This window comes from Methylobacillus draconifructus, assembly GCF_045984385.1.
GTDB lineage: Bacteria > Pseudomonadota > Gammaproteobacteria > Burkholderiales > Methylophilaceae > Methylobacillus > Methylobacillus flagellatus_A.
This window is the reverse complement of record NZ_JBJQIJ010000007.1, coordinates 163434-207283: the sequence shown is the minus strand read 5'-3', so window position 1 is coordinate 207283 and position 43850 is coordinate 163434. Positions and strand designations below refer to the sequence as shown.

The 43850-nt window shown below is 55.3% G+C and carries 45 protein-coding genes, 3 tRNA genes, 1 rRNA gene and 2 pseudogenes; 32 read left to right on the top strand and 19 right to left on the bottom strand.

Going from position 1 to position 43850, the window contains the following annotated elements; translation table 11 throughout:
- The first annotated feature begins 6 nt into the window (after positions 1 to 6).
- The 8 genes from rrf (at position 7) to pnp (ending at position 9011) form a co-directional block, all read left to right on the top strand.
- Positions 7 to 120 (top strand): 5S ribosomal RNA (rrf, locus tag ACKF11_RS15105).
- 157 nt (positions 121 to 277) lie between these two features.
- Positions 278 to 712 carry a ribosome maturation factor RimP gene (rimP, locus tag ACKF11_RS15100; protein WP_407997737.1) on the top strand — a complete coding sequence of 145 codons (435 nt, stop codon included), beginning with the start codon at positions 278 to 280 and terminating at the stop codon, positions 710 to 712.
- A gap of 26 nt (positions 713 to 738) precedes the next feature.
- Positions 739 to 2205: a transcription termination factor NusA gene (nusA, locus tag ACKF11_RS15095; RefSeq protein WP_309566946.1), complete on the top strand. Its 1467-nt coding sequence runs from the start codon at positions 739 to 741 to the stop codon at positions 2203 to 2205.
- Positions 2206 to 2280: 75 nt separating this feature from the next.
- Positions 2281 to 4998 (top strand): translation initiation factor IF-2, encoded by a 2718-nt coding sequence (gene infB / locus ACKF11_RS15090; protein ID WP_407997736.1) that lies wholly within the window; start codon positions 2281 to 2283, stop codon positions 4996 to 4998.
- Positions 4999 to 5000: 2 nt separating this feature from the next.
- The gene (rbfA, locus tag ACKF11_RS15085; protein ID WP_407994393.1) at positions 5001 to 5375 is read left to right on the top strand and encodes a 30S ribosome-binding factor RbfA; all 375 of its coding nucleotides are present in this window, start codon (positions 5001 to 5003) and stop codon (positions 5373 to 5375) included.
- Between the two features lie 11 nt (positions 5376 to 5386).
- Positions 5387 to 6295 (top strand): tRNA pseudouridine(55) synthase TruB, encoded by a 909-nt coding sequence (truB, locus tag ACKF11_RS15080; protein ID WP_407997735.1) that lies wholly within the window; start codon positions 5387 to 5389, stop codon positions 6293 to 6295.
- Positions 6296 to 6511: 216 nt separating this feature from the next.
- Positions 6512 to 6781: a 30S ribosomal protein S15 gene (gene rpsO / locus ACKF11_RS15075; protein ID WP_015829110.1), complete on the top strand. Its 270-nt coding sequence runs from the start codon at positions 6512 to 6514 to the stop codon at positions 6779 to 6781.
- Positions 6782 to 6872: 91 nt separating this feature from the next.
- Positions 6873 to 9011, top strand: coding sequence for a polyribonucleotide nucleotidyltransferase (pnp, locus tag ACKF11_RS15070; protein WP_407994395.1), 2139 nt, complete (start codon positions 6873 to 6875; stop codon positions 9009 to 9011).
- Between the two features lie 151 nt (positions 9012 to 9162).
- On the opposite strand, the gene dksA is transcribed toward pnp, so the two are convergent.
- Together dksA and folD are read right to left on the bottom strand one after the other, a co-directional pair.
- Positions 9163 to 9585 (bottom strand): RNA polymerase-binding protein DksA, encoded by a 423-nt coding sequence (gene dksA / locus ACKF11_RS15065; RefSeq protein ID WP_309567014.1) that lies wholly within the window; start codon positions 9583 to 9585, stop codon positions 9163 to 9165.
- 129 nt (positions 9586 to 9714) lie between these two features.
- Complete coding sequence (gene folD, locus ACKF11_RS15060; protein WP_407997734.1) at positions 9715 to 10584, bottom strand: bifunctional methylenetetrahydrofolate dehydrogenase/methenyltetrahydrofolate cyclohydrolase FolD; 870 nt, start codon at positions 10582 to 10584, stop codon at positions 9715 to 9717.
- Positions 10585 to 10666: 82 nt separating this feature from the next.
- On the opposite strand from folD, the gene ACKF11_RS15055 reads away from it, so the two are divergent.
- From ACKF11_RS15055 to ACKF11_RS14975, 17 genes are all read left to right on the top strand, one after another.
- Positions 10667 to 10743: transfer RNA gene (locus tag ACKF11_RS15055), tRNA-Pro, on the top strand.
- Between the two features lie 29 nt (positions 10744 to 10772).
- Positions 10773 to 10849, top strand: a tRNA-Arg gene (locus ACKF11_RS15050).
- Positions 10850 to 10877: 28 nt separating this feature from the next.
- Positions 10878 to 10953 (top strand) — tRNA-His (locus ACKF11_RS15045).
- A gap of 99 nt (positions 10954 to 11052) precedes the next feature.
- Positions 11053 to 12504: a sigma-54-dependent transcriptional regulator gene (locus ACKF11_RS15040; RefSeq protein ID WP_407997733.1), complete on the top strand. Its 1452-nt coding sequence runs from the start codon at positions 11053 to 11055 to the stop codon at positions 12502 to 12504.
- Positions 12504 to 13838 (top strand): ExeA family protein, encoded by a 1335-nt coding sequence (locus ACKF11_RS15035; RefSeq protein WP_407997732.1) that lies wholly within the window; start codon positions 12504 to 12506, stop codon positions 13836 to 13838. Before ACKF11_RS15040 ends, ACKF11_RS15035 begins: the two co-directional genes overlap by 1 nt.
- A 134-nt stretch (positions 13839 to 13972) precedes the next feature.
- Positions 13973 to 15775, top strand: a complete 1803-nt coding sequence (mshL, locus tag ACKF11_RS15030; RefSeq protein WP_510338920.1) for a pilus (MSHA type) biogenesis protein MshL — start codon at positions 13973 to 13975, stop codon at positions 15773 to 15775.
- Positions 15759 to 16940: a tetratricopeptide repeat protein gene (locus ACKF11_RS15025; protein ID WP_407997730.1), complete on the top strand. Its 1182-nt coding sequence runs from the start codon at positions 15759 to 15761 to the stop codon at positions 16938 to 16940. Before mshL ends, ACKF11_RS15025 begins: the two co-directional genes overlap by 17 nt.
- Before the next feature lie 72 nt (positions 16941 to 17012).
- Positions 17013 to 18716 carry a GspE/PulE family protein gene (locus ACKF11_RS15020; RefSeq protein WP_309566961.1) on the top strand — a complete coding sequence of 568 codons (1704 nt, stop codon included), beginning with the start codon at positions 17013 to 17015 and terminating at the stop codon, positions 18714 to 18716.
- A 6-nt stretch (positions 18717 to 18722) separates the two neighbouring features.
- On the top strand, positions 18723 to 19928 hold the full coding sequence (locus ACKF11_RS15015) for a type II secretion system F family protein (protein ID WP_407997729.1): 1206 nt from the start codon (positions 18723 to 18725) through the stop codon (positions 19926 to 19928).
- A 4-nt stretch (positions 19929 to 19932) separates the two neighbouring features.
- On the top strand, positions 19933 to 21525 hold the full coding sequence (locus ACKF11_RS15010; RefSeq protein WP_407997728.1) for a hypothetical protein: 1593 nt from the start codon (positions 19933 to 19935) through the stop codon (positions 21523 to 21525).
- On the top strand, positions 21522 to 22136 hold the full coding sequence (locus ACKF11_RS15005; protein WP_407997727.1) for a hypothetical protein: 615 nt from the start codon (positions 21522 to 21524) through the stop codon (positions 22134 to 22136). The genes ACKF11_RS15010 and ACKF11_RS15005 overlap by 4 nt, the downstream gene beginning before the upstream one ends.
- Positions 22133 to 22621, top strand: a complete 489-nt coding sequence (locus tag ACKF11_RS15000) for a hypothetical protein (protein ID WP_407997726.1) — start codon at positions 22133 to 22135, stop codon at positions 22619 to 22621. Before ACKF11_RS15005 ends, ACKF11_RS15000 begins: the two co-directional genes overlap by 4 nt.
- 8 nt (positions 22622 to 22629) lie before the next feature.
- Positions 22630 to 24207, top strand: coding sequence for a hypothetical protein (locus tag ACKF11_RS14995; RefSeq protein ID WP_407997725.1), 1578 nt, complete (start codon positions 22630 to 22632; stop codon positions 24205 to 24207).
- Positions 24195 to 24878, top strand: a complete 684-nt coding sequence (locus ACKF11_RS14990; RefSeq protein ID WP_407997724.1) for a type II secretion system protein — start codon at positions 24195 to 24197, stop codon at positions 24876 to 24878. The genes ACKF11_RS14995 and ACKF11_RS14990 overlap by 13 nt, the downstream gene beginning before the upstream one ends.
- Positions 24879 to 24948: 70 nt before the next feature.
- Entirely contained in the window at positions 24949 to 25197 is a 249-nt protein-coding gene (locus tag ACKF11_RS14985) for a FitA-like ribbon-helix-helix domain-containing protein (RefSeq protein ID WP_407997723.1), read from the top strand.
- Positions 25197 to 25637 carry a type II toxin-antitoxin system VapC family toxin gene (locus ACKF11_RS14980; protein ID WP_407997722.1) on the top strand — a complete coding sequence of 147 codons (441 nt, stop codon included), beginning with the start codon at positions 25197 to 25199 and terminating at the stop codon, positions 25635 to 25637. The genes ACKF11_RS14985 and ACKF11_RS14980 overlap by 1 nt, the downstream gene beginning before the upstream one ends.
- Entirely contained in the window at positions 25634 to 26383 is a 750-nt protein-coding gene (locus ACKF11_RS14975) for a HesA/MoeB/ThiF family protein (RefSeq protein ID WP_407997721.1), read from the top strand. The genes ACKF11_RS14980 and ACKF11_RS14975 overlap by 4 nt, the downstream gene beginning before the upstream one ends.
- Here ACKF11_RS14975 and ACKF11_RS14970 read toward each other — a convergent pair whose 3' ends face one another.
- Both ACKF11_RS14970 and ACKF11_RS14965 read right to left on the bottom strand, forming a co-directional pair.
- The gene (locus tag ACKF11_RS14970) at positions 26384 to 27229 is read right to left on the bottom strand and encodes an SPFH domain-containing protein (RefSeq protein ID WP_407997720.1); all 846 of its coding nucleotides are present in this window, start codon (positions 27227 to 27229) and stop codon (positions 26384 to 26386) included.
- Positions 27230 to 27247: 18 nt separating this feature from the next.
- On the bottom strand, positions 27248 to 27793 hold the full coding sequence (locus ACKF11_RS14965) for an NfeD family protein (RefSeq protein WP_407997719.1): 546 nt from the start codon (positions 27791 to 27793) through the stop codon (positions 27248 to 27250).
- A 37-nt stretch (positions 27794 to 27830) separates the two neighbouring features.
- Here ACKF11_RS14965 and ACKF11_RS14960 point away from each other — a divergent pair, with 37 nt between their 5' ends.
- The 5 genes from ACKF11_RS14960 (at position 27831) to ACKF11_RS14940 (ending at position 33126) form a co-directional block, all read left to right on the top strand.
- The gene (locus ACKF11_RS14960; protein WP_309566975.1) at positions 27831 to 28466 is read left to right on the top strand and encodes a PEP-CTERM sorting domain-containing protein; all 636 of its coding nucleotides are present in this window, start codon (positions 27831 to 27833) and stop codon (positions 28464 to 28466) included.
- A 106-nt stretch (positions 28467 to 28572) separates the two neighbouring features.
- Positions 28573 to 29139, top strand: a complete 567-nt coding sequence (locus ACKF11_RS14955) for a LemA family protein (RefSeq protein WP_309566976.1) — start codon at positions 28573 to 28575, stop codon at positions 29137 to 29139.
- 16 nt (positions 29140 to 29155) lie between these two features.
- Positions 29156 to 30067, top strand: coding sequence for a hypothetical protein (locus tag ACKF11_RS14950; RefSeq protein WP_407997718.1), 912 nt, complete (start codon positions 29156 to 29158; stop codon positions 30065 to 30067).
- A 42-nt stretch (positions 30068 to 30109) separates the two neighbouring features.
- Positions 30110 to 32941, top strand: a complete 2832-nt coding sequence (locus tag ACKF11_RS14945) for a valine--tRNA ligase (RefSeq protein WP_407997717.1) — start codon at positions 30110 to 30112, stop codon at positions 32939 to 32941.
- Positions 32942 to 32973: 32 nt separating this feature from the next.
- Positions 32974 to 33126, top strand: a complete 153-nt coding sequence (locus ACKF11_RS14940) for a bestrophin family ion channel (protein ID WP_407997716.1) — start codon at positions 32974 to 32976, stop codon at positions 33124 to 33126.
- 4 nt (positions 33127 to 33130) lie between these two features.
- Here the strand turns inward: ACKF11_RS14940 and ACKF11_RS14935 are convergent, their stop codons facing one another.
- The 3 genes and pseudogenes from ACKF11_RS14935 to ACKF11_RS14925 form a co-directional block, all read right to left on the bottom strand.
- Positions 33131 to 33376 carry a sulfurtransferase TusA family protein gene (locus tag ACKF11_RS14935; protein ID WP_407997715.1) on the bottom strand — a complete coding sequence of 82 codons (246 nt, stop codon included), beginning with the start codon at positions 33374 to 33376 and terminating at the stop codon, positions 33131 to 33133.
- A 2-nt stretch (positions 33377 to 33378) separates the two neighbouring features.
- Positions 33379 to 33714 (bottom strand): rhodanese-like domain-containing protein, encoded by a 336-nt coding sequence (locus ACKF11_RS14930; RefSeq protein WP_309566981.1) that lies wholly within the window; start codon positions 33712 to 33714, stop codon positions 33379 to 33381.
- Between the two features lie 97 nt (positions 33715 to 33811).
- Positions 33812 to 34067, bottom strand: a pseudogene (locus ACKF11_RS14925) (YgjP-like metallopeptidase domain-containing protein); the annotation flags it as partial.
- A gap of 98 nt (positions 34068 to 34165) precedes the next feature.
- Between ACKF11_RS14925 and ACKF11_RS15330 the strand changes: the two are divergent.
- A pseudogene (locus ACKF11_RS15330) lies at positions 34166 to 34372 on the top strand (hypothetical protein); the annotation flags it as partial.
- A 563-nt stretch (positions 34373 to 34935) separates the two neighbouring features.
- On the opposite strand, the gene ACKF11_RS14920 reads toward ACKF11_RS15330, so the two are convergent.
- The 11 genes from ACKF11_RS14920 to ACKF11_RS14870 form a co-directional block, all read right to left on the bottom strand.
- Positions 34936 to 36576, bottom strand: a complete 1641-nt coding sequence (locus ACKF11_RS14920) for a putative glycosyltransferase family protein (protein ID WP_407997714.1) — start codon at positions 36574 to 36576, stop codon at positions 34936 to 34938.
- Positions 36566 to 37378, bottom strand: coding sequence for a glycosyltransferase family 2 protein (locus tag ACKF11_RS14915; RefSeq protein ID WP_407997713.1), 813 nt, complete (start codon positions 37376 to 37378; stop codon positions 36566 to 36568). The genes ACKF11_RS14920 and ACKF11_RS14915 overlap by 11 nt, the downstream gene beginning before the upstream one ends.
- Before the next feature lie 4 nt (positions 37379 to 37382).
- Entirely contained in the window at positions 37383 to 37739 is a 357-nt protein-coding gene (locus tag ACKF11_RS14910; protein WP_407997712.1) for an EamA family transporter, read from the bottom strand.
- Entirely contained in the window at positions 37736 to 38569 is an 834-nt protein-coding gene (locus tag ACKF11_RS14905; protein WP_407997711.1) for a sugar phosphate isomerase/epimerase family protein, read from the bottom strand. Before ACKF11_RS14905 ends, ACKF11_RS14910 begins: the two co-directional genes overlap by 4 nt.
- Positions 38566 to 39360, bottom strand: a complete 795-nt coding sequence (locus ACKF11_RS14900) for an NAD-dependent epimerase/dehydratase family protein (protein ID WP_407997710.1) — start codon at positions 39358 to 39360, stop codon at positions 38566 to 38568. Before ACKF11_RS14900 ends, ACKF11_RS14905 begins: the two co-directional genes overlap by 4 nt.
- Positions 39360 to 40505: an FAD-dependent oxidoreductase gene (locus ACKF11_RS14895; protein ID WP_407997709.1), complete on the bottom strand. Its 1146-nt coding sequence runs from the start codon at positions 40503 to 40505 to the stop codon at positions 39360 to 39362. The genes ACKF11_RS14900 and ACKF11_RS14895 overlap by 1 nt, the downstream gene beginning before the upstream one ends.
- Entirely contained in the window at positions 40502 to 41527 is a 1026-nt protein-coding gene (locus tag ACKF11_RS14890; protein WP_407997708.1) for a glycosyltransferase, read from the bottom strand. The genes ACKF11_RS14895 and ACKF11_RS14890 overlap by 4 nt, the downstream gene beginning before the upstream one ends.
- Before the next feature lie 65 nt (positions 41528 to 41592).
- On the bottom strand, positions 41593 to 42111 hold the full coding sequence (locus ACKF11_RS14885) for a lysozyme (protein ID WP_407997707.1): 519 nt from the start codon (positions 42109 to 42111) through the stop codon (positions 41593 to 41595).
- On the bottom strand, positions 42111 to 42572 hold the full coding sequence (locus ACKF11_RS14880) for a hypothetical protein (protein WP_407997706.1): 462 nt from the start codon (positions 42570 to 42572) through the stop codon (positions 42111 to 42113). The genes ACKF11_RS14885 and ACKF11_RS14880 overlap by 1 nt, the downstream gene beginning before the upstream one ends.
- Before the next feature lie 2 nt (positions 42573 to 42574).
- The gene (locus tag ACKF11_RS14875; RefSeq protein ID WP_407997705.1) at positions 42575 to 42862 is read right to left on the bottom strand and encodes a DUF6127 family protein; all 288 of its coding nucleotides are present in this window, start codon (positions 42860 to 42862) and stop codon (positions 42575 to 42577) included.
- Positions 42863 to 42928: 66 nt separating this feature from the next.
- A complete protein-coding gene (locus ACKF11_RS14870; RefSeq protein WP_407997704.1) occupies positions 42929 to 43132 on the bottom strand; it encodes a hypothetical protein in 204 nt (67 codons plus the stop codon).
- Between ACKF11_RS14870 and ACKF11_RS14865 the strand changes: the two genes are divergently transcribed.
- Positions 43119 to 43268, top strand: a complete 150-nt coding sequence (locus ACKF11_RS14865) for a hypothetical protein (protein WP_407997703.1) — start codon at positions 43119 to 43121, stop codon at positions 43266 to 43268. The genes ACKF11_RS14870 and ACKF11_RS14865 overlap by 14 nt on opposite strands.
- Before the next feature lie 57 nt (positions 43269 to 43325).
- Here ACKF11_RS14865 and ACKF11_RS14860 read toward each other — a convergent pair whose 3' ends face one another.
- Entirely contained in the window at positions 43326 to 43559 is a 234-nt protein-coding gene (locus ACKF11_RS14860; protein ID WP_407997702.1) for a hypothetical protein, read from the bottom strand.
- Between the last annotated feature and the right edge of the window lie 291 nt (positions 43560 to 43850).

Genomic DNA, 43850 nt, shown 5'->3' with positions numbered 1-43850 from the left:
GTTATGTCTGGCGGCCATAGCGAATTGGAACCACCCCTTCCCATCTCGAACAGGGCCGTGAAACGATTCCGCGCCAATGATAGTATGCACCTCGCATGCGAAAGTAGGTCACCGCCAGACTTTTATTTAGCATCCAGAGCTCTCTGGATGATGACAAAAGCCCTCTAAAAGAGGGCTTTTGTTTTTGTGTTATTAGCGGCTGGTTGCTATAATAGCGACCATTGGGGATGGGCGTTGAGCCCATTTTTTATTTGTAGAATCAGGCAATAAGGTTTTTATGCAGGATTTAAACGCATTGTTGGAAAAGTCCCTCGACCAGCTTGGATACGAACTGGTCGACATGGAGTTGGCCAATCGCGGAAAATTGATCCGCTTGTTCATCGACAAGCCGGAAGGCATCGATATTGACGACTGCGTGTTGGTGAGCAATCACTTAAGCAACTTATTGGCTGTCGAATACGATATAGATTACGACAGGCTGGAAGTCTCTTCCCCTGGCTTGGATCGGGTATTGAAGAAAGAATCGGATTTCGTACGGTTCGTGGGCGAGCGAGCCCAAGTGAAATTACGGGTGCCGGTTGAAGGCAGGAAGAATTTTTTAGGCATATTGCGTGGCGTAGGTCAGGAGCATCTTGTATTGGAGTGTGAAGGCGTGGAACAACGCGTGCCATTTTCCAATATTGACAAGGCAAGATTGTCCCCTGAGTTCTAAACACCAATTTTTTGGCGGAGATTGAAATGAGTCGCGAAATATTGTTATTGGTCGATGCATTGGCCCATGAGAAGAATGTGGCTAAAACCGTTATTTTTACGGCACTGGAGCTGGCTCTGGCCTCTGCTACCAAGAAGCGTTTTACTGAAGATGCCGATGTCCGCGTAGAAATCGACCGCGATAGCGGAGAATATAATTCTTTCCGCCGCTGGCAGGTGGTTGAGGCTGAGGAGCTGGAAAACCCGGATGCGCAGGTTGCCACGGATGATGCACGTGCTGAAGGCCTTGCTGTCGGCGACTACATCGAAGAGCCTTTGGAGTCGGTGGAATTTGGCCGCATCGGGGCGCAGGCCGCCAAGCAGGTTATCTTGCAAAAGGTGCGCGAAGCCGAGCGTGAGCAGATTCTGGATGACTTCCTCGCGCGCAAGGAGCATTTGGTGACCGGCGTCATCAAGCGCATGGAGAAGGGCAACGCCATCATCGAAGTGGGGCGTCTCGAGTCGGTGTTGCCTCGAGAGCAAATGATTCCCAAGGAAAACCTACGCGTTGGCGACCGGGTTCGCGCCTATCTTTCGCGTATCGAGCGCGGTGGCCGTGGCCCGCAACTGATCCTGTCACGAATAGCCTCCGAGTTTTTGATCAAGTTGTTCGAACTCGAGGTGCCGGAGATTGAAGAGGGATTGCTGGAAATCAAGTCGGCAGCCCGCGATCCCGGCTTGCGCTCCAAGATCGCGGTGAAATCGAATGACCAGCGTTTGGATCCTGTCGGCACTTGCGTTGGCATGCGTGGTTCGCGTGTGCAGGCCGTTACCGGTGAGCTGGCAGGCGAGCGCGTGGATATCGTGTTGTGGTCCATGGATCCCGCCCAGTTCGTTATCAACGCCATGGCGCCTGCCGAAGTTTCGGGCATTGTGGTGGACGAGGATGCCCATAGCATGGATGTCATCGTCGATGAAGAGCAATTGGCCCAGGCGATCGGGCGCAATGGCCAGAACGTGCGCCTTGCTTCGGAACTGACCGGATGGACATTGAATATTCTCACCGAGGAAGAAGCCGCCAAGAAGAACGAAGAAGAGCACAGCAGCATCCTGCAACTGTTTGTCGAAAAGCTGGATGTGGATGAAGAGGTTGCTGATATCCTGGTGCAAGAAGGATTTAGCACCCTGGAAGAAATCGCCTATGTGCCTTTGGCTGAGATGAGTGAAATCGAAGCGTTCGACGAAGACACCATCAATGAGTTGCGCAAGCGTGCCCGCGCTGCCTTGCTGACCGAGGCGATTGCCAAGGAGGAGAAGGTGGGTGAGGCATCTGAAGACTTGCTGCGCATGGAAGGAATGGACGAGGCGACCGCACGTACCTTGGCCGGCAAGGGCGTGGCCACGATGGATGACCTTGCAGACCTCGCGGTTGATGACCTGGTTGAACTGACCGGAATGGATGTCGAGCGTGCCAAGCAATTGATCATGACTGCGCGTGCCCCTTGGTTTGCTTGAGGCGTGTATAGATTAGCGTAGCTAAGAAGAAATGCACTGGCTGACAGTGCAAGTGAAAGAGATTGGAGTAACAGAATGGGACAATCGAGCGTAGCACAGTTTGCCAGTGAATTAGGGCTGCCGGCTGAACTGCTCCTGGAGCAGTTAAAAGGAGCGGGCGTCAACAAGACTGCATATGAAGACACACTCACAGAGCAGGATAAAACCTCTTTGCTGGAATATCTGCGCAAGGAACATGGCGCACAAGAGCCTAAGAACAAGATTACGCTGACCCGCAAGCAAGTTACTGAAATCAAGAAATCGGACAGCAGCGGCAAGGCGCGTACTATCCAGGTGGAAGTACGAAAGAAGCGCGTGCTTGTGCGCCGCGATCCCGCATTGGAGCCGGTGGTTGAAGAAGAGCCTGTTCAGGAAGCGGTTGCAGATGAATCAATAGTGGAAACTGCGCCGGTTGTCGAACACGTACCTGAGCCAGTAGTTGAGGTGGTGCCAGAGCCGGAGCCTGTCGTCGTGCAGGCTGAAGTGGAGCCAGAGCCGGAACCTGTTGCCGAGGCTGAGCCTGCAGCGGCGGAGACCGCTGCACCTGCAGAGGAAAAGCCCGCAACAGATGCACGTCCGAAACTGACAGCCAAGGAGCTGCTCGGAGCTGATGAATTGGCTTTGCGCGAGCGCGAAGCGAAGCGCCAGGCTGCGTTGATGGCAATCCAGGCTGAAGAGTTACGCAAGAAACAGGAACTGGCCCAACGCCGTCAGGAAGAGGCTAAACGTGCAGCTGAAGCTGCCGCGAGCAAGCTGTCTGAAGGCACATTGCATAAACCTGCGGTCAAGGAAGCTCCCAAGCCTGAAGACAAGAATGCCAAGAAGACTGGCAAGAGCGGTGCCAAGGACTGGAATGATAGCGACGGCAAGAAGCGTGGCGGCGTAAAAGCCCGTGGCGATGCAGGCGCTGCCGGCCAGGGCTGGCGCGCCAAGGGCGGCAAGTCCAAATCCAAGGGCAATGAAAACCAGCAGCATGCATTCACGGCGCCGACAGAGCCGATCGTGCATGACGTATTGGTCCCGGAAACCATTACCGTGGGCGATCTTGCCCACAAGATGGCGGTCAAGGCCAGTGAAGTCATCAAGACCCTGATGAAGATGGGCATGATGGTGACGATCAACCAGGTGCTCGACCAGGAAACCGCGATCATTATCGTGGAAGAGATGGGCCATAATGCCAAGGCTGCCGCTTCCAACGATCCGGAAGCCTTCCTCGATGAAGCAGAACATGCAGAAGCGACGCAAGAGCCGCGTCCACCAGTGGTGACGGTCATGGGGCACGTCGACCACGGCAAGACCTCGCTGCTGGACTATATCCGTCGCAGCCGCGTGGCTTCTGGCGAAGCCGGCGGCATTACACAGCACATTGGCGCTTACCATGTGGAAACGCCGCGCGGCATGGTGACTTTCCTCGATACTCCGGGCCACGAAGCGTTTACTGCGATGCGTGCGCGTGGCGCCAAGGCAACCGATGTGGTGATCCTGGTGGTGGCGGCGGATGACGGCGTGATGCCGCAGACCATTGAAGCGGTGCACCATGCCAAGGCAGCGAATGTGCCGCTAGTCGTGGCGGTGAACAAAATTGATAAATCCGAAGCCAATCCTGAGCGTGTGAAGCAGGAGCTGGTCACGCATGAAGTGGTGCCGGAAGACTGGGGCGGCGACACCATGTTCGTCGAAGTGTCTGCAAAGACCGGCATCGGTATCGACAACCTGCTGGAAGCCGTACTGCTGCAGGCCGAAGTGCTTGAGCTCAAGGCGCCTAAGAACGTCCCGGCCAAGGGCCTGGTGATCGAAGGCCGGCTGGACAAGGGCCGCGGCCCGGTATCGACGATCCTGGTGCAGTCCGGCACATTGCAGCGCGGTGACATGATCCTGGCCGGTACCGCCTACGGCCGCGTCCGCGCCATGCTGGATGAATCCGGCCGGGATGTGAAAGAAGCTGGCCCTTCCATTCCAGTGGAAATTCTCGGCCTCTCCGACGTGCCGAGCGCCGGTGAAGAAGTCATTGTGCTCAACGATGAGCGCAAGGCGCGTGAAATCGCCCTGTTCCGTCAAGGCAAGTTCCGCGACGTGAAGCTGGCCAAGCAACAAGCCGCCAAGCTGGAAAGCATGTTCGAGCAAATGGGCGAGGGCGAGGTCAAGGTGTTGCCATTGATTATCAAGTCCGACGTGCAGGGTTCTTACGAGGCGCTGGCTACGTCGCTGCAGAAGTTGTCCACCGATGAGGTCAAGGTCAACATCATCCACACAGGCGTGGGCGCCATCAGCGAGTCCGACGTCAACCTGGCGGCTGCATCCAAAGCAGTATTGATCGGCTTCAACGTGCGCGCCGACGCAGGCGCGCGCAAGCTGATCGAAAGCTCCGGCGTGGACGTGCGCTACTACAACATCATCTACGAGGCTGTGGATGAAGTGAAGGCGGCACTGGGCGGTATGTTGTCGCCAGAGCAGAAGGAAAACGTCATCGGCACCGTGGAAATCCGCGAAGTATTCCGCATTTCCAAGGTGGGCGCGGTTGCAGGTTGCTACGTGCAGGATGGCGTGGTGCGCCGTAACTCCAAGATCCGCCTGATCCGCGACAATGTGGTGATCCATACCGGCGAACTGGATTCGCTCAAGCGCTTCAAGGATGACGTCAAGGAAGTGAAGTCGAACTTCGAGTGCGGTCTTTCCCTGAAGAACTACAACGAAATTGAAGTGGGCGATATCCTGGAAGTATTCGAAGTCGTGGAAGTCGCGCGGACCCTGTAAGCATGGCTAAGGAATTTTCCAGAAGCGACCGTGTTGCCGAGCAGATTCAGCGTGAACTCGCTGATCTGCTGCAATTCGAGGTGAAGGACCCCAGGGTTTCTTCCATGGTGACTGTGACCGAAGTCGAGGTCAGCGGCGACATGGCGCATGCCAAGATCTATTACACCGCGCCGCAAGGCACGCCTGAGCTGCAGAAAGGCCTGGAAAAGACGGCTGGCTTCCTGCGTAGCCAGCTTGCCAAGCGTTTGCTGTTGAGGACCGTGCCGCAACTGCATTTCAGTTACGATGCCTCGATCGACCGCGGCATGCACATCGCCAAGCTGATCGACGAGGTATTGCCTCCCTCCGCGCCTGACCAAGACGACGAGTCTGCCTGAGTAAAGCGGTTGTGCAACAATTCAGGCGAATCAAGCGCAATATCGATGGCGTGCTATTGCTGGACAAGCCATTAGGTATTTCATCCAACCAGGCCTTGCAGATCGTCAAGCGGCTTTACCAGGCTGCCAAGGCTGGCCATACCGGCAGCCTTGACCCCTTGGCAAGCGGCTTGTTGCCGATCTGCCTGGGCGAGGCCACCAAGTTTTCCCATTTCTTATTGGACGCTGATAAAAGCTACCGCGCATTGGTGACGCTGGGCAGTACAACCACGACAGGCGATGCCGAGGGCGAAGTGCTGGCGCGCTTGCCTGTTACCACGACGCAGTCCGGGTTGGAAGCCGCGCTAAAAAAGATGCTCGGCGATATCCTGCAGGTGCCTCCCATGTATTCCGCCTTGAAGCATGGTGGCAAGGCACTATATGAGTATGCTCGGGATGGTGTGGAAATTGTCCGCGAGCCCCGGCCAGTGACCATACATGCGATTCAACTAGAGCGGTTTGAAGGCGAGCAGTTCGAGATGGTCGTGTCATGCAGCAAGGGCACGTATATACGGACGCTGGCGGAAGACATTGGCAAGCTGTTGGGGTGCGGCGCCCATCTCGGTGGCTTGAGACGACTGACGACGGCACATTTCAATCTACAGGATGCGGTCACGATCGAGCAGCTCGAGCAGATGTCGCTGGAACAGCGCGACGCCACCCTGCTGGGAGCGGATGCTGCGATTGAGGATTTACCCCAAGTCACTATTGATGCCGATAGTGCTTTTTATCTATTGCGCGGCCAGGAAGTGTGGAAGTCAGGTGTAAGAATCGAAGGATTGTTCAGGCTTTACTCCGAGCAGGGCGTTTTCCTAGGCATTGGCGAACAGACTTCCCGGGGCTCCATTGCCCCCAAGCGCTTGCTGCGCCAGGCAGGTTGATCGATAACGATTGATTGATTCGCCTTGTAGTAGCGGATGAAAGCTTGGCATTTTTAAGAGGCGGTAAGCGAAAAATCGCCCTAGTACTGCTTCATTGAACTCATATTGAAATAGCGTTATAATATGGAGTTGATTGTAAATGAATGCTCTAGCGGGATTGATGTAGCCTGCATTTGCATTGACGCAAAACACATCTCACAACATTAGGATTAAGTTATGGCAATTACAGTTCAAGAAACAGCAAAGATTGTTGCTGATTTCCAACAAGCTCCAAACGATACAGGCAGCCCAGAAGTTCAAGTCGCGCTTCTTAGCGCCCGTATTACTTATTTAACCGAGCATTTCAAAAGCAATGCCAAGGATCACCACTCCCGTCGTGGTCTGCTGAAGCTGGTAAGTCAGCGCCGCAAGCTGCTGGACTATCTCAAGCGCAAGAATGCCGACCGCTATCGTACATTGATCGAACGCTTGGGTCTGCGTAAGTAATCATCGCGCACTTGTGAATTCATAGGATAAGCCGAAAGCAAAGCGGAGACGCAATGCTTGTCGGCTTATTTTTTTATAAAGGACAAATATTGTGACGGCAATCAAGAAAACGATTACCTATGGTCAGCATGAGCTGACACTTGAAACCGGAGAAATCGCACGTCAGGCGGATGGTGCCGTGATGGTCAGCTATGGCGACACCGTAGTTCTGGTGAGCGTGGTTGGCAAGCGTGAAGTGAAGGCTGGCCAGGATTTCTTCCCACTGACCGTGGATTATCAGGAAAAAACCTATGCTGCCGGCAAAATCCCTGGCGGCTTCTTCAAGCGTGAAGGCCGTCCTTCCGAAAAGGAAACCCTGACTTCCCGCCTGATCGACCGCCCGTTGCGCCCGCTGTTCCCTGAAGCCTTCTATAACGAAGTGCAAGTGGTGGCGACAGTCATGTCTTCCGACCCCGAAATCGATGCCGATATTCCAGCGATTATTGGCGCATCCGCAGCACTGGCCATTTCCGGGATTCCATTCTATGGCCCGATTGGCGCAGCACGCGTTGGTTACATCAATGGCGAGTATGTCCTCAACCCGACCGCTTCCCAGCTCAAGGAAACTGCGCTTGACCTGGTAGTGGCAGCGACTGACAGCGCCGTATTGATGGTGGAGTCCGAGGCCAAGGAACTTCCTGAAGATGTCATGCTGGGTTCCGTGGTCTACGGCCATGAACAAATGCAGGCTGTGATCAATGTGATCAATGAACTGGCTGCCGAAGTCGGCAAGGAGCCTTGGGACTGGGCGCCTCCAGAACCCAATACCGAGCTGATCTCCAAGGTAGAAGCGCTGGCTGGCGCTGATATCAACGAAGCGTACAAAATCAAGTCCAAGGGCGCCCGCTCCAGCAAACTGGATGAAATCAAGAATCGTGTATTGGGCGAATTGATCACGGAAGAAACTTCCACTGCCGAAGCCAACGAAATCAAGGGCGCGCTGTTCAACCTGGAAGCCAAGGTAGTGCGTACCCAGATCCTGAATGGCGAGCCGCGTATCGATGGCCGCGATACACGCACTGTGCGTCCCATCAGTATCCGTACCGGCGTATTGCCGCGCACCCATGGTTCCGCACTGTTCACGCGTGGTGAAACCCAGGCATTAGTAGTGGCAACGCTGGGTACTGGCCGTGACGAGCAAATCATCGACGCGCTGCAGGGCGAATATGCAGACCGCTTCATGCTGCACTACAACATGCCTCCTTACGCTACAGGCGAAACTGGCCGCGTCGGTACGCCTAAGCGCCGTGAAATCGGCCATGGCCGCTTGGCCAAGCGTGCGTTGCTGGCAGTGCTGCCAAGTCAGGAAGAATTTGGCTATACCATCCGCGTCGTTTCTGAAATCACCGAATCCAACGGTTCCAGCTCCATGGCTTCTGTCTGTGGCGGCTGCCTGTCCTTGCTGGATGCCGGTGTGCCTTTGAAAGCCCAAGTGGCTGGCATTGCGATGGGCCTGATCAAGGAAGGCAACCGCGTTGCCGTATTGACCGACATCCTGGGCGATGAAGATCATCTGGGCGACATGGACTTCAAGGTGGCTGGTACCGAGTCCGGCATCACTGCGCTGCAGATGGATATCAAGATCACTGGCATCACTGCGGAAATCATGCGTGTCGCCTTGTCGCAAGCCAAAGAAGGCCGCCTGCATATCCTCGGCCTGATGAAGGAAGCCGTTGGCGAGAAGCCTCAGGAGCTCTCCGCATTCGCACCACGCATCATCACCATGAAGATTAATCCTGAGAAGATTCGCGATGTGATCGGCAAGGGCGGTGCAGTGATTCGCGCATTGACCGAAGAAACCGGCACGACTATCGACATCGAGGAAGATGGCACCATCAAGATCGGCTGCATCAGTGCGGAAGCCGGCGAAGAGGCCAAGAGGCGCATCGAAGTGATTACTGCCGAGGTGGAAGTAGGCCAAGTCTATGACGGCACCGTCCTCAAGCTGCTGGATTTCGGCGCGATTGTTTCCTTGCTGCCGGGCAAGGATGGTCTGTTGCATATCTCCCAAATCGCACACCAGCGTGTGAATGCCGTGGCTGACTTCCTCAAGGAAGGCCAAGTAGTCAAGGTCAAGGTGCTGGAAGTGGACGACAAGGGTCGTGTGCGCCTGAGTGCCAAGGCATTGATCGAGGCGCCTGCCGCGGAAGACAAGGCAGAAGACTCGGCAACAGTGGCTGACCAACAGTAATCAGTTGCATTAGCTCAATAAAAAGGCCGGTTTCAAACCGGCCTTTTTATTTGGGATTTCAAAACAAAAACAATGTGTGATCTAGTGCGAGAAAATCAGGACGCGATAAACCCGTCACATTGGAATGTGACGGATCTCGATACAGAATGAATTACTTGGCAACCTGCTTTTCGCGGATTTCATCCAGCGTTTTGCAATCGATGCACAACGTTGCAGTAGGGCGAGCTTCCAATCGTTTAAGGCCGATCTCGATGCCGCAACCATTGCAATAGCCGTAATCACCTTCGTCAATTTTGGACAGGGTCTCGTCAATCTTCTTGATCAGCTTGCGTTCGCGGTCGCGATTGCGCAATTCCAATGCCATGTCGGATTCCTGGCTTGCCCTATCGTTCGGATCGGCAAACATGGTGACTTCGTCCTGCATGGTATGGACCGTGCGGTCAATGTCATGACTAAGCTCTGCTTTCCAGTCGTTCAAAATTTTCCGGAAATGATCAAGCTGCTTCTCATTCATGTATTCCTCGCCAGCCTTGGGTTGGTAAGGAACAAATTGTCTTGTAATTGCTTCAGCCATGTGCGCCTTAAGAGTTAATTTTCGATTAACAGAAAAATAAAGCAGGCGCAAGTGTACACTGAATAATTCAGCGATGCAAAAGCCTTGTGCCGCAAGGCTTGAACTCGCTAATGAAGAAGAATCGGCAGTCTAAGCCATGAGTTGTCTGGATTCACGTAATTCAAGCGCCGTGAGCGTGTTCTGCATCAATGTGGCAACGGTCATGGGGCCAACGCCGCCCGGGACGGGCGTAATCCATGCTGCACGCGTTTTGGCGGTTTCAAACCCGACATCCCCACACAAACTGCCGTCTGCGAGGCGATTGATGCCGATATCCACCACGATCGCACCAGGCTTGATCCATTCGCCCTTAATCAGGTGAGGCTTGCCTACTGCCGCTACCACGATATCGGCACGTGCCACATTCGCTTGCAAGTCCTTGGTATGGCGGTGGCAACTGGTGACGGTACAGCCAGCAAGCAGCAGCTCCAAGGCCATGGGGCGGCCAACATGGTTGGAAACGCCGACGACCACGGCATCCAGTCCCAGCAGCTTGATCCCTGTGGATTGCAGGAGCCTGATCACGCCATAAGGCGTGCATGAACGCAACGTTGGCTGGCGCACGGCCAGCCTGCCGATGTTGTATGGATGAAAGCCATCCACGTCCTTGGCGGCGCTGATGGTTTCTATGATCTTCTTTTCCTCAATATGCGCGGGGAGGGGAGACTGCACCAGGATGCCGTCCACTGTATCGTCCTGATTGAGCTGCTCGATCAACGCAAGCAAATCAGCCTCGCTCGTGGTGTCGGGCAGGTCGTAGGCTAGGGAGCGGATGCCGGTTTTCTCGCAAGCCAGCCTTTTGTTGCGTACATAGATGGCAGATGCCGGATCTGCGCCAAGCAGGATCACGGCCAGCGTCGGCGCGCGCAAGCCTTTTTCCAACCTTTTGTCTATTAAGGATTTTGTTTCGGCTAGCGTGGTTTCGGCAATGGCTTTGCCGTTGATGATTTGGGCGGTCATGACAAATTTTTTCAAAAATAATGCGATATTTTAGCAGAATCAGTTTGACCTTCCTGCTGGAGTGCGCTATATTTCTCGCCCTCGGGGTGTAGCGTAGCCTGGTAGCGCGCCTGGTTTGGGACCAGGATGTCGGGAGTTCGAATCTCTCCACCCCGACCATATTTTTCCCAAGATGATTGTCCGACAATCTGCCCGTAGCTCAACCGGATAGAGCACCAGCCTTCTAAGCTGGGGGTTACAGGTTCGATTCCTGTCGGGCAGGCCATTCACTGGTTTATAATCCAGTTTCAATGGTGGCTGTAGCTCAGTTGGTAGAGCCCTGGATTGTGATTCCAGTTGTCGTCGGTTCGAGCCCGATCAGCCACCCCATTCTCTCTGCAATCTTGTGTCAACAGGGCGTTATGCTTATAGTAGCGCCATGGTTTGTACTCATTTCTCCCCCTGCATGATTCACGGAAAGCCGTTCTGATGGTTGCACAGCTTCCTGCGTTGATCATTATTGATGATGATCCCTTGATCACCGATACCTTGCATTTCCTGCTGGGCAAGGATTTCGAAGTCTATGTCGCCGAATCGCGTATGCAGGCCAGGAGCCTGTTGCGTCAGCTTGAAAACCCTCCGCCGCTCGCGCTGGTGGATCTGGGATTGCCACCAGTGCCGCATAAGCCTGACGAGGGCTTCAAGGTGATCGGTGAGCTGCTCGCGCATGCGCCCACCATGAAAATCCTCGTGCTCTCGGGCCAGAATGAAGAGGCCAATGTCAAGCATGCCCTGGCCTTGGGGGCCGTGGACTTTATTCCCAAGCCTTGCGATGTCGAGCGCTTGCGCCAATTGCTGCACAACGCCTTGAAACTGCAGGATGCCGAACTCAGCGAGACGGCAAGCGCCGAGGATGGATGGGGTTTGCTCGGCAGCAGCCTGCCGATGCAGACATTGCGCACGCAGATTACGCAGTTTGCGGACGCGCCTTTCCCGGTGCTGATAGAAGGGGAGTCTGGCAGCGGCAAGGAGTTGGTCGCCAACTGCCTGCACCGTTTCAGCTGCCGTTCGCGACAGCCTTATCTTTCCCTGAATTGCGCCGCGATTTCACCGAACCTTGCCGAGTCCATCCTGTTTGGACATGGCAAAGGCTCGTTCACGGGGGCGGCGAACGCGCATAGCGGCTATTTCGAGGATGCCGGCGAAGGAACATTGTTTCTCGATGAAGTGGGCGAGCTGCCTCTTGAGTTGCAAGCCAAGCTGTTAAGAGTGTTGGAAAACGGCGAGTATCAGCGCATCGGCGAAACACAGACGCGCCGCAGCCGTGCACGCATCGTGGCAGCGACGAACCGTGACCTGCGCGAAGAAGTCCGCGCAGGCCATTTCCGCATCGACCTTTATCACCGCCTGAGCGTGTTTTCAGTGCGCGTGCCGCCGCTGCGGGACCTAGAGCAGGACCGCTATGTGCTGCTGGAGCATTTCAACCAGTTCTATGCGCGTGAAACCGGGCAGCAACCCTTTGCCCTGGACGAGCAGGCCAGGCAGCGCTGGCTGGACTATCATTTCCCGGGCAACGTACGCGAGCTGCGCAACATTATCATCCGGCTGGTGGCCAAATATTCCGGCCAGGTCGTGACAGATGCGCAACTGGCCTCGGAGCTGGACCTGATGCATACAGGCCTGGGCCAGGCTGCCGGCAATGGCGCCGAGGCGCCGTTGATAACGGACGAAAACGCCATGGCAAGCCAGGCGCACAAGCATTTGCAAACGCAGGCCAATGTCAACCTGGACCAAGTGCTGAAGTCCTGGGAGCGCGCGTATGTTGATGCCGCGATGAAAATCACCCACGGCAACCTGAGCCAGGCCGCCAAGCTGCTGGGCATCAACCGCACGACGCTATACAGCCGCATCCAGCTGCAGCAGGATTACAAAGGCGAATAGTGTATTACGCACATTTTGGACTGAAAGAGCCGCCATTCAAGATCACCCCCAATACTGACTTTTTCTTTCCCGGCGGCAATCGCGGCGCAGTGCTGGAAGCATTGCGCTACGCCATCCTGCATGGCGAAGGGATAGTCAAAGTAGTCGGCGAGGTGGGCAGCGGCAAGACCATGTTGTGCCGCATGCTGCAAACGCAGCTGCCGGACCATGTGGACAATGTCTACCTGGCCAATCCCAGCATGGCGCCGGAAGATGTGCTGCATGCGATTGCGCTTGAGCTGCGGCTGGATATTCCTGCCGGCCTGGGCAGGCTGGAAGTCATGCAGCGGCTGCAGCAGGCATTGCTGGAAAAGCACGAGGCCAAGCGCCAAGTGGTAGTGTTCGTAGAAGAGGCGCAAGGCATGCCGTTGGCGACACTGGAAGAAATCCGCTTGTTGACCAACCTGGAAACCCGCCACGACAAGCTCCTGCAAATTGTGCTGTTCGGCCAGCCTGAGCTGGATGACAACCTTAACCGGCGCGAAATCCGCCAGCTCAAGGAGCGGATTACCCATAGTTTTTATCTTGGCCCGCTGAACCAGGATGAAATTGCTGAATACCTGATGTTTCGCCTGCGGGCTGCCGGATATTACGGGCCGCCATTGTTTGCCAGGCGTGCCATCAAGCAACTGGCGGAAAAGGCCCAGGGGTTGGTGCGTCGCGTCAATATCCTGGCGGACAAGTCGTTGCTGGCTGCATTTGCCGCCAATACCTACCAGGTAACGCCCAGGCATGTGAGGGCTGCAATCCGCGATAGCGAGTTTGCCAGCGAGAGGCCTCGTCCCTCCAAACGTTCGTCAGCGGTGCTTTGGATATTGCTGATTGCGGCCGCTGCATGGGCCGTTTTTGTAGCGTGGAACGAGAAAGTGCTTGTGCCGCATACACCGCCGGCCGAGCCAATGGTGCAATCTGCCGCGCCTTCCCCCGCCGAGCTGGAACCCGGGCCAGCCCCTGCTGCTTCCATCAGCCAACTCATCAAGCAGCGCGAGGAGCGTACAGGCGCCTGGCTTGCGACCTTGCCGCCGCACTATCTCACCATAGAACTCGCGCGCCATCTTGCCGAGGATGATCTGGAAAAACAGCTACAGCCGGTATTGGCGCAGCTGGTGCTGGATAATCTATATGCCGTTGACACTAAAGTTAATGCGGATGGCAGCGTTATCATATTATATGGCGCGTATGAAAGCCGCCAGGATGCACTGGCCGAGTTGAAGCTTCTACCCGAGGAGCTGCAGGCCGGTGCGTACTTGCGCACCATTGCCGGTATCATGGAAGAAATGAAGCAACATCAATAGCTTGGTTGCATTCAAGTAGCGATTATGGGATAAATCCCGAAACCAGAATCACTAACCCAGAATTTACTAACAAAGGGAGTTGCATTTTGTCCGGCCAGTTGCCCAAAGTTGCCAGCATTCTGATATTGCCATTTGTGCTTGGCCTGACAAGTTGCGCCCATCAATCCACGGTTTCCCCTTCCACCGGCCATATCGACGAGCAGCCATCCGCCAAGCCAAGCGCATCTGCGGACATTCCCAAGCCGGTCAAGAGCGGCAATTACCTGCCGCCGCCCAAGCCCAGGGCCAAGGAGCAGACCTACAGCGTGGTGGTCAACGATGTGCCGGTCAAGGAAATCCTCTTTGCGCTCGCGCGCGAAAGCAAGCTGAATATCGACATCCATCCCGCCATCCAGGGGCGCGCGACGCTGAATGCCGTCGACCAGACCCTGCCCGCCATTCTGGAGCGCCTGGCGAAACAGGTCGACCTCACCTACCGCGTAGACGGCAATGTGCTGAGCATTACGCCGGATATGCCCGTGCTGCGCAGCTACAAGGTGGATTATGTGAACATGTCGCGCGATACCACGGGCTTCATCGGTGCGGCGGCGGAGATCGCGAGCACCGGGCGCAGCGCATCCACCACGAGCGGCGCCGGCGGTACTTCTGGCACTAGTACGTCTTCCGGTACGGGGACGGGAGCGGCAAATAGCTCGCGTACCGCAGTGAATAGCGTGGCGACCAATCATTTCTGGGAAACCCTGATCCAGAACCTCAAGGACATCCTTGCGGAAACCGACAAGGAAGTCATCATCACCCGCACCGGCACTGCGGCAGCATCGCAGTCAACGGAAGCTCCGCCTGCAGAGTCAGGAGATGGTACGGCAGCCCAGCAACAGGCGGCCGCGCCGCGTAACGCCACGCAAGAGCGAGAGGATGCCCGAACGGAGTACAGGACGTTGTTTGCGGCCACGGTGATCGCCAGCCCGGAGACGGGCATTATCAGCGTGCGCGCCACCCATCGTCAGCACGAGAAGGTGCAGGAATTCCTGGACAAGGTCATGAACAGCGCCAAACGCCAAGTATTGATCGAGGCCTCCATTGTGGAAGTCACATTGAACGACACCTACCAGGCCGGCATCGATTGGACGAAGGTAGGTAATGGTTTAAGGATGACCAACCAATTGGGGCTGAGCACCGTGCTGACGCCGGCCGGGATCGCGGGGACTGCGGGCACGACGGTGCCCTTCAGTATCGGGTATTCAAGCGATAATAGCAGCGTGGATTTCAATCTGCGGCTATTGCAGAGATTCGGCGATACCAAGGTGCTCTCCAGCCCCAAATTGATGGTGCTGAACAACCAGACTGCGGTCATGAAGGTGGTGGATAACCTGGTGTACTTCACGATTCAATCCCAGGTATCTCAGGGCGTGGGGCAAGGCTCGACCAATTTGCAATCGGTGACGACGACGCCGAATACTGTACCGGTCGGCATGGTGATGAGCGTGACGCCTCAAATCAATGATTCAGGGCAGGTCAACATCAATGTGCGGCCGACCATTTCCCGTGTGCTGAGCTATGTGGATGACCCGAATCCGCAATTGACGTTAATAAATGCGGATACTACCACTAGAATTGAAAGTCGGATTCCGCAAATCCAGGTGCGTGAGTTCGAATCCGTCTTGCGCGTGAACAGTGGCGACACTGCGGTACTGGGCGGGCTGATGCAGGACAACATCCAGCAGGCCACGGACAATGTGCCGGGCCTTGCCAAGGTGCCGCTGGTGGGCAAGCTGTTCACCGCGCGCAGCAATTTCAACGTGAAGACCGAGCTCGTGATTTTCCTGCGGCCTATCGTGGTGCAGAACGCCAGTCTGGAAAGCGAGGAGCTCAATTCATATAAACAGTACCTGCCCGCCCAGCAATTGCAAAGGTTAATTAATGAGTCTGTTAATTAGCGCATTGCAAAAAGCGGAACAAGCCAAGCAACAGCCTTTGGAAAAGGCTGAGATCGAGGAGTTCTTGCTGGATATCGCACCGGCCGAGCCTGTGCACGGGGGCGAGGCCAGCCAGCCTTCCGCAGCTGCGGCAGCAAGCGTACCGCCAGTAATGGAGCCTGCTGCACAACAGCGTGCGGCTGCCCAGTTGCTGGCTGCCAGGTCTGGCGCAGCCAAGCGGGAGTCGCTGCTGTCGCCGTTCACCCAGGGACTCTTGTTGCTATTGCTGGTGTTGCTGGTGGGAGGTGGAGTGTTCTGGTATGTGAGCTCCTTGACCCAGCCTGAGGTCATCGTGCCCAAGCCCGTCGTGTTGAACACTGCACCGGACGGCAGCCAGCAAGAGCAAAATATTCCAGAGGAAGCTGCCGCCGAGCCTGAGGTGGCTGAAGAGCCCAATAATGCTCCGGCACAAGTGGAGGCGATCGTATCGCCTGCGCCAGTTGCCACTTCATCGCGGGCCAATACCATGCAGCAGCAAGCATTGCCCCAGGTATTCGGCGAGCCGCCGAAAGAGCCTGCCAACAGCCATGTGTTGGTCACCCGTAACCGTCCGGCGGTCACGGTCAACCAGCATGTGCTCGATGCCTACCAGGCATTCAACCGCGGCGACGATGCCGCCGCGCAGCAGGCTTACCGGCAGGCATTGCAGGCGGACGTGCGCAATATCGATGCGTTGCTGGGCATGGCGGCGATTGCCGCTCGCCAAGGCCGGCAGCAGGATGCGGTGGGCTGGTACCAGCAGGTGCTGCAGGTGGAGCCGCGCAACGGCATGGCACAGGCCGCCTTGCTGGATTTGCAGGGGCAGGCCGATCCGCTGAACAGCGAAACCCGGCTCAAGAACCTCATCAGCCAGCAGCCGGAGGCAGCCTACTTGCATGCCGCGCTGGGCAACCATTATGCCGACCAGGGGCAATGGCCGCTGGCGCAGCAGTCTTATTTCCAGGCGCATCACCTTGATGCCGCCAATCCCGAATATGTATTCAACCTGGCGGTGAGCCTCGACCAGCTGGGAAAATCCAGCCTGGCATTGCAATATTATCAACAGGCGCAGGCATTGCTGGCCGGCAAGGATTCGCCAAGCGTGAACCAGGCGCAGCTGGCCGCCAGGATACGCCAGCTTCAGTAGCCATTTCCGCTTATAGGATATGCTCATGGCCCGGTTTGCCCAGGCCAACACATAACGGATGTAAGATCATTCATGGTAGAACAACGTCGCAAGCTCCGCTTGGGGGAATTGATGGTGCAGCAGGGCCTGATCAGCCAGGACCAGCTGCGCATCGCCCTCATGGAGCAGGAGCAGAGCAATATTCCACTGGGGCGCCAGCTGGTGCGCCTGGGCTTCGTCACCGAGGCGATGGTGCGCGACCTGGTGGCGCATACCATAGGCCAGGAGAGCATAGACCTTGCCACGGTGGTGGCGGATGCCGAGGCGCTGAAGATGGTGCAGGAAGGGTTCGCGCGCCGCTACCATATCCTGCCGGTGGCGTTCGATGCCAATACGCGCCAGTTGACGGTGGCGATGTCCGATATGTTCAACGTGGTGGCGCTGGACCAGTTGCGGGCTACCGTGGGCTCCCAGGTGCAGGTCAAGCCGGTGCTGGCCGCAGAGGCGCAGCTCGAGGACTACATCGACCAGTTCTACGGCTATGAATTGTCGGTCGACGGCATCCTGCGCGAGATCGAGACCGGGGAAATCGATTACCAGAGCCTGCAGGCAGGCGGCGACGAATATACCCAGCCCGTGGTGCGCCTGGTGGGCGCCTTGCTCATGGATGCGGTGAAGCGCGGGGCGTCGGATATCCATTTCGAGCCCGAATATGCCTTCTTGCGCATCCGCTACCGCATCGACGGCGTATTGCAGCAGGTGCGCAGTCTGCATAAAACCTATTGGCCGGGCATTGCCGTGCGCCTCAAGGTAATCAGCGGCATGGACATCGCCGAGACGCGGTCGCCGCAGGACGGACGCCTGAACATGAACCTCTCTGGCAGGCCGATCGATTTCCGTGTCGCCAGCCATCCCACCATCCATGGCGAGAATATCGTGCTGCGCGTGCTCGACCGGGAAAAGTCGATCATCCCGCTAGAGCGCATGGGCCTGCGGGATCAGGCGCTGGATGAATTGCAACTGATGATGACGCGGCCCGAAGGCATCGTGATCGTCACCGGCCCTACCGGCAGCGGTAAAACCACGACCCTGTATTCGCTGCTGTCCTTCCTCAATACCGAGGGGGTCAATATCATGACCCTGGAAGACCCGGTCGAATATCCCGTGACCATGATGCGCCAGACCTCGGTGGCGGAAGTGAACAAGGTGGATTTTGCCAACGGCATCCGCTCCATCATGCGCCAGGACCCGGATATTATCCTGGTGGGGGAGGTGCGGGACGCCGACACCGCCACCATGGCGTTCCGCGCCGCGATGACCGGGCACCAGGTCTTCACCACGCTGCATACTAATTCTGCCCTGGGCACGTTCCCGCGCTTGCTTGATATCGGCATTTCTCCCGACATCATGGCCGGCAACATCATCGGCGTGGTGGCGCAACGCCTGGTGCGCGTGTTGTGCCAGCACTGCAAGGAAGCCTATTCCCCGAATGACGAAGAGCGCAAGCTGCTGGGCAAGAATGTCCGCCCGGACTTACGCATCCACCGGGCAGCCGGTTGCAAGCAATGCGGCTATACCGGCTTCCACGGGCGCATGGCCATCATGGAACTCCTGCGCGTGGATAGCGAGATGGATGCGCTAGTGGCGCGCCGCGCGCACTTTGACGAATTGCGCGACCTGGCCGTGCAGAAAGGCTTCGTCACCCTGGCGGAAGACGGCATCCGGCGCATCCTCGAAGGGCATACCAGCCTGTCCGAGGTAATGCGCGTGATCGATCTCACCAGCCGCATCAGTTAAAGCGCCATGCCGACATTCAACTACAAGGCAGTGGATCAAACAGGCAAGGCGGCACACGGCCAGATCGATGCCCTGAACGAGATCGACCTGGAGCTGCGCCTCAAGCGCGTGGGCCTGGACTTGATCACCTTCCGGCCTTCCAGCCTGCGGCCCTCGGTCTTGAGCCGCCGCAAGGTCAGTTTGCAGGACTTGGTGATTTTCTGCTTCCAGCTCGAGCAACTCACAACGGCGGGCGTTCCATTGCTCGAGGGATTGGTGGACCTACGGGACAGCACCACCAACCCGCATTTCCAGAAGATCATCGGCTCCCTGGTGTCGTCGGTGGAGGGCGGCAAGATGCTTTCACAGGCGTTGGCGGAGCATCCTTACGTATTCAATCGCGTATTCGTCAGCCTGATCAAGGCCGGGGAGCAGACCGGTCGCCTGCCGGAAATCTTCCGTCACCTGGCCGATACCCTCAAGTGGCAGGACGAGCTGATCGCGCAGACGCGCAAGCTGCTGGCATATCCCATGTTCGTGCTGGTCGTGGTGGTCGCGGCGGTGATATTCCTCATGGCCTACCTGGTGCCGCAGATGGTATCGTTCCTGGGCAATATGGGCCAGGCGCTGCCGCTGCAGACCCGTATATTGATCGCGGTGTCGAACGCCGTAGTGGATTACTGGTGGCTGATGCTGGGCTTGCCGGTATCGGCAGCCATCATCATTGGCATCGCCATTCATCGCAGCCCGGAAGTGCGCTACCGCTACGACTTCATCAAGCTGCATCTGCCGGTGACCGGGAACATACTCAATAAAATCATCCTGGCGCGCTTCTCGCGCTATTTCGCGCTGATGTACCAGACCGGCATCCCCGTGCTGGACGGCATACGCAGTTGCGAGGAGGTCGTGGACAACCTCGTGGTGGCAGAGGCATTGAACCGCGCCTTGCAGCAGATCAACGCCGGGGAGAGCATGAGCGACAGTTTCCGCAACGTCGGCCTGTTCCCGCCGCTGGTGGTGCGCATGATCCGCGTGGGGGAAAGCACCGGCGGGCTGGACAAGGCGTTGCTCAACGTCAGCTATTTCTATGACAGGGACGTCAACGAGTCCGTGGAAAAATTGCTCAAGCTGATCGAACCGGCATTGACCGTGATATTGGGCGCCATCCTGGCCTTGATCATGTTCTCGGTGCTCGGTCCGGTGTACGATTCCTTTAGCCAACTCAAGTTATAGCACTATGTTCGAACGCCTCATTCTTTGCGCAACGCATGACCGGCTGATTGCCGGCCGCTGGCGTTTTGGCCGTTTGCGCGGGATAGAGATATTCGCCAACCAGCCGCAGGGGCATCTCGAATTTACCGAATTCCTGGCGCACCACCATTACATCCCCACCTATCTCATGGTGGATGCGCTGGAAGAGGATTTTCACCTGGAAGTCCTGCCCCACACCTCGGGGCCCTCGCGCAAGGAACTGTTGCAGCGCAAGCTCAACCAGGTATACCGCGGCAATACGTTCAAGGCGGCGCAGTTCCTCAGCAGGGAACGCGACAAGCGCCGCGACGATCGCTTCCTTTTCGTGGCATTGAGCAATACGGAATCCCTGCAGCCTTGGCTGGAGGCGCTCATCGGCCAGCAGGTACCGCTTGCAGGCGTGTATAGCCTGCCGATGGTCAGCCAGCTGTTGCTGCACAAGCTCAAGTTCAAGGCCGGCGATATCCTGCTCAGCGAGCAACTATCTTCAGGTTTGCGCCAGAGCTATCTCAACCAGGGGCGCTTGCGCGTCAGCCGCCTGGTGCAAATACCGCCCGAGGCTTATCAGCAGATCTCGTATTTCCACCTGGTGGAAACGGACAAGGCAAGGCTCTACCTGTTAAGCCAGCGCCTGATTGCGCGCGATACATCCCTGCGCGTGGTGGTATTGACGCCAGCGGAAGATGCGGAGCAGATCAGCCGCAATATCCAGCAAGAGCAGGGCTTGCAATGCGAGCACATCGACTTGGCCAGGCTGGCAAAAGGCAGCGGATTGTCGCTGGAGCAAGTGCGCCAGCTGCCCGAACTGGTGCATATGCAATTGCTTGCCCGCGGGCACAGGCCGGACAACTTGGCGCCCGAGCCGCTGGTCAAAACCTACAGGATGGAATTCCTGCGCAAAGGCTTGGTGCTTTCCGCGTTGATCGTCGCCGTCCTGGGGTTGCTGCTGACCTTGCTGTACCTGGCGCAAGCGGTCGAGGACGTGAAGCAGCTCAACGAGCTGGCTGTCGAAACGCGCCAGCAGGAGCAACGCTATAACGAAATCGCCAATAACTTCCCGGCAACGCCTATCCAGGGCATGGATTTGCACGTGGCTGCCAGCGTGCATGACGCCATCCTCAAGCAGGCGGCCAGTCCGGCCAGGTTGATGCAGGTGCTGGGCACCGTCATGGACCAGATGGGCAACATCCAATTGAACCGCTTGCGCTGGGTGGTGAGCCAGGACCTGGGGATCAAGGATGAGGCAAATGCCGGTGCTGCCCAGCCGGAACAATCAGCCAGTGCGGGAGGGACTGCGTACCAGATTGGATTCATGACGGGTGAAATCCGCGGTTTTAACGGAGATTACCGTGCGGCACTGGAAACGGTACACCGTTTTGCCGAGACATTGAAGGCAGATGCTGCCGTGCAAGAGGCTACCGTGATGCAGCAGCCGGTGAATGTGAGCTCTTACTCCAGTCTACAGGGCAGCACCACCGACGAGCGTACGGCGCGGAACGAAAAAGCCGTGTTCAAGCTCAAGCTGGTACTGAAACCCGAGACGGGACCATCCGAAGCTGGACCGGGAGCACAGCCATGAAACTGAACCGCCAGGATTGGCAAAGGCTGGCGTTGCCATTAACCGCTTTGCTGGTGGCGTTGGTCTTTGCCGTCGGCATTGTGGCGTATGCCCTGGCTTACCGGGATGAAGTCGGGCAGCGGCTGCAACAACAGCAGAGCCAGCTGATGCAGGCACGCTCCCGCTTGTTGTCCTCGGACCAGGAGCGCGAAAACATCATCCGTTACCTGCCAGTCTACCAACGCCTGATAAATGAAGGGTTTATCGGCGAAGAGCACCGTATCGAGTGGGTGGACGCCTTGCGCAATACCCACCAATCCCAGCGCCTGTTCGGCATCAAGTACAGCATCGGCGCGCAAGCGCCCTACCAGCCGGGCTTCGTCGGCAATACGGCGCCCTTCACCCTGTACCGCTCTATCATGAAGCTCGAGCTGCCCTTGTTGCACGAGGGAGACCTGCTGGTATTGCTGGACGGCCTCAAGCGCAACCAGAGCACCCCTTTCCTGGTGCGGGATTGCACCATGGAGCGTAGCGGCGTCGCCGTCACCACCATGCTCGCGCCCGTGGCGTCGGTGGCCTGCGAAATAGACTGGCTGACCTTGCGCGAATCCACGCCAGGAGCCACGCCATGATGAGAGCCCTGCTGTTGTCCTTGTTGTTGTGCGTCCACGCCAGTGCGGCGGCCGAATCCTTTGGCCGCTTGTTCACCACGCCTGCCGAGCGGGATAGCCTGGATAGGTTGCGGCAAAGCCAACGCGGCCAATTGCTGGAGCAACAGCCGATACCGGAAACGCTGGTCGATGCCGAACAGGTGCCCATGCCTTTGACGCCTCAGGAATTCAGCGTCCAAGGTTATATACAGCGCAGCGACGGCGGCAAGGGCACGGTCTGGATCAACCACCAGCCATTGCAGGAAGGCAGCAACAATGGCCAGGTGCAGGTGGGCAAGGTCAACCAGCAGGGCATTCCCCTCACCATTCATGAAAGCGGGCGTCACGTGCGCCTCAAGGCCGGACAAATATTCAACCCTGACACCGGGGAGATTATCGAGCGCAACGTACACACGACGGCACCCGGGCCGGCGACCAACCCGGCTGAACAGGGCGTGATTCGGTAGGAGCACTGATGACAGCCGCTCATCTCCCCCATTCTCGCCATGCTCAACGAGGGGCGGCGTTGCTGCTTGCCATGTTCATTATCGGATTGGCAGTCACGGCATTGGTGGTGAGATCGTACGATGCTGCCGGAATGAAGGCGCGTCAGGAAGAAAAGACTATGAAGGCGTTGGCGGAGGCTAAAGAAGCTTTGATTGCATGGTCGGTGGCGCATCCTGAGTTTCCCGGAGCAATGCCTTATCCTGACCGAGGAAGTGGGGGTAGTTATGATGGAGAAAGTGATTGCTTTAATGCAGCGAATGAATTTAAGCGATATTTCCTAATAGGGATGTTGCCAATTCTTGATTCAAGAGATACTAACTGCTTAAACTCGCTACGGAAAGGGATAAGCATTAACTCTCTGCCATCCAGCTTAAATATGCGAGGAAAATATGGGGATAGGCTTTGGTATGCTGTCTCAAGAAATTTAGTACATAACTACGAATTTTCTAAAGATGCGGCGAAAAATGAAAAGGAAAATATTCCTCCCATTATTAATCTTGGTCTTGCAATGGCAAATGAAATTTTCGCAAATGAAAGTTTATATAACCCTCCATATTTGAGGAGGAAAAGTAAGCAAGACGATGCCATAGGCTCTACGCCGTATAGATGGTTAAAAGTGGTTGATAGTCGTGGTGCAGTGATTTCAGATAGGGTCGCAGCAGTGATCATTGCGCCAGGCTTGCCGTTAGCGGGGCAGGACCGCTCTGCAGATGCGCCGCTGCCAGCGGCATATCTGGATGCATTGGGTGGGTTTTCCAATGCAGATTATCAGGTTGATGATGAAACATTTATACAAGCTCCAGAAAGCTCGAATTTTAATGATCGATTAGTTTATATCACCATCGACGAGCTGTTGAGCGCACTTGAAAAGCGTGTGGTAAGAGAGGTGAGAACCCTTAATTTCACACCGGATATGGTCAGGTGTACTTTAAGCGGCTGTGCCAAAGTGTTTACGGCTTCTCTAAAATGGAGCAATGCAGGTGCCTATGCAACTACTGGAACGATAGATGCCGATTATTATCACAAGCTGAATGATGCACAAAATTTTAATTGCAATTGGAGGCTGCAGGACATTGTGGCGTGTGAGGCGACCGCATTGGATGCAAGGGAAAATCTCTTGAACATCAGGACGCCAATGGCAGGTTATCCTTTTGTTTTTGACCGGATGACAGGGCAGGAGGCGATCACAGTTTTGGATAAGGACAGGAATAAAAAAGGGACAATAGGGCCAGCGCAAAATAGCTATTTTGTCGTAAATGACGAAAGCCCGATTACCGACCATGCAGGTTGGCCGCAATGGTATTTTACCAACAAATGGCATGAATATATTTATGCTGTAGCTGAAGAGTTCGACTCCACGACCGGAGAGGGAAGATGTCTATCCAGTTGTCTTTCACTTCAAGTACATGGACGGTCAATACAAGGCATTAAACAATTGGTGTTTTCCAGAGCATTGGCGAATATAAGTGAGCTGGCAAAGGGTACGGCAACAAATAGTTTTGCTGGAGTAAATGGATCTGAAGGTGCCGTGGCATGGAAACAATGACTGGATATAGCAAAATCAAGCGCAAGCAGTATGCGGATGGTTTTTCACTGGTGGAAATGGCTGTGGTTCTGGTCATTCTCGGTTTTGTGATTAGCGCCTTGGTTTTGCCTGTCACAGCGCAAAGAGACGCTGGGCTTCTTCGAAAGACAGAGAATCAGCTGGAGCTTGCCCAAAAGGCGCTTATTGGTTTTGCGCAGGCAAGCGGACGCTTGCCTTGCCCTGCAACTCAAGCTAGTAAGGGTGTAGAAGTTCCAGAAGGTGGGGGCCAATGTGAACCAACTGCACAGTTATTGCCTGCTGTGACATTAGGATTGCACCAATTGGAGAATGGATTTGCCATTGACGGTTGGGGGCAACATATCAAATATATTGTTACCCAAACATCTAATAGCGCTTTTACCACGAATACTGTAGCTAATAGCATGGCGTATCAAGGTTTATCCACCTTAAATCCTAATGACCTCCAGGTTTTGAATGAGAATAATATTGTTACGATTGGGAGTGCGGTGGCCATTATTTATTCAGACGGTGCGAATGGCATAGCCCAATCTAGGATTGGAGAGACTGGGCAGTTTTATAACTACATCAGTGCTGATTTCGATGATATTGTTACTTGGATTTCTCCCTACGTCCTCTACAACGCCATGATCCAAGCCGGGCAGTTGCCATAATCTGGCGTGGTTTGCTCGTCTTGCCATGAATGATTACAATGATTGCATTGCAATCATTTTGTGAGGTGGCATGATGGCGAGTTTGACGATCAGGAACCTGGATGAGGGCGTGAAAAGCAAACTGCGGCTGCAAGCTGCGGCGCATGGCAGGTCCATGGAGCAGGAGGCTAGGGAGATTTTGCTGCGGGCTGTCAGCCATGCAGGCCAGCCGCAGGTGAATTTTGCCGAGCGGGTGCGCCAGCGGTTTGCCGGGATTGAAATTGACGCATTGCCGGTTCCGCAGCGGCAGCCGGCACGTATGACATCGATGGATGAATAATGGCGCAGGGCGGGATTCTGCTTGATACCAATGTGTTGTCGGAGTTGATGCGTCCGCTGCCAGCCCCTGAGGTGATGGCATGGTTTGCCCGGCAACCGGTTGCGAACCTTTACACAAGTGCGATCACGCAGGCGGAAATGTTGCTGGGTGTGGCCTTGCTACCCGACGGCAAGCGCAAGCACGCCTTGGCGACAGCCGTCAGCCAGATGTTCGAGGAGGATTTTGCCGGTGCTTGCCTGGCTTTCGATCATGTTGTCGCGCAGGACTATGCATTGCTGGTGGCAGGGTTACAGTTGAAGGGAGTCGTGATGACGACTGAAGATGCGCAGATCGCTGCGATTGCCTTGCGTCATCAATTGGTACTCGCTACTCGCAACACTAAGGATTTTCTTAATATTCCGGGATTGCAACTCGTGAATCCCTGGCAGACTTCTCCATGAACGACAATCAACTTCTCCGCTACAGCCGCCATATCCTCCTGCCGCAGATCAGTTACGAGGGGCAGGAGCAGCTTGTCAACAGCCATGTCCTGGTGATCGGAGCCGGCGGGCTGGGTTCCCCGGTGGCGCTTTATCTTGCGGCCGGCGGCGTGGGCAGGCTGACGATATGCGATTTTGACGAGGTGGACCTCACCAACCTGCAGCGGCAGATCATTCATACCACGGCTGCGGTGGGACGCAACAAGGCGGTCTCGGCTGCGGAAACAATAGCGACGCTCAATCCTGAAGTGACGGTGAATCCCCTGCAGCAGCGCATGGACGAGGCAAGCCTGCGCGAGCTGGTGCAGGCTGCGGATGTTGTGGTCGATTGCACGGATAACTTCACGGTGCGCTATGCCGTGAACCAGGTGTGCGTAGAGCTGCGCAAGCCGTTGGTGTCAGGGGCCGCGATCGGGTTCGAGGGGCAGGTGACGGTCTTCGATATGCGGCATGACGACAGCCCCTGCTACCATTGCCTTTTCCCCAATCTCGGTGGCGACGAAGGGTTGCGCTGTGCCGAGAACGGCGTGTTTGCGCCGCTGGTGGGGATGATAGGCACCACCCAGGCCGCAGAGACGATGAAGCTGTTGCTGGGCCTGGGCAAGAGCTTGCAGGGCAGGTTGTTGCTGCTGGATACGATCAATATGGAATGGCGCAGCCTCAAGCTGGCAAAAGACCCGGCATGCCCGGTTTGCCAGCCCAAATAATTACTTGTTGCCGCCCACCAATGCCTTGACAGCGCTGACCACGTCTCCCGGCATCACGACGATCTTGCTGTTGTGGGCGTTGGACATGCGCTGCAGGGCCTGGATGTAGCGGTCGCCGAGCAGGAAAGTGGCGGAGGTGTCGTTCTGCTTCACGGCTTCGGCAATCAGGCGGATTGATTCCGCGGAAGCCTCGGCGGCCACCTTTTGCGCTTCCGCATCCTTGCGGGCCGCTTCCAGCCTTGCCTCGGCATTGAGGATAAGCGATTGCTTGTCGCCCTCGGCGCGCGTCACCACGGCGACGCGCTCGCGCTCTGCCGATGCCTGCTGCTCCATGGCGTTCTGCATGTTCACGGATGGCTTGATGTCCTGGATTTCCACCGACTTGACCGTGAGTCCCCAGTCGGCGGCCTCGTCGGCAATGGCATTTTTCAGTTCGCTCTTGATGCGCTCGCGCGAAGTGAGGGCTTCATTGAGGTCCATGCCACCGATGATGGAGCGCAGGTTGGTCTGCACCATGTTGCGCATGGCTTCGCGGAAATCCTCAATGCCGTAGACGGAGCGCTCGATGTTGGTCACTTTGATAAAAGCGACGGCGTTGGCGAGGATGACGGCGTTATCCTTGGTGATGACGTCCTGTTCGGGCACGTCGAGGATGATGTCCTTGGTGGTGACCTTGTAGGTCACCTTGCTGAAGATCGGGTTGATGATGTGCAGGCCGGGGGTGATCACGGCATTGAACTTGCCCAGGCGTTCCACCACCCATTCCTCGCCCTGCGGCACGATGCGGATGCCTTTCCACGCCAGGACGGCAACAGCGGCGATCAATACAAATGCGAATTCGAACATGGTTTCTCCTTGTGGATATTATCCGGTGGTTTTCTTGCTGACGCGCAGGCGGTTGCCTTCCACCGCCACGACGGCGGCTTCAGCGCCAGCCTCGATTTCTTCATTGGCGATGGCGACCCATTGGCGGCTGCCCAGCACGCCCTGGGCGAATTCGATCAGGCCGTTCTGCCTTGGGCTGACCGGTTCGATGATGACGCCGGTGCGGCCGATTTCATCGCCGCGCGATTGCCCGATGCTGGAATCGTCCTGTTCGCGGCGATAGAACTGCTTCCAGATCGCGAGCGAGCCCAGGGATAACACGGCAAAAATGACTAGCTGCCAAGCCGTGCCCAATGCAGGGAATAAATAGATGAGCAAGGCAATCTCTAAGGCGGCGCTGCCAAACCAAAGGATGTACAGTGTCCCGGAAAGTATTTCCAGCGCTATCAGGATTAAACCGAGTATGCCCCATATCCAGAGCGGTTCCAGCATCTTGATTGTGTCCCGTTGAGTGTTTAGTCCGTCATCGTACCAGAACTTTACCCTGGCAATATGGTCACCCAACGGGGGGGAATTTTTAAGCACGAGTTGTCTCAGTTCATTCAACATCAAGGAGGTCGTGATGAAATTTCCCGCATTGGGTTTTGTTTTGACATTGGCATTTACGCCGGCAGTCCATGCCGCCACTACCATCAGCACCATAGATCAATGGGATGGAGAAGTCTCGCCATTCGGTACGCCGGATACGGCTACCTATGGCCAGACTATCACTATTGGCGACCAGGCCCAGGTCTTGGAGTCTTTCTCTTTTATCCTGACCGATCTGAATGCGCCATTCACCATTGAAGTCGGGACCTGGACTGGTTCAAGGGTTGGAGAGATTCTTTATCAGTCCGACCCGTTCCGCTTCACTGGCTCGAGCGAATATACCGAGATCACGGCGTATCCTTCCGTGAATTTGCAAGCCAATAGCCAATATGTGCTTTATTTCACTACTTCCGGTATCCAGGGCGGCGTGGAAAGCACCAACGAATGGGGCTTTGCTCCCGATACGGCATATGAGGGCGGTACGTTTGTTTACTTGAATAACGGCAACGATCGCAGCCAGCTGACCGGGACGGATTGGAATACCACCCTGGGCGGCGACCTGGCATTCACGGCGACCTTGGCCCCGGTGCCGGAGCCTAGCGTGTATGGATTGATGCTTGCTGGCCTGGGACTGGTAGGGTTTGCTGCGCGGCGCAAAATGCTTAGCTAGGGTTTGAGGCACGAAGACAAAAAGCCAGCAATGCTGGCTTTTTGTTTGACGGCGTTGCCTGAGTGCGAGGAAGCGGATTACACTGCCTGCAAAAAGGGGAGGGAATATGCAGATTTTCTTGCTGGCATTGCTGGTGGTCGCTGTCGTGTATTTCATCATGGTGTACAACGGGTTGGTCAACCTCAAGAACAATGTCGAAAAAGCCTGGGCCAATATCGATGTATTGCTCAAGCAGCGCCATGACGAGTTGCCCAAGCTGGTCGATACCTGCAAGCAGTACATGCAGCATGAGCAGGCCACCTTGCAGCAGGTGATCCAGGCGCGCTCCCGCGTACAGGAGGCGAGCCAGCATCATGACGTAGCGGCTTTGGGCGCGGCGGAAAGCGCATTGCGCGCCGGGCTGGGGACGTTGTTTGCCGTGGCGGAATCCTATCCAGAACTCAAGGCCAACGAGCAGTTCCTGCATTTGCAGGCGCGCATCAGCAGCCTGGAAAACGCGATTGCCGACCGGCGCGAGTTCTATAACGAAAGCGTCAACCTGCACAATGTGCGCATCGCGCAATTTCCCGACCTGCTGGTGGCCCGCACATTGGGCTTCAACCGCGAGGCCATGCTGCGCTTCGCCCGCAGCGAGCTCAAGGATGTCGATATCGCGGCGCGTTTCAAGCAATAAGTTTCTCAATTAACCGATGCGTTTCATGTGGCGCGGCTGGCGTAGCTATTACCTGGATTGCCTGGGCGGCGCTGCCTACCTGCTGTTGCTTGCGGTGGTCGCCCAGTCGAATAACCTCCGGGTATGGACGGTTTGCCTGGCACTCGCCGCGTTGGTCAGCCTGGTGGCCTGGGCTGGCAACTACAGGCGCAATCGCGCGATTGCGGACCTGCCTACTTCTCGCATCGGCTCTGCCGCACAGGGCTATGTCGAGCTGTATGGGCGGGCATTGCCCGATCCCGAGCACTTGATCGTCAGCCCGTTTTCCGCCGTGCGCTGCGTCTGGTACCGCTTCCAGGTATTCCAGCGCCATGATCGCCGGCACTGGCGCCTGACGCATGAAGGCGCCAGCCATGAAACCTTTGTCATCAGCGACGGCACTGGGCAGTGCTTTGTCGACCCAGACCATGCGGAAGTTGTCGGGCCGGAACGCAGGGTCAGCTATGCCGCGGACTATAAGCGCGTGGAGGATATCCTGTTTGCCGGGTCGATTTACGTGCTGGGAGAATTCACCACGGTGGGTGGCGCGAATATGCCGCTTAACCAGAAGGAGGATGTTTCCGAATTGCTCGCGGAATGGAAACGCGACAAAGCCGGCCTGCTGGAACGCTTTGACCTGGACGGCAACGGCGAGATCGACCTCAAGGAGTGGGAGCTGGCGCGCCGGGCCGCCGCGCGCGAGGTGGAGAGGCAGCATCGCGAATTGCGCACCGCGCCCGGCGTGCATGTAATGCGGGCGCCAGCCGATGGCCGCCTGTTCCTGCTTTCCAGCCTGCCGCCGCAGCGCCTCAAGCGGCGTTATTTATTGTTATGTTGGCTGCATGGGCTGGTGTTTGTGGCGCTTATGCTGGTGTTGCTGCATTTGCAGTCGGGCCGGTTTTTAGCGTGACAGCGTTTTCGCATGAATGCGCTATGCTAAAATCCCACCCCTATGACTACCGATACCACTGCAAGCCAAACCCTGGATAAATCCTTTGAACCCAAGAACATAGAAAGCCGCTGGTACCAATTCTGGGAAGAGCGCGGCTACTATGCAGCCGGACTGGATTCCAGCAAGCAAGACAACTTCTGCATCCTGCTGCCGCCGCCCAACGTGACGGGCACGCTGCATATGGGGCACGGTTTCAACCAGACTATCATGGACGCGTTGACGCGCTATCACCGCATGCGCGGCGACAACACCCTGTGGCAGCCGGGCACCGACCATGCCGGCATCGCCACGCAGATCGTCGTCGAGCGCCAGCTGGATGCGCAAGGCGTCAGCCGCCACGACCTCGGCCGCGAAAAATTCCTGGAGAAAGTCTGGGAGTGGAAGGAATATTCCGGCGGCAGCATCACCAAGCAAATGCGCCGCCTGGGTACCTCGCCGGACTGGAGCCGCGAGCGCTTCACCATGGACGAGGGCTTGTCGCGCACCGTGACGGAAACCTTCGTTCGCCTGTATAACGAGGGCCTGATTTATCGCGGCAAGCGCCTGGTGAACTGGGACCCCAAGCTGCACACGGCTGTTTCCGACCTCGAAGTGGTTTCCGAGGAAGAGGACGGCCACCTCTGGCATATCCGCTATCCATTGGCGGACGGCAATGGCGAGTTGACCGTCGCCACGACGCGTCCTGAAACCATGCTCGGTGACGTCGCCGTAATGGTGCATCCCGAGGACGAGCGCTATGCGCACCTGGTCGGCAAGCACGTCAAGCTGCCGTTGTGCGGCCGGGAGATTCCGGTGATTGCGGACGACTACGTGGACCGCGAGTTCGGCACGGGAGTGGTCAAGGTGACGCCTGCGCACGATTTCAACGACTATGCCGTGGGCCAGCGCCACAAGCTGCCGATGATCAGCATCCTCACATTGGATGGCCATATCAACGATGCCGCGCCGGCGCAATACCAGGGCCTGGAGCGTTTTGCCGCGCGTAAGCAGGTGGTGGCCGACCTCGAAGCGCAGGGCTTCCTGGTCAAGGTCGATAAACACAAACTCAAGGTGCCGCGTGGCGACCGTACCGGCGTCGTGATCGAGCCCATGCTCACCGACCAGTGGTTCGTCGCCATGAGCAAGCCGGGCGCGGACGGCAAGAGCATTACCGAAAAAGCGCTGGAAGTGGTCGCCAACGGCGAAATCCGTTTCGTGCCGGAAAACTGGGTCAACACCTACAACCAGTGGCTCAACAACATCCAGGATTGGTGTATCTCGCGCCAGCTCTGGTGGGGGCACCAGATTCCCGCGTGGTACAGCGATGACGGCAAGGTCTATGTCGCGCACAACGAAACCGAGGCGATCCAGCTCGCCGCCAACGATGGTTACCGCGGCAACCTGAAGCGTGACGAAGACGTGCTGGATACCTGGTATTCCTCCGCCCTGTGGCCGTTCTCTACCTTGGACTGGACCGGCGACGAGGAAAAGGACAAGGCCAACCTAGCCTTGCAGCAATTCCTGCCGTCCTCGGTGCTGGTGACCGGCTTCGACATCATCTTCTTCTGGGTGGCGCGCATGGTGATGATGACCAAGCACATCACCGGCAAGATTCCGTTCAAGGATGTCTATGTCCACGGCCTGATCCGCGATGCGGAAGGGCAGAAGATGTCCAAGTCCAAGGGCAACGTGCTCGACCCGATTGATTTGATCGACGGCATTGGCATCGAGGAGCTGGTGAAGAAACGCACTACCGGCCTCATGAACCCCAAGCAGGCCGAGCAGATCGAGAAGCGCACGCGCAAGGAGTTCCCGGAAGGCATTCCCGCGTTCGGCACCGACGCCTTGCGTTTCACCTTCGCCTCGCTGGCCTCGCCCGGCCGCGACATCAAGTTCGACCTGCAGCGCTGCGAGGGCTACCGCAACTTCTGCAACAAGCTGTGGAACGCCACCCGCTTCGTCCTCATGAACACCGAGGGCAAGGATTGCGGCCTGGAAGACTGCAAGACCCAGCCCGAGGGCTACCTGGACTTCTCGCAGGCCGACCGCTGGATCGTCAGCCTGTTGCAGCGCACCGAGGCCGACATCGAGCGCGGCTTTGCCGAATACCGTTTCGACAACGTGGCGCAAGCCATCTACAAGTTTGTCTGGGATGAATATTGCGACTGGTACCTGGAGCTGGCCAAGGTGCAATTGCAGAACGGCAGCGAGGCGCAACAGCGCGCCACGCGCCGCACGCTGCTGCGCGTGCTGGAAACCATCCTGCGCCTCGCCCATCCCTTGATGCCGTTCATCACCGAGGAAATCTGGCAGACCGTGGGCCCGCTGTCCGGCCGCACCGGCCCCAGCATCATGCTGGAGCAATACCCGATCAGCCAGCCGGCCAAGCTGGATGAGCAGGCCGAAGCCTGGGTCGCCTTGCTCAAGGAAGCCGTGGATGCCTGCCGCAGCCTGCGCGGCGAGATGAACGTGTCGCCCGCCGCGCGCGTGCCGCTGATCGCTGTGGGCGACAACGACAAGCTGGCAATCTATGCGCCTTACCTCAAGGCGCTGGCCAAGCTGAGCGAAGTCGAGATCATGGCCGACCTGCCCGAGGCGGAAGCGCCGGTGGCCTTGGCGGGCGACTTCAAGCTCATGCTCAAGATCGAGATCGACGTCGCCGCCGAGAAAGAGCGCCTGGGCAAGGAAATCAGCCGCCTTGAGGCGGAAATCGCCAAGGCGCAGGCCAAGCTGGGCAATGAAAGCTTCGTGGCGCGTGCGCCAGCCGCCGTGGTCGAGCAGGAAAAAGCCAGGCTGGCGGCATTCAGCGACACAGTGGCAAAACTGCAGGCGCAACTTGCCAAGCTGAAATAAGGCAAGCCGGGCGCTGAATAAAAGGACGTTTCATGATTACGCAACCACAAAATCCCAGTGCCCGTGTCCTGCTGTTCTCGCTCAAGGGTTCCATCATCCCGGTGATCTGGCGCAAGGTATTGTTCACGACCTTGCTGAGTTCCCTAGTGGTGGCAACCCACGGCAGGGCGGCTGTACCCCACTAAGCAGTCACGCCACTCTTTTTCTGATATAGAAGATGAACTCTTTCTGAGGAGCATTGCCATCTTCACCGACAGACAGCATTTCATGGCCGGTCTGTTTGCAAAAGGCCTGGAAATCTTTGACTGAGCCGGGATCGGTGGCGATGACTTTCAGTATCTCTCCTGAACCAACATCAGCCAGCGCCTTCTTGCAGCGCAGGATGGGGAGCGGACATTTGAGGCCGCGCGCATCGAGTTCTTGATGAAATTCCATGATCAATCCGTTTTTGTGACAAAAGTATAGCCGGCATTGGCCCAGGCCAGGATGCCGCCACGCAGGTTATACACATTCCCGCGTTCCATGTTGCCTGCGATGAATGCCGCTGCCTGTGCGGATCGGATGCCGCTATGGCAATAGAACACCAGCGGGGTTTCCTCATGCTCGCACAATAGGCTCCCCATGCCGGGAATCACCATCATGGGCAAGTGCATGGCGCCTTCGATCACGCCGCGCGCCACCTCGTCATCGTTACGCACATCGACGAGGATGGCTTTTTGCGAGGAAAGCAACGCATGCAGCTCTTGCGCGTCGATGTCGGTGTGGCTGGCCATGAGAAATCCAAACAACTGAAGAAAGAGCGCGCCATCTTACCATAACCATACACTAGTCTTTTCTTGAGCTATTGATGCGGTTGCCGCCTATTGGTAGCTAAACATGCTTGTGCTCGCTCCAAGTCAGCCATACCCGCATATCGAATTCCAACTGGAGATAGCTAGGCTCCATATAGTGGCATAGCTGGTAGAACGCCTTGTTGTGGTCGTGTTCTTTCAGGTGAGAGAGTTCATGCAACCACGATCATGCGCAGGAATGCTTCCGGCGCATCGCGAAAAAGTGCCGCAATGCGGATCTCGTTCTTGCTTTTCAACCTGTTGCCTTGCTTGCGGAAGACCAAGGTGTTGGTGCCTGGCGTGCCTTTACCGGGTCATGATGGCGGTATTCTCGACATTCCCACCTTGTGTGGGCAATTGGAAGGTGTGAACATACTGGCGTGAAACTCCAAAGTTTTCTTACTGGATTGATGGCAAGAGCAAGCAGGAAGTGGATATCGTCACCAGCATTGCAGACCGCCTCGTGCCGTTTGAAGTGAAATATCAGGATACTCCAATCACGCCAGCTCGCCTGAAAGGCAGGTACCGCAGGAGGTATGTGCTTACCCAGCGCTGGGGAAGATTTCAGGCGCATTCCTGTAATGAAGCCAGGCAAACATAGTAAGGAGCCTCAGGAAGAAAATTCAGCCATTGGAGAGGTTGTGGCTATTCCGGCACCCGTTGCATGTTATTGGATGTCGGAGTGATTTTATCGAGAGCACATTTCGTGTGTGGCAGGCAATATATTGATTAAGGAATGCGTGTAATGGTTGATAACTCATCGCAAGATTATGTGACCATTCTTGATGGAGAGTGGTAAAGGTATGAATCAGTGGTCGATTCTCTTGTCACTGCATGCGCTTTCAATTGCGCAGACTCTAGGGCCGGAATAGGCTGAAAGATTGCTCAGGAATCGTGGGTGTTTATCAGGCATTGCCTAGTAATGAAAAAGGGCTAGCCCATCACTGAAGCTAACCCTTTGGTATTCCTTGGTGGTGGGATACTCACCCGTCACCGACCGTCACATGAACGCATGCAAGCTAGGCTATACAAGTTTTTACGTGCTAAAGCGTAATGCTTCACGGTTCACCATGGCGTTAAAGCTCGGCAAAAATGTATGTCAATATCATCTACCGAAGCACCCTCACGCTTCGTGCCTTCTGCTTCAGGCGCAAAGACTCCGACTTACTGATCGATCTCAAATACCAAAAAATTCTCATTTGAGAATGATGGCTGCTGAATGAAAAGCGATTTAACGGCCCCTGGGCTAGCGCGATCCATAACGACCCAATTCGGCCGTGGATTCATGTTCTTAAAATTTGAAACGTCAAGGTCCGCATAGAATTTTGATGAATCCATTCTGCCGTTTGGTCCTGTTGGGACACCTCTGATATTTACGTACCTTGCATAGTTCTCCTTTAGGCAACGGTCTTCAAAGGGGAAGCCGTTACCATGATAAGTGCCACGCCCAGTAAGCAACGGAATCTCGACAGGCAAAAAACCGCCGGAAGCAATTTCGCTGGCTGGATCTGTATTGCTGACAATCCAATCAAAGAGCTGCTTTTTGTTATCGTCAAAATGGTCATGTGGAGACTTAAGGTTGACAAATCCCGCGAGGCTTAATATGAGAAACAACAGAATAATGATGGCCGAACAAAGATATCTATACAATGTTAATCTTGGGTTAGAGAGAATATTAAATTTTACATTCTTTAATGCACCGAAATAATGTGAAGGCAGATGATTGAATTTTGCTTGAAGCTGAATCAAAACAAGAGCAATGCATACCGCTGCCATCCAATAGCCGAAGGCAGTAAATCTAGCCGGAGATATCAGCATCAAGGTTGTAGATAGCGGATATTTCTCTACAAACACATACTGCAAAGCAATAGCTGACGAGTAAACTACTAGGAATGAAAATGCGATCATTGCTGCATTTTTTTGCCTCATTAGGAATAGAGCAAGTCCGGAGCCTAAAAAAACAAGATTTAGCAGAAGGAACGGATAAAACCAGGGAAATGATCCCATGGCGACAAATCTGCTTGGTATGTAATGCTCTGGATGTAACCAAGAGAAATACTGAAAATACTCATCAGCAGTAAGCGCCCCAGAGTCTGAAAAGAACTTGATAAAAACAAGGCCCAGAAAAATAGCGCTGTTTAAGAGAATTACTCTTGCTTTGTCGCGAGACCACGCAAGCATTATCGTAAAAAAAATTGCACCGCCTATAGAGTAGGCGGGGTGCGCTAAGGCGGAAAGAAAAGCTAGCAGCGATCCAAGCGCCTTCAATCCCATGCGGCCAGAGCTTAATGCAAATACCCCAAAGGATATAAGCGAAATAGAAAATACAGAAGGGTGAAAATATGTTCCCCATCCACTCCACCAAGCGATAGTTAGCTGACTCACTCTTCCTGGAATTGTTATTGCGACAGCAGTAAAAATAAAATAAACGGCCGCACTAATATTGCTTCTTCCATGCGTACTCGATTGAAGCCCAAAATACAACGCCATTGGAAGAGCTGCGCTATTAATTAGCATCCATAGGTAGAGAGTTTTATACCAGTCTAGTCCAAGATGGATAGGCCAGGCAGTCAATAGACCGAAAATTGCCCGCCCGTTGTTCTCCCCAAAGCAAGATGTAAAGAAATCATTTATGATCATCCCAGGCTTATCGATTGAGGCGTAGTAAGTGGCCATATCAAGATCTGGCCAGCCCCATGGATCAATACCCCGCCAAACAAAAAAAAATATTCCAGCAATGCCAATCAGATATCCTGGAAGGAAACTTGAACCGAATGAGGTATTGTTGGAGTTTTTAAACATCATATTTTCCTGAGCAGATCTTAAGCAAAGTCATTAAGACCTCAAGATTCCCTTTGAAGGAAGAAATTTTTGTCGGAACGACTCCTTTCGGATAACGCCTTACTGTAGGAAGCTCCAAGCAAGCAAATCCGCTTCTTGGTGCTTGCCATGACATATAAGCAAGCAGCTCATAATTTAAAAAAACATCTCTAAAAGGGCTCGTCTTCGGACTTATGAGCAATCTTCTGCTGTAACCCCTGAAACCTTGTGTAGTGTCTGTCCATTTAAATCCAGACGCAATGCTTAGACACGGTGCATGGATGTACCGGATCGCAAAGTCTCGTAACTTTGGCGTGTTCACTGCCACACCACCAGGCAGGAAACGCGATGCCTGAACAAAATCAATCCCGCCTTTTAGCGCCTCGATAAATCGCGGTATAGCCTCAGGGTCATCCTTATCATTGCCATCGATAGTAACAATACCTTTGTATCCCTGATCAAGCGCAAACGCATAAGCACATCGAAGTTGCGCGCTCAGTTTTCCTGGGCCTTTTTTAACCACAAGCCCTCTGACACCTACTTGCTTTAGCGCATCCAGCTCCAAAGAACCGTCGGTGCTGCCACCGTCAACAATAATGATGTCAGCTATCCCAGAAATACGGTTGGCCTCCATCCGTTTGAGTAGGCTATTAATACGCTCTCCTTCGTTAATCACGGGGATGACAACGCAGTAAGCATGTTGTTTGCCCAACCACAACGGTGTCTCCATTGCGGGTACTTGCCACTTTGCTCGCTCTTCTGGGGAAATATCTTGTGTCGTATTCATTTGTTTATGCAACCCGAGCAGTGATAAGAGCCACGCCTGCAACTACAAGCAGGATACCGGCACCTGTGGTCCAGTGAAAGGGTTCACGGAAAATCAAAACGGAAAAAAGTGCGACCGTTACTACCGCCCCGGAAGTCAGTACCGGGTGGGCAACATTCAAGGGCAACCTGGCCAGTGCAGCGGCATAGAGCAGGAAAGCCCCACCGTATAGACCTAAGCCGAGCCAGAAGGGCCAGTTGCTCAAGGCTGCCAACGGATCTGCAAGGGAGGGGAACCTTCTCGGTGGCATCATGGCCATCTTGACCAGTACGCTGGCAGAAGCGTTTGCGGCGATGCCAAGCACCAAGATCAACCATTTCATCTGGCCACCCCATGTTGGGTCCGGTAGCACTCTACGGCACAAACCAGTGCCCGTTCAATGGACTGTAGGTGCGGTCCATCCTTGGTGGCGACCATCTCTATCGAAACCAGATGTTCTGGAAGGTATTGACTCAGGGCCCTGTGCATTAACTGATGATCAGTCCCGCCATCACCCAAGGGCAGCAGATCCGGTTCACTCGCATGAACGTGCCCGATAAATTTAGAACTGCACTCCAGCACAGCTTCGGGAGATTCTCTATTGATCGTTAAGGCACCAGTATCAAACTGCATCCGGATAGCCTCGTGACCAACCGCTGCGACAACATGGGCTGTCTCAGCGCTGGTGGTCATGAAATTCGCACCATATCGGGTTGGGTTGGGCTCCAAGCACATGATGACACCATGTTCTTGAGCAACATTACCCAGACGTCGAAAAAAGCTAACCGCCTGCTCAAGGGCTTGTGCGTCACTCAATCCGGAGCGGTCACGATTCTTTGGAGAGCCAAATACCAATCGCGTTGCGCCAAGACCCGCACCGATGCGGCACACCGCTCGCAGATGCTCCAGCATCGCCTGTTGGCTCTTAGTATCACCAAATACATTGAGTCCTGTCGTGCCAAACAACAAAGATTGCATGCCCGTGATCTCAATGCCGTGATCTGCCCACCACTGCCTAACCTTCGCAATATCCTCATATCTGGCACTCACAGGATCAGGAAAGTACTTGCCAGGCGCTACATCAACAGCATCAACGCCGAACTTGCCAAGCAGCTTTGCGACAGAAGTATCCTCTGATATGTCCCAGGCAATATTTGAAATGGCGAGCCTCACGATACTGCCCCGCTTTCACTCTTTAAGGTCATGGGTTCGGACTGGGCATAGGCTCTAATCGCCTGAATGGTTTCACGGGTGCTGTACTGATACTGACCAAGCGAGCCAAAAATTTGCGCGTGCCGTGTTTGCATGTCGTAACGAGCGGGCGGGTTTTCCAGTGTCTGAATAAATGGTCTACCAAAGCCCTGCAGCGAGACATCTGCAACGCTGATCGGTTCAGCAGTCAGATGCACCAGTGATAGACCCGCGTTCAACGCCATTTGGATGTCATACCAAAGGTTGATCATGGGATAAAATTGGAAAATGCCTCGGCTCTCAATCGCGTGAAGATTGTTGTTATTAAGAAAATCAAAAATCACGTTCTTGCGTAAGCCAGGCCCCACCAAGCCAGGCAGACGAACAATCAGATGACTCTGGAAATGCTGCTCGACAAATTTCTCAAGTAGTCGGCGATGGAGTCCGTAAGCATGCAAACCTGACTCATCAACCGGCGTAGATTCATCAACGCCGATTGGCTCCTTGAATACATCGACAGTGCTGATCAATATGAATTTTTTGCACTTGATAGTTCGAAGGTGGTTGATCAGGGATTCAATCTTTTTTCGATCATCTGCCGGATCACGATTGGCAAGCCACTTCTGCGCTGGCGCACCTGCACACACCACTACATCGAATTCACGATTTTCAATTTCGTGAATATTGGTTGAGCGGAACAGCGCAGAAAAATCTGCCTGCTTAAGAAGCGTGCTTCCGACAAAACCAGAGAATCCAATCAGCGCGTTTTCCATCAGCACTCCTGTAAGCTCTTGAACTCTTCTGTTTCGAGTTTTTCAAGAACATCGTAAATATTGTCTATCTTCCCACCCAACACCGAATAGCAGCCAGGCAGTTCCGCATGTTTTTCGAAGAGGATCGGGCGACCATCATCCCCTTCGTTCTTGACCAAAACGGTTTTGACCTCGAATAAAGAGTCGACATAATTCGCTTCAAGTACGGAAGGTAGATATCGGCCTACATCCCTGACCATGCGATCGACACGAGTAGCACGATCGTATTCATCGAGCTTCCTGTACGGGTCAATGCCCTGCTCATCCTGCCAGTTAAAGTGTGGGGTGTAACGAACGTGCGACAGCGTGTGCAGGTCACGAGCAGGGAACGGCATCATTGAGAAAAATGGACCGTCCATGACTGTGACCCCAATTTCCTTGAGCACGCCTGGCGCCTGCATAAGCGCCATTTCAGTAACCTCCTGCTTGAGATCCATTTTGGTGCCAGGAAAGTCGCCTGAAAACTGATTCAGTCCACTGTAGGTGCAGTTGAAGACGTACCGACAATTTATTGACGAGGCATCTCCAGACTTCGACTGGATGGCTACACTCAAGCTTTTGTCGGCTGGCGAACGGGAAATCGCTAAAGCACGAGTTGAGTAATGGATCTCGACACCTGCATCCTGAAGCTCTTTGACTGCCCATTCGGCAAGTCGCGTTGAGTCGAAGGCATATTCCTCAACGAGAAATACATCTTCAATCAGTCGAGGCTCAAAAAGCCGCTTTAAACCGGCTTCAGCGGGCTTGATGTTCGCGCCGATCTCATGGCAAAAACGCTCAAATTGCTTGGCCGTTACTTTAGAGTTACGTCTTGCAATAGCGTAAAGCTTTACAAAATCCTGCTTAACGGCGTGCGGCCAATCTCGCACAAAGCGAGGCAAATTGACTCGGCTACGAAATGCCGTCGTAAAGCTTCTAGGATAGTGGTATCCATTGTGTACACGCGCCTGGTTGTTATACGAGGCACGGACCAGCAGTTTCGACTCGCGCTCCAGGAGGATCACTCGGCGCAACCCACGGGTCTTGGCAAGGTAGATCGCGATGGCAGAGCCGTAGAAGCCCCCGCCAATGATGACCGCGTCTGCAGTGCAAGATTGCACGGTCATGCAACAACCTGATCTGAATTGGGCAAGTCACGCTTTGCTGACGACGAGACATCCTCAATGTTTAGCTTCTCCCGGCGGGTCATGCGTGCGCTCGTAAACTCTTGGCCAACGTGATACAGCGGCCCCTCATTACTGAGGCTCGCCATATGCAAAATGTATTCTCCAAGCACTAAAAGCACGAGTGAAATCAGGAAAAACATGCCTGATTGTTGCAATGACATACTCACCCAACCTGGCGCCACGTCTGTTTTTAAAATACCAACGGCTATAACATAAACCGAATAAATTAAGTTGGCCGCAGCCCCAAACAAGGACAACGTTGTCACAAGTCGCATTGGTGCTTGTGTTGTCGAAACGAGGATGCGCATGCCTCGATCAATGCTTTCCCCCAATTTTTTGGTATTCCTTGCAAGTGGTTTGCTGCTGTACTCCATGTTGATACGCGCAAAACCGCCTGTTGCCGGCAAATGCCGGTAAGTAACTGCAGGCTGGGGGTGCTGCAAGATAAAGTTAACTACACGCTTACTTAGCAGCCTGTACTGGGGCGCCTCTTTGGCCAGATGTATTCCATTGAACGATTTGTACAGGAAATTGAAGGCAGCATAGGCCGCACCGTATGCGAGACTTTGGCGTGGTTTCTGCTGGTTATTTGCAAAAACCACATCTGCCCCCATAACTGCTTTATCGAGCATTTCTGGCAAGAAGCCGATGTCGTCGAGCTGAGGATCAATGACAGCGACGAAATCACCAAGCGCATTCTCGAGCCCCACCCATGAAGCTGTGTCACCATCAACTTCCTTGGTAAGAGCATAAACTTGTAAGTTTGGATAGCCCGATTGACCGGTTAGATTTTTGAGTACGTTGATGCTTTCATCATCAGACGCGTTGTCAACAATAATCAACTCGTAATCGGTGACGAGTGATGACAATTTTTCAGAGGCACTGTGAATAATGCCCTCTAGCTGATGGCCTTGATTGCGTACAACATACACAATCGACAGAAATACCGGGAAAAACGCCATTCTTATGGTCCCCACAACACGCATCTTTGCGATGTGTTTGCATTTATCTACAAAATCTTGTCATTTTAAACCCTGGGGGGGGGGACGTCACCCTGTTCGAGCTTCCCCCACGAATCTTCCTCAATTTTCATGCCAGCAAGAGGTGCAGAGGCGTAAGCAACCCCTTCTGCCTGCCGGCGACGGACAAGGCCTGGAAGCTTTTTCCCTGCCGCCCACACCCACTTCAGCAACTCAGCGGGGAGGCTTTCGTGCTCGCCCCGATTCACCTTCCTCCTCAGTGTCGAGCGCTGTAGCGCCCCGGCACCGAGGTTGAAGGTGAAAGAAACCAGCGCGTCGAACTGCCCATCCGTCAGTGGCACCGAGATCAGCCGCAGCACGGCTCGCTCGGCGATCCTCACGTCCTTACGCAGAAGCTCAGTGGCCTCTGCTTGCGTGACGCCCGCTGCGAATTGATCATGTTCATGTGCCAGCACCACATGGCCGTAGCCGATGGTCGGGTAGCCGGCCGGGCAGGTGTAGATGGTATGACTGAAGCCCTCAAACCTTTTGATTAGGTTGAGGCCTTCCTCGGTGACTTGACGCATCAGCCACCCCGGCGCATCTTGCTGATCTGACGGCTGCCGAACCAGAAGGACATCACGGCAGCAAATAGCGCCTGGGTTTCATCATCCCACGTGGCCTGCAGAGCTGCTGCAAGCGTAACGCCGTCGGTTTGCAGCAAAGTGGCCAAGGCCGAGACCTTCACCACCGCAAAGACCAGAAAGAAGGCATAGGTGATGACCGGACGCACCGACGCCTGTAACGCTTCCACCCAAGGCGAGCCCGTAGGATGGTTGGCATAGCTGTAGAGCGCCTGGCTTTCGGCAACATCAGCCGCAATCTGGATTTCTTCCAGGCGCTGGCTGTGGCCCAGCCGCTGCTGCTCCATCTGCCGATCCAGGATCGCCAGTTCGTGTTTGCGGTCCTGGCTGTCGCGAAACAGCTTGAGGAATTCCGGGAAGGTGCTGCTGAGGAAGCCCAGCAGTGATCCGAGCAGGGTCAGCATGATCAGTGCCCCCCAAAGAGCTTCAACTTGATCAGTGCGCCGGCAACCAGGGCCAAGATGAAGCCAGTGGTCACCATCCGCACCAAGGTCTGCCAAGCCGTGTGCTTAGCGGTGTTGAAGGCTTCGAGCAGTCCACGCAATTCACGAATGTCGGCAGCTGCGCTTTCGCCATCCAGACCGACATCGGTCATGGCGCGCTTGGCGCCGCGTTCGGCCGCGTCCTCGATCAGTCGCTCAAATTCGTCCAGCGGCATGGATACCCAGCCGTCTCGAGTGGTCGGTGTGTTCATCACGGTCTCCAGAAACAAGAAACCCCGCACAGGGGCGGGGTCGATGGGGTAAAAGGAATCAGCAGGTCACGGGGCGCTGGGGATGGCCAGGGTCGTTGTGTGTTTGGGGGGCTTGGTGTGCCCGGCTCTGGCCTTGCCTGATTTACCGGCTGAGATTTCCAGGGACATGCTCCAGCTTTGCCCAGCCAGTTGGTGGGTGACCGACTCGATCAGGTAGGTGCCGTCGACTTCTTGCTTGAACCCCTGCAACAGCCGGATGGTTAACCTCACCACGCTGGCGCCGGACATCGTGGCCGCCATCCTGGATGAAACGCTGCCCTCAGATGTGACGCTGTTTGATCTCGCGTCGGGGACACCGCTGCTTTGGGATGAGCAGCGCGCAATCTTGAACACCAAGGAATCTTGACGGCACCTGCCGTGTCATTACGGTTACCGGGCCAAAGCAGCTTTCAAAATTTACTCGTCAGCTGATGGCAACCTGGGCCTTGGACTGGCAACTCTTGCAAGTCGCACTGGACAGCTTGGGCTCAACAGACCCGCCGTCGCCATCCCAGGTTGTTTGGAAGTGCGTGAAGCTCGCACTGCTTTGCCACCATGAACCGTTCCAGTTGGAGCCTTTGTCGAGGATTTTCTGCGACTCGTTGGCACCACATTTCGGGCAAGTGAGCGTATAGGTCGTTTGATCGATGATTCCCATGACCATCTCCTGATGGATTCATAAGTGCTCATCCTACCAATTCCAAAAAACAACCGCTTGATCAATCAACGCGCAAGCCGTTGATTTACATAGGGCAAAGGCGTGTCGCCTGCGGACTTCGGGCAGTTTTGAGCCGGCCAGAAACGAGAGAGGAATGGCCCGGAGAGAGCGCCATGTGGCCAGTGGGAGGGTGGCAGCCGGGCTGTCGAAGTCCGCAAACCTACTCAGCGTTCCGCGCGTGTTCGCGGGGTCTGGCGGGAGCACATAAGAAAAAACCCCAACCGAGAGTGG

Excerpts from the sequence above, each read along its gene's own strand:
- ACKF11_RS14885 (WP_407997707.1), bottom strand. The coding sequence starts at position 42,111 with ATGCGTCAAGTCACCGAGGAAGGCCTCAACCTAATCAAAAGGTTTGAG.
- dksA (WP_309567014.1), bottom strand. The coding sequence starts at position 9,585 with ATGGCTGAAGCAATTACAAGACAATTTGTTCCTTACCAACCCAAGGCT.
- ACKF11_RS15005 (WP_407997727.1), top strand. The coding sequence starts at position 21,522 with ATGAAACTGAACCGCCAGGATTGGCAAAGGCTGGCGTTGCCATTAACC.
- rpsO (WP_015829110.1), top strand. The coding sequence starts at position 6,512 with ATGGCAATTACAGTTCAAGAAACAGCAAAGATTGTTGCTGATTTCCAA.
- ACKF11_RS14890 (WP_407997708.1), bottom strand. The coding sequence starts at position 41,527 with ATGGCGTTTTTCCCGGTATTTCTGTCGATTGTGTATGTTGTACGCAAT.
- infB (WP_407997736.1), top strand. The coding sequence starts at position 2,281 with ATGGGACAATCGAGCGTAGCACAGTTTGCCAGTGAATTAGGGCTGCCG.
- ACKF11_RS14990 (WP_407997724.1), top strand. The coding sequence starts at position 24,195 with ATGGAAACAATGACTGGATATAGCAAAATCAAGCGCAAGCAGTATGCG.
- ACKF11_RS14945 (WP_407997717.1), top strand. The coding sequence starts at position 30,110 with ATGACTACCGATACCACTGCAAGCCAAACCCTGGATAAATCCTTTGAA.
- ACKF11_RS14880 (WP_407997706.1), bottom strand. The coding sequence starts at position 42,572 with ATGCTGACCCTGCTCGGATCACTGCTGGGCTTCCTCAGCAGCACCTTC.
- ACKF11_RS15025 (WP_407997730.1), top strand. The coding sequence starts at position 15,759 with ATGAGTCTGTTAATTAGCGCATTGCAAAAAGCGGAACAAGCCAAGCAA.
- ACKF11_RS15040 (WP_407997733.1), top strand. The coding sequence starts at position 11,053 with ATGGTTGCACAGCTTCCTGCGTTGATCATTATTGATGATGATCCCTTG.
- ACKF11_RS14910 (WP_407997712.1), bottom strand. The coding sequence starts at position 37,739 with ATGAAATGGTTGATCTTGGTGCTTGGCATCGCCGCAAACGCTTCTGCC.
- ACKF11_RS14915 (WP_407997713.1), bottom strand. The coding sequence starts at position 37,378 with ATGAATACGACACAAGATATTTCCCCAGAAGAGCGAGCAAAGTGGCAA.
- ACKF11_RS14950 (WP_407997718.1), top strand. The coding sequence starts at position 29,156 with ATGCGTTTCATGTGGCGCGGCTGGCGTAGCTATTACCTGGATTGCCTG.
- ACKF11_RS15015 (WP_407997729.1), top strand. The coding sequence starts at position 18,723 with ATGCCGACATTCAACTACAAGGCAGTGGATCAAACAGGCAAGGCGGCA.
- ACKF11_RS14940 (WP_407997716.1), top strand. The coding sequence starts at position 32,974 with ATGATTACGCAACCACAAAATCCCAGTGCCCGTGTCCTGCTGTTCTCG.
- nusA (WP_309566946.1), top strand. The coding sequence starts at position 739 with ATGAGTCGCGAAATATTGTTATTGGTCGATGCATTGGCCCATGAGAAG.
- ACKF11_RS14980 (WP_407997722.1), top strand. The coding sequence starts at position 25,197 with ATGGCGCAGGGCGGGATTCTGCTTGATACCAATGTGTTGTCGGAGTTG.
- ACKF11_RS14860 (WP_407997702.1), bottom strand. The coding sequence starts at position 43,559 with ATGGGAATCATCGATCAAACGACCTATACGCTCACTTGCCCGAAATGT.
- ACKF11_RS14930 (WP_309566981.1), bottom strand. The coding sequence starts at position 33,714 with ATGGCCAGCCACACCGACATCGACGCGCAAGAGCTGCATGCGTTGCTT.
- ACKF11_RS15010 (WP_407997728.1), top strand. The coding sequence starts at position 19,933 with ATGTTCGAACGCCTCATTCTTTGCGCAACGCATGACCGGCTGATTGCC.
- ACKF11_RS14955 (WP_309566976.1), top strand. The coding sequence starts at position 28,573 with ATGCAGATTTTCTTGCTGGCATTGCTGGTGGTCGCTGTCGTGTATTTC.
- ACKF11_RS14920 (WP_407997714.1), bottom strand. The coding sequence starts at position 36,576 with ATGATGTTTAAAAACTCCAACAATACCTCATTCGGTTCAAGTTTCCTT.
- ACKF11_RS14895 (WP_407997709.1), bottom strand. The coding sequence starts at position 40,505 with ATGACCGTGCAATCTTGCACTGCAGACGCGGTCATCATTGGCGGGGGC.
- ACKF11_RS14985 (WP_407997723.1), top strand. The coding sequence starts at position 24,949 with ATGATGGCGAGTTTGACGATCAGGAACCTGGATGAGGGCGTGAAAAGC.
- ACKF11_RS14995 (WP_407997725.1), top strand. The coding sequence starts at position 22,630 with ATGACAGCCGCTCATCTCCCCCATTCTCGCCATGCTCAACGAGGGGCG.
- ACKF11_RS14975 (WP_407997721.1), top strand. The coding sequence starts at position 25,634 with ATGAACGACAATCAACTTCTCCGCTACAGCCGCCATATCCTCCTGCCG.
- ACKF11_RS14960 (WP_309566975.1), top strand. The coding sequence starts at position 27,831 with ATGAAATTTCCCGCATTGGGTTTTGTTTTGACATTGGCATTTACGCCG.
- rbfA (WP_407994393.1), top strand. The coding sequence starts at position 5,001 with ATGGCTAAGGAATTTTCCAGAAGCGACCGTGTTGCCGAGCAGATTCAG.
- folD (WP_407997734.1), bottom strand. The coding sequence starts at position 10,584 with ATGACCGCCCAAATCATCAACGGCAAAGCCATTGCCGAAACCACGCTA.
- ACKF11_RS15000 (WP_407997726.1), top strand. The coding sequence starts at position 22,133 with ATGATGAGAGCCCTGCTGTTGTCCTTGTTGTTGTGCGTCCACGCCAGT.
- ACKF11_RS14900 (WP_407997710.1), bottom strand. The coding sequence starts at position 39,360 with ATGGAAAACGCGCTGATTGGATTCTCTGGTTTTGTCGGAAGCACGCTT.
- ACKF11_RS14970 (WP_407997720.1), bottom strand. The coding sequence starts at position 27,229 with ATGTTCGAATTCGCATTTGTATTGATCGCCGCTGTTGCCGTCCTGGCG.
- rimP (WP_407997737.1), top strand. The coding sequence starts at position 278 with ATGCAGGATTTAAACGCATTGTTGGAAAAGTCCCTCGACCAGCTTGGA.
- ACKF11_RS14935 (WP_407997715.1), bottom strand. The coding sequence starts at position 33,376 with ATGGAATTTCATCAAGAACTCGATGCGCGCGGCCTCAAATGTCCGCTC.
- ACKF11_RS15020 (WP_309566961.1), top strand. The coding sequence starts at position 17,013 with ATGGTAGAACAACGTCGCAAGCTCCGCTTGGGGGAATTGATGGTGCAG.
- ACKF11_RS14875 (WP_407997705.1), bottom strand. The coding sequence starts at position 42,862 with ATGAACACACCGACCACTCGAGACGGCTGGGTATCCATGCCGCTGGAC.
- ACKF11_RS14865 (WP_407997703.1), top strand. The coding sequence starts at position 43,119 with ATGGTTAACCTCACCACGCTGGCGCCGGACATCGTGGCCGCCATCCTG.